A 51216-nucleotide genomic window follows, 5' to 3' on the forward strand; every position below is an offset into this window, starting at 1 on the left:
AAGGTCTCCCCGCACAAGAAGGTCCGCAAGGTCGAGTTCATCGACCTGGTGCCGAAATCGGCCGCCGGCAAGATCCTCCGCAAGGACCTACGCGCTGCCGAGGCCGCAAAGTAGGCACTGCGACATGACTCACACCGAACCGACCGCGGTGTGGTCTACCGAATCAGAGCGGGATGTTCTTGTGATCGCCGCGATGCGCGGGGGCGGCCGCGAGGGCTGCGGTGATGACGCTGCGAGTCTTGGCCGGGTCGATCTCCTCGTCCACCACACCGATCGCGACGGCGCGATCGACACCACCGGCGATGCTCTCGTGCTCGATGGCCAGACGCTCGTGCAGGGCCTCACGCTCTTCTTCGGGCGCGGCGGCGAGCGCACGCTTGTGCAGGATGCCGACCGCAGCCTTGGCGCCCATCACGGCGACCTCGGCGTCGGGCCAGGCGTAGACGGCGGTGGCCCCGAGCGCGCGAGAGTTCATAGCGATGTATGCGCCGCCGTAGATCTTGCGCGTGACCACCGTGACCCGGGGAACCTTGGCCTCGGCGAACGCGTGGAGCAGCTTGGCGCCCCGGCGAACCACGCCTTCCCATTCCATGCTGACGCCGGGGAGGTAGCCGGGGACGTCGACGATGACGACGAGGGGGATCCCGAACGCGTTGCACAGGCGCACGAAACGCGCCGACTTCTCCGCACTTTCGGAGTTGAGGCAACCGCCGAGGCGAAGCGGGTTGTTGGCGATGACGCCGACCGTGCGGCCGCCGAGGCGGCCCAGCCCGGTGACGATGCTGCGCGCGTAATTGCCCTGCAGCTCTTCGAAGCTCGACTCGCCCTCGACGTTGTCGAGTAGTTCGTGCACGATCGGGCGAACGTCGTAGGCGCGCTTGGCCGACTCCGGCATGAGGGCGCGGAGATCGGTGTCACCGTGTTCGGCAGCGGCCTGGTCGAATTCGCCTTGCTCGCAGAACATCGACACGAGGCGCCGCGCCCGATGCAGGGCATCGGCCTCGTCGTGGGCGGCGATGTGCGCCACACCCGACTTCTTGGTGTGGGTGTCGGGGCCGCCGAGGGACACCATGTCGACCTGTTCGCCGGTGACACTGCGCACCACGTCGGGGCCGGTCACGAAAACGCGGGCCTCGGGCGCCATAATGACGATGTCGGTGAGGGCGGGGCCGTATGCCGCTCCGCCGGCGGCGAAGCCGAGTACTACGGAAATCTGGGGGATGCGACCGGAGGCACGCACCATGGCCTCGAAGACGAGTCCGACGGCGTGCAGCGCCTCGACGCCTTCGGCGAGGCGCGCACCACCCGAATGCCAGAGCCCGACGATGGGGGCATCTTCCTCGAGGGCGGTGTCGATCGCCGTGACGATGTGCTTACAACCTTCGACTCCCATGGCACCGCCCATGACGGTGGCATCGGAGCAGTAGGCGATGGTGCGGACACCGTCGATGTTGCCGACCGCAGCCAGCACACCGGACTTGTCACGCGGGTGCAAGGGGACGACGGTCCCGGCATCGAACAGCTTCTCCAGACGCGCAAGGGGGTCGCGTGGATCGACTGACGCATCGGACTTCGTTGCGGGTGCCAAGATTGTCATCGCGTCCTCCTTGTAGCGGCCCTGAGGGGCTGTCGATGGGTGGAGACCCCCTGAAGAAGGAGGTCTCCACCCGCGATCTAGCTGGACCGGCTTGTCAGACCCGGCCGAAGGCGAGCGCGACGTTGTGCCCACCGAAACCAAACGAGTTGTTGATCGCGAACTCGATCTCGCCGTAACGGGCTTCGCCCTTGACGACATCCAGATCGATTTCTGGATCCTGATTCTCGAGATTCAGCGTGGGCGGAATGACTCCCTCACGCAGACTCAGGACCGTGAGCACCGCCTCGAGCGCACCGACGGCGCCGATCGAGTGCCCCAACGCGGACTTCGGTGCGTACACCGCAGCATGGTTGCCGACAGCAGCCTTGATGGCGTTCGCCTCTGCTGTGTCACCGATCGGCGTAGCCGTGGCGTGCGCGTTGATGTGCTGGATGTCCTTCTTCGTCAACCCAGCAGTCTCGATTGCCCTCGTCATGGCCCGCGCAGCGCCCGAACCCGAAGGATCGGGAGCGACGATGTGGAACCCGTCGGAGGTGATTCCCGCGCCCAGCAGACGGGCGTGGATGGTGGCACCGCGAGCCTTGGCGTGCTCCTCGGTCTCGAGAACCATCATTGCGCCGGCTTCACCGAAGACGAAGCCGTCGCGATCCTTGTCGAACGGCCGCGAAGCCGCCTTCGGATCGTCGTTCCGGGTGCTCAGCGCACGCATCATCGCGAAGCTCGCGATCGGCACGGCGTCGAGGTAACCCTCCACACCACCGGCGACGATGATGTCGGCGTCACCCATCACCAGCATGCGGTACGCATGGGCGATGGCTTCGGAACCCGAAGAGCAGGCCGAGACGGGTGTGATGACCCCGGCGCGGGCGCCGAGTTCGAGTCCGACGGTGGCCGACGGACCGTTGGGCATCACCATCTGCACCGCGAACGGCGACACCTTGCGGTAGCCGCCGGCCTTCATCTTCTCGACTGCGTCGATGAGAGCCTCGCCGCCGCCCAATCCGGTGCCGATGACGACACCGAGTCGGTCCTTGTCGACCTCCGGGCTGCCGGCGTTCTCCCAGACCTGACGGCCCAGGACGAGCGCCAACCGCTCGACGAAACTCATCCGGCGAATCTCGACCCGGGACAGTGACTCGTCGGGCGACACCTTGAGCTTGCCACCGATCGTCACCGGAAGGTCGTTCTCGGCGACGAAGGGCTCCTGGATGGTGTCGATGCCGCTCTCGCCGGCCAGCAGGCCCTTCCACGTGGCATCCACATCACCAGCGATCGACGTCGTGGCCGCGAGGCTCGTGACGACGATGTTGGGGAACTGTTTCCCGTTGGTCGAGGCGGAAGTCACGGTTGAGCTCACTCCTCGTCGTTCTTGGCTGCTTCGAGCTTGGCCTTCACGGCGTCAGCCTCGGCGCCGCCTTCGGCTTCGAGCTTCTGGATGTAGGACACGGCGTCACCGACGGTGCGCAGCCCTGCGAGATCCTCGTCGGGGATCTTCACGCCGTACTTGTCTTCGGTCTGAACGGCGATCTCAACCATGGAGAGGGAGTCGATGTCGAGGTCGTCGACGAAGGACTTTTCGATGGTCACCTCGGAGGGTTCAATGCCGGTGACCTCCTCGATGATCTCCGCGAGTCCGGCGATGATGTCTTCCTGGGTGGCGGCCACTGAGTGGCTCCCTTCTGATTCGGTGTAGATGTATCTGGAGTTGTGCGGACGCGTCCCCATCGGCCGCGCCCGCGGGCCCTGCACGCACCCTGAGGTGCGCGCAGCAAACTAGCCGACTTGTGTGAGTTCGGCCAGCGCGGAGATATCCCCCGGGGTCTTGAGTGCCAGAGTCGGCGTACCGCGCATTTCACGCTTGGCGATGCCGACCAGGGTTCCAGCTGGTGGAAGTTCCGCGATCGCGGAGACCTGAGCGGTCCGCAGACTCGCGGTGCACAGGTCCCAACGCACAGGTCGGGTCACCTGTGCAGCCAGCTTAGTCAGTGCGTCGGCTCCGGATGCGACCGGTGCGCCGTCGGCGTTGGAGAGCAGTGTGCGAGTGGGTTCGTCGGGCTTGATCTTGGACGCCGCTTCGGTGACGGCTTCCTGGGCGGGGGCCATGAACCGGGTGTGGAAGGCGCCGGCGACGGGGAGTGCGCGCACCCGTGCCTTCTCCGGTGGGTTGGCGGCGAGCTCTTCGAGCGCGGAGAGCAGACCCGCTGCCACGATCTGGCCGGCAGCGTTTCGGTTGGCCGGCTCGAGGCCCAGCTCTTCCAGGCGGGCGAGGACCACGGCTTCGTCGCCGCCGAGGACGGCGGACATTCCGGTCGGTTCGAGGGCGCAGGCCTTGGCCATCTCCGCGCCGCGGATCGCAGCGAGGGCGACAGCATCGTCTGTGGAGAGCACACCGGCGATAGCCGCCGCGGCAAGTTCCCCGACCGAATGCCCGGCCGCGATGGCGTCGGCGGGGATCACACCGCGGGTGTCGAGCTCCTCGAAAGCGAGCAAGGCGGCGGCCACGACGAGAGGCTGGGTCACCGACGTGTCGGTGATCTCCTCTGCCGTCGCTGTGGTGCCGAGCCGGACCAGATCGAGGCCGGAAGCCTTCGACCACAGTGCGACACGGTCATGAGAACCCGGCAGCTCCAACCAAGGAATGAGCATGCCGGGTGTCTGAGAGCCCTGACCCGGGGCGAGCAACGAAATCACTCTTCAAGAGAACACCGTCAGGTACGTACTGCGAGATGTCGTTGCGGATGAACCTTTGTCAGCGGATTTGTTGGGTTCCCACAAAATTGCACGTGGGACCCTCGCATCGAAATTGGACAACCGTTCGTTACAGCGCTGGTTCTCCGAATGGGAAGCCTGTGACTGGTGTTAAACGTGTGATGGGTTCGTTATGGGAACGTGTCAAACGACCGACCGTGGCGGCCACCCGAAGCACGTACGCATCCCTCGGATTCGTCGGATCACGGCCCGTGACTTCAGCGATTCGCTTGAGTCGATACCGCACAGTATTTGGATGAACAAACAGCTGCCGTGCACAAGTCTCAACCGCACCTCCACAGTCGAGATAGGCGTCCAACGTGTCCGTCAGGACCCCGCCCGCGGCCGCCAGCGGAGCTACGAGATGTTCGTTGAGGGCAGTGACCGCCGCGTTGTCGCCGAGGAGCGCGCGTTCGGGGAGGAGCTCGGCGGCGTGGACCGGCCGGGGGGCGCCCCGCCAGCCCGCTACCGCCTGCATCGCGGCCAGCGCCTCGACGGCACTGAAGTGGGCTGCGCCCAGCGTCGGGGTGGTCGGACCGATGATCACCGGCTCTTCCGAGAACTTGCCGAGCAGATCCGACATGAAACTCGAGTGCCCCGACCCCTCCTGTAGTTCACCGCTGACCACCATCACCAGGCGGGAGCCCTGCACCACGGCCAGCGCGGCACGGCCGTGTTTCTGCGCAATGGTGTGCACCGTCCCGACCACGGACACCCGCTCGTCCTCCGGCGGTGTGCCCACGATCACGGTGGCGGGCGCGGTGGCGTCCCAGTTGAGGGTGGCCGCCCGCGACAACATGTCGGATCCGGTGTCGCCCCGGACGACCGCATCGACGACGAGTGCTTCGAGCCGGGTGTCCCAGGCGCCGCGGGATTCGGCGGCGCTCGCGTAGACGGAGGCGGCCGCGAAGCCGAGCTCGCGGCCGTACCGGAGCACGGCCTCGGTCAGTGCGATCAACTGCTGGTCGTTGCGGGCGAGGGCGGGAAGCCACTGCTCGAAGAACTCCATGGCCACCCGCACCATGTCGACCGTTTGCCGGAGAGTGAGTCGGCGGGCCAGGTCCTGGGGGATCACCTGGAAAGCGTCGAGGCTGAAGCGGATGTCGCTGTCCGGGTCCTTGAGCCACTCCAGAAAGTTGACGACCGCCGTCTGCACGAGGAGCTGCACGTTGGAGCGTTGAGCGGCATCGAGGTCGTCGAAGAAGGGCAGTTGATCCTGCATGGTGGTGACGGCCTCGGTGGAGAGGCGGCCGGAGTACTGCTTGACGCGGCGCAGGAGAGCATCGGGCAACGGATCTCTGGGCTGTCGTCTGCGGGAGACCATCGGACTCTGCTCGACCATGGTCAAGAACCTACGCTCACTGCCGCCCGAGATGTCCGACGGACACCCGGGCGGCAGTGAGGCGAGGAACTATCTGTGGGTTACGCGCTTCCGGTGTCGGTGTAGGACACCTCCGCGGCGCCGACCTCGTCGATGCGGTACTTCGACGCAGCCTCGACGGCCTTCGACCGGTCGACCGCTCCTTCCCCGGCGAGCGCGCTGAGGACGGCGACGACGATCGATTCGGCGTCGACGTTGAAGAATCGACGCGCGGCCGGACGGGTGTCGGAGAAGCCGAACCCGTCGGTGCCCAGGGTGGTGTACGAGCCCGGGACCCATTGACGGATCTGGTCCGGGACGGCGCGCATCCAGTCCGAGGCGGCGACGAACGGGCCGGCCGCATCGGAGAGTGCCTGCGTGACGTAGGGCAGTGGTGCATCGTTGCCCGGGTCGCGCAGTGCCTGCTTCTCACACTCGACGCCGTCGCGGCGCAGCTCGCCCCACGACGTCACCGACCACACGTCGGCGGCCACACCCCAGTCGTCGGCGAGGAGGTTCTGCGCGCGCAGAGCCTCGGGCATCCCGACGCCGGAGACCAGGATCTGGGCCTTCGGGCCGGAGCCTTCCGACTTCTTGAACAGGTACATGCCCTTGAGCAGGCCCTCGACGTCCAGGTTCTCCGGCTCGGCCGGCTGCGAGTACGGCTCGTTGTACAGGGTGATGTAGTAGAAGATGTTCTCGCCACCGAAACCGTCGACACCCTCGGTGCCGCCGTACATGCGGCGCAGACCGTCCTTGATGATGTGCGCGATCTCATAGGAGAACGCCGGGTCGTAGGCGACGGCCGCCGGGTTGGTCGACGCCAGCAGCAGCGAGTGTCCGTCCGCGTGCTGTAGTCCCTCACCGGTCAGCGTGGTGCGGCCGGCGGTGGCGCCGAGGACGAATCCGCGCGCCATCTGATCCGCCGCTGCCCAGAGCCCGTCGCCGGTGCGCTGGAAACCGAACATCGAGTAGAAGATGTATAGCGGGATCATCGGCTCGCCGTGCGTGGCGTACGAGGTGCCGACTGCCGTGAACGACGCGGTCGACCCCGCCTCGTTGATGCCCTCGTGCAGGATCTGCCCGATCTCGCTCTCCTTGTAGGCAAGCATCAGTTCGGCGTCCACCGCCGTGTACAGCTGACCGTTGCGGTTGTAGATCTTCAGCGACGGGAACCACGAGTCCATACCGAACGTGCGCGCCTCGTCGGGGATGATCGGCACGATGCGCTTGCCGATCTCCTTGTCCCGCAACAGTTCCTTCATGATGCGGACCAGTGCCATCGTGGTCGCGACCTGCTGCTTGCCGGAACCCTTGCGCACCACGTCGTAGGTCTTGTCGGGCGGCATCGGCAACGGCGCGACGTTGGAGCGACGTTCGGGGAGGAACCCGCCCAGCGCGCGGCGACGGTCGAGCATGTACTGGATCTCGGGTGCGTCCTTGCCCGGGTGGTAGTACGGCGGCATCTTGGGATCTCGCTCGAGTTCCTCGTCCGAGATCGGGATGCGCTGCAAGTCGCGGAAGTTCTTCAGGTCGTCGAGCGTGAGCTTCTTCATCTGGTGCGTCGCGTTGCGGCCCTCGAAGTGCTTACCGAGGGTGTAACCCTTGATGGTGTGCGCGAGGATCACCGTCGGCTGACCCTTGTGTGCCATCGCGGCAGCGTAGGCGGCGTAGATCTTTCGGTAGTCGTGACCACCACGCTTGAGGTTCCAGATGTCCTGATCGGACAGGTTCGCGACGAGTTCCTTGGTCCGCGGATCGCGACCGAAGAAGTGCTCGCGCACGTAGCCGCCGTCGTTGGCCTTGTACGTCTGGTAGTCACCGTCCGGGGTGACGTTCATGAGATTGACCAGGGCGCCGTCGCGATCCGCGTGCAGGAGCGCATCCCACTCGCGTCCCCACACGACCTTGATGACATTCCAGCCGGCGCCGCGGAAGAAGGATTCGAGTTCCTGGATGATCTTGCCGTTACCGCGGACGGGGCCGTCGAGGCGCTGCAGGTTGCAGTTCACCACGAACGTCAGGTTGTCGAGACCTTCGGTGGCGGCCACGTGGGCGAGGCCACGCGATTCCGGCTCGTCCATCTCGCCGTCGCCGAGGAACGCCCACACGTGCTGATCGGAGGTGTCCTTGATGCCGCGGTCGTGCAGGTAGTGGTTGAACCGGGCCTGGTAGATGGCATTCATCGGGCCGAGACCCATGGACACGGTCGGGAATTCCCAGAAGTCGGGCAGCAGCCGCGGATGCGGATACGACGGCAGGCCGCCACCCTCGTCGGCGTGGGAGGCCTCCTGGCGGAATCCGTCCATCTGCTCGGCCGGAATACGGCCCTCGAGGAACGCGCGGGCATAGATGCCGGGGGAGGCGTGACCCTGGATGAAGATCTGGTCGCCACCACCCGGGTGGTCCTTGCCGCGGAAGAAGTGGTTGAAGCCCACCTCGTACAGGGCCGCCGAGGACGCGTACGTGGAGATGTGGCCGCCGACGCCGACGCCGGGACGCTGCGCACGCGTCACCATGATCGCCGCGTTCCAGCGGATGAAGGCGCGGTAACGCCGCTCGACTTCCTCGTCACCGGGGAACCAGGGCTCGTTCTCGGTGGGGATGGTGTTGACGTAGTCGGTGGATGTCAGCGCGGGAAGAGCGACGTGCTTCTCGCCGGCGCGTTCGAGCATGCGCAGCATCAGGTAACGCGCGCGGGTCGCACCGGACCGATCGAGCAGTCCGTCGAACGATTCCAGCCACTCAGTGGTTTCGTCCGGGTCGATGTCGGGCAGATACGACGCGACACCCTCACGGATGACGCGAACGCGGCCGTCGGAGCCCGGGGTCGCACTGGGGGAAGGTTGGGCCGCTCCGGCGCCGGGTGTGGCGGAATCCGGTTGAGACGCGGGTCCCTGGATCAGGTCTGACAACGTTGCTCCTCATTGTGGTGGGACGCGCGGTGTGGCGTCCTCTCCATGTGATCGGGACCTTGTTAGGTCCGACCCATCTCCTTTATGAAATATGGCGCAAGCCCCATCTTTCCCCATCGCGACGCAGTCGGCACACTCCGCTCGGGTTACTCTCCGGTAGCGTTTGCGCAGTTACGGGGCCTGGCGGTTCACTTGTCGGGGGTCGTCGTGGAACAGGGGAGACGAATGCGCGCCGGAACCGAAAGAGCAGCCCTGCTCGGCGCTGCCGCCGCGGTGATCGGACTCGCCCTGGTCGTGGGTTGCTCCGCTCCTGTGGAGGGCCACCCACAAGAGAACCGAGCGCAGGCGGCCGAGTACGCCGCGGAAGTCACGTCGTCGATGGCGGCAGCGTCGTCCTCCCAGAAGGTCGCGGACGAACTCGCCGCACTGGAAGCGGAATGCGCGCTGTTCCTCACCCGCGCCGGCGACACCATCGACTCGTACAACGCCTTCATCGACGCGGCCAACACCGACGCCGCGGACGCCGGCGCGAAAGCCGCTCAGGCCGTAGGGGCTCTGCGTTCCGCGGCGGACCGGGCCGAGGAGGCGGGCCCGGCGTTGCCCCCGGATCTGGCGGGTCTCTTCGTCGACTACGCGGCCACGTATCGCGACCTCGCCTCCGCGGTCGAGAGCGGCGAGCGAGGCGACTATCTGAACACGCTGGCGGGTCGTGGGGACGAACTCCGCGACTCGATTCGGGCAGCCTGCCCCACTTCCTGAGCTCCGCACCGTAGGCTCGGTCGATGACCACGCGGCACTTTCTCCACAATTTTCGCGTGGTCGGCTTGCGCGAAAGCGTCCGAGCATGTTCGCTTTCACCTAATTGATCTTCATTCGGCCGGTGTTCGGGTACCCGAGCACCGTCAACAAAAGGAGGACCCCACCGTGGTCGCCGCGGCGGACGCCCAGAACTACGCTCAGAAACTCGGGATCACTGCTGACATGGCAGTACAAGAACTGGGCTGGGACGAGGACACCGACGACGACCTGCGTGCCGCGGTCGAGGACACCATCGGTGGAGACATGCTCGACGAGGACTCGGACGAGGTGATCGACGTCGTGCTGCTGTGGTGGCGCGACGAAGACGGCGACCTCGTCGACGCCCTCATGGACGCGATCGGCCCGCTGGCCGACGACGGGTTCGTGTGGGTCCTCACCCCCAAGACCGGCCAGCCCGGTCATGTGGAACCCAGCGAGATCGCCGAATCAGCCCCCACGGCCGGGTTGACCCAGACATCCGCGGCCAACCTCGGAGACTGGACCGGAAGCCGCCTGGTGCAGCCGAAGTCACGCCCCGTGAGCAAACGCTGACACGCCGGAACGTTCAACACACATCGAAGGATCACCTCATGCCGCTCGAGGTGGGCACCACCGCCCCCGATTTCACCCTCAAGGACCAGAACAACCAGCAGGTGACGCTGTCCGACTACCGCGGGAAGAAGAACGTCCTGCTGGTGTTCTACCCCCTCGCCTTCACCGGCACCTGCCAGGGCGAGCTCTGCAAAGTGCGTGACGAGCTGCCGAAGTTCGAGAACGACGACACCGCCATTCTCGCGCTGTCGGTCGGTGCCTCGCCCACGCACAAGATCTGGTCCGCCGAACAGGGGTACACCTTCCCGCTGCTCGCCGACTTCTGGCCACACGGCGAGGTCGCACAGGCATACGGCGTCTTCAACGAGAAGCTGGGCTTCGCCAACCGCGGCACCTTCGTGATCGACAAGGAAGGCATCATCCGGTTCGCCGAAATGAACGGTCCCGGAGAAGCCCGTGACCAGGGAGCTTGGGAGAAAGCGCTCGCCACGCTAGAGTCCTGATGCACATCCGGCGAGCCTCTCGCCGGATGTTCGGGCGTGTAGCTCAGTGGTAGAGCTCTGGTTTTACACACCAGCGGTCGGGGGTTCGAAACCCTCCGCGCCCACCGTTTTCGTCTTGTCCGCATCCGCGCACCGATTCGCGCGACTCGCCGGCCAATTCCTCAGCATCTGACCAATGTGCACGCGTTTCGTCGCGGCCACCGCGCGCAGCGGCTACCGCGCGCGGGTGCCCGGGCCGACCGTCTCGTAGGCCTCGGTCAGAAGCGCGGCGAGGGTGTCGTCGAGCTGCCCGTCGGCGGTGATCGTGAGCCGATGCGTGATCACCGTTTTGGTGGTGGGGAAAGCGTCGCGCAGCCGCGGGTGGTGCACGCGTCGACGAAGGTCGAGGGCGATCTCGAGTCGGGACGAGTAGATGAACGCGGCGGCGAAGACGCGGGTGCGCGCCCAGGCGATCTCGGTCCTGTGCACTCGTTCGTCCACCTCACCGCAGGCCAGCACCAGGTCCCGGAACTGCAGAAGACGCTCCGTGGCGTCCGGATCTTTCCCGGCCAGATACTCGTCGATCACGGCACTCATGGACGCTCCTTCACTCCCCTGCAACGTTAGTTGATACAAATAGCGGCGTGTATCCAACCTCCCGCCCCGGCACCGCGCGTGCAGTAGGTCTGTTGCTCGGCTTCGGTGCCGACCGACTGCTGGCCGACCCGGCCCGGTGGCATCCGGTGTCCGGATTCGGCAGGGCGGCAGCAGCATGCGAGAAAGCCACCTACCGCGACTCGCGGCTGTCGGGCGCCCTGCATGCAGCGGTGCTCGTGGGCGTCGTCGGAGCATTGGGGGTGGTCACCGCGCGGGCTGCGGGGCAGGGAGGCTGGGCAGGCGAGGCAGGCGGGACCGCGATCGCGACGTGGGCCGTGCTCGGCGGAACGTCCCTCGGCCGCACCGGCGCGGCGATGGCCGAACACCTCGCGGGCGAGGACCTCACCGATGCCCGCGAACTGTTGCCGTCCCTGTGCGGCCGGGATCCCAGCGTGCTCGACGCCCGGGGGATCACGCGGGCGACGCTCGAGTCGGTGGCGGAGAACACATCCGACGCGGCAGTGGGACCACTTTTCTGGGGTGCGCTGGCAGGCATCCCAGGCCTGTTCGTCTACCGGGCGTTCAACACACTGGACGCGATGGTCGGGTATCGCTCGCCGAGATACCGCAATTTCGGGTGGGCCGCGGCGCGCGGCGACGACGTTCTGAACCTTCTGCCCGCCCGGCTGACGGGCGCTCTCACCGTGGCGCTGGCCCCGGCAGTGGATGGTTCGCCGAGGCAGGCGTGGACGGCATGGCGCCGGGATGCGGCGGGGCATCCCAGTCCCAACGCGGGCGTCGTGGAAGCCGCGACCGCGGGCGCTCTCGGGATTTCCCTCGGTGGCCGGACCCAGTATGCGCACGGAATCGAGATGCGCCCGCAGCTGGGGAGTGGCCGTATGCCCACGCCTACCGACCTGCGCCGTGCGGTGCGGCTGTCGATCGCGGTCCAGTGCGGTGCGGCGTGTGTCTCAGCGGCTCTTGCCGTAGCGGTCGGCCATCTTCGCTTCCGCCGCCGTCCGCGGGGCTGAGTCGGCCGGCTTGGCCCGCGTGAACGGCGTCTTCTTCGGGGCGGGAACGGGGGCGGACGCCGGGGACGTGCCGCCTGCGGCAACCTTCTCCTTGCGACGTTCCCGCAATTCCGCGCGGACGAAGTACGCCAATCCCAGGGGAGCCATGATCCCGAACGCCAGCCACTGCAGTCCGTAGGACAGGTAGGGGCCGGCGTCGAGCTGGGGGAGCGGAATGGTGCCCAGTCCGCCGGGCTGATCAGGTTCCAACTGCACGTAGGCGTCGAGAAGATCGATGCCGATGAAGTCGCCGATCTGACCGGCGTCGATGAAGTAGACCTGCCGCAGCCCGTTCTCCGTGATCGGGTCCTTCCCCGCGACGGTGCCCTCCGACTTGCGGATGCGCCCGTCGAGCGTGACCTGTCCTGCGGGGGGCGGTCCGACGGGGGGCGCTTCGGTTCCCTGGACCGGTCGCACGTATCCGCGATTGACGAGAATGGCGCGGCCGTCCGTGAGCTGCAGGGGTGTCAGTACCTCATACGCGGGCTCCGAACCGATGGACCGCAACCGGACGAGGATGTCGCTGTTCTGCACGTACGAGCCGGTGGCGGTGACGCGGCGCCACTCGTCGTCCGGATTCGGCGCCGACCCCGGGATCAGGCTCTCCAGCGACACCGGCTCGGCCTCCACCGATTCGGCGATCAGCTGGTTGCGGTGTTCCGTCGAGGTGTTCTTGCCGAGCTGCCATGGCGCCAGTACGTAGAAGCACATGAATGCGAATCCGGCGACCACCACGGCCAACACCAACCAGCCGGGTCGCAACAGAAATCTCAGCCTTCGCACCCTTCCACGGTAGCCGCTCGCAGGTGAGACCCCTGATCGCGGGTCAGCGACCGCGTACCCACTCGAGCAGTCCGGGCACCGCGGCCTCGATCTGGCGGCGCACCCGTTCGAAGTCCTCGAGACCGCCGTAGAACGGATCGGGGACGGACGGGGAGTCGGCGTCCGGGTCGAAGCTGCGCAGCAGCCGGCGACGCTCCTCGGGTACGCCGAGGTGAGCGAGTTCACGATCGTGATTGGCCGCCAGGGCGACGACGAGGTCGGCGCCGAGGTGGTACGGCCCGACCTCGGCAGCGGTGTGGCCGGTGGGGTACCCGTTCAGTTTCAGGATCTCGTTGGTCCGGAGGTCCGCCTCCCGGCCGACGTGCCAGCCGTGCGTGCCGGCGCTGCTCACCCTCACCCGGTGGTCCAGGTCTGCGCGTCTGACATGCTCGCCGAAGATCTTCTCGGCCATGGGGGAGCGGCAGATGTTGCCGGTGCACACGAAGGTGACGTGCAACCGCGGGTCAGGCTGCGCCATCGAGCATCTTCCCGAGCTCGGTCACCGTGCGCGCCGAACGGTGCGCACCCGAGGCCTCGGCCGGCGAACCGTACCCCCACTCGACGAAGACCGCCGGAATACCCCACCGCGCCGCACCGAGCACGTCGTGGTCGCGGTCGCCGATCATCAGCACATCGGACGTCGCACCCTCGGTGGCGGAGACACCCAGGGCCTGCAGAGAGTGCGCGATCACGTCTGCCTTCGCGCGGCGCTGCCCGTCGTTGCTGGCGCCGCCGATGAACTCGAAATAGTGGGCCAACTCGAAATGCTCGAGGATGCGGACGGCGAACCGCTCGGATTTCGACGTGGCGACGGCGAGCCGCCTGCCGCTGTCGCGGGCGCCGGCCAGCACGTCCGCGATGCCGTCGAAGACGGAGTTCTCCGCCCACCCCACACTGTCGTAGCGGTCGAAGTACGCCGTGAGTGCGCGCTGGACATCGGCCTCGTCGAGGCCCAGTGAACGGAAGGTGTCGATCATCGGCGGCCCGATCACGTTGTCGAGCATCTCCGGGGTCGGCTCCGGCTGCCCGATGGTGGCGAGCGCGTGGCGGAAACCGCCGTGGATACCGGGAGCCGAGTCGGTGAGTGTGCCGTCCAGGTCGAACAGCACGATCGGCGCAGACAGGGCCGAGGGGGCGGACAGGGTCGACTGGGCGGACAGGGCCGACGGGGCGGTGGAGAGCGAAGTCACCGGACCATTGTCCCTTAGGCTCGACAGCTGTGGACATTCGTGCCGGTAGCCGGGAGAGCCTGCGTCATCACGGAGATGTGGAAGCGGGCCCAGGTCTGCTCGATTTCGCAGTGAACGTGCAAGGCGACGGCCCACCGGAATGGTTGCGCCGCCGCCTCGCCGACGCGCTCGGGAGTCTGGGCACGTACCCGACGGTGGCCGCCGACCTCGCCGCCCGCACCGCGGTCGCCGAGCGGCACGGACGGTCACCGGACGAGGTACTGCTCCTCGCGGGTGGGGCCGAGGGCTTCTCGTTGCTGCCCCGGCTCGGTGTGCGGCAGGCAGCACTGTTTCATCCGTCGTTCACCGAGCCCGAATGGGCACTGCGGGAGGCCGGGATTCCTGTCACGCAGGTACTGCTCGAGGATCCGTACCGACTCGAGCAGGCGCCGGTGCCCGACTCGGCGGACCTCGTCGTGGTCGGAAATCCGACCAATCCCACGTCGGTGCTGCACCCCGCCGAGGACATTCTCCGGTTGCGCCGTCCCGGCCGAATTCTTGTAGTCGACGAGGCCTTCGCAGACGCGGTGCCCGGTGAAGTGGAGTCGCTGGCCGGTCTGTCGCTGCCCGACGTCCTGGTGTTGCGCAGCCTCACCAAGACCTGGGCGCTTGCGGGACTGCGCTGCGGGTACGTCCTCGGGCCGCCCGAGCTTCTCCAGCGACTGCAGGTGGGCAGGGCCCACTGGCCGCTGGGAAGCCTGCAGGTGGAGGCGATAGCGGCCTGCAGTAGTGCCGCCGCCGTCGCCGCCGCCAGGGACCGTGCCGTGCTCCTGGGCTCCTGGCGGGACGACATGATCCGGCGACTGCGCGACCTCGGTGTGGCAGTGCACCAGCCCGCATTCGCTCCTTTCCTGCTGCTGCGACTTCCCGACGGCGAACTGATGCGCAAGCACCTCAGGGAGCGGGGCATCGCAGTCCGGCGGTGTGACACCTTCCCGGGGCTGGACGCGAACTTCCTGCGGGTCGCGGTGCGGCCCGGCGAGCAGACCGACGTCCTGATCGACGCGATGAAGGAGATCCTGTGAACCCTGTTCGTCTCCGTGACATCATCGCGGTCCTGGACGACGCCTATCCGCCGGCCCTCGCGGAGTCGTGGGACTCCGTCGGCCTGGTCTGCGGCGACCCCGAGGACTCCGTCACCACGGTGATGATTGCGGTGGACCCGACGGCTGCGGTGGTCGCAGAGGCCGTCGACGCGGGCGCCGACCTCCTCCTCGTCCACCACCCGTTGCTGCTGCGCGGTGTGGACACCGTCGGCGCGCACACGCCCAAAGGTGCGTTGATCCACCGGCTGATCAAGGCGGGCTGCGCCCTCTTCACCGCGCACACCAACGCGGATTCCGCAGACCCCGGCGTGTCCGACGCATTGGCGGAGGCGCTGGGTCTGAACGTCACCGGGCCGATCGAGCCGCAGCCCACCGAGCCACTCGACAAATGGGTGGTGCCGGTGCCGGTCGACGATGCTGCGAAGGTCCGCCGTGCGATGTTCGACGCGGGAGCAGGCAACATCGGCAATTACCGAGACTGCAGCTGGTCGGTCACCGGGCAGGGACAGTTCCTTCCGACGGAAGGCGCGCAACCCGCCCTCGGCTCGGTCGGGGAGCTCGAACTCGTCGAGGAGAGCCGGATCGAGGTGATCGCGCCGCGGCGGATCAGAGCGGGAGTGCTCGCCGCTCTGCGGGCCGCGCACCCCTACGAGGAGATCGCGTTCGACGTCTTCGAGACCGCCACCTTTCCCGGACCACGCGGACTGGGCCGGGTAGGCGAACTACCCGAACCGGTGTCGCTGAAGACCTTCACCCAGCAGGTCGCCGACGCTCTTCCCGCTACGTCGTGGGGAGTGCGGGCGGCCGGCGACCCGGACGCGACGGTACGCACGGTCGCTGTGTGCGGGGGATCGGGCGACTCCTTCCTGGACGCCGTCGCCCGGTTGGGCGTCGACGCATATGTGACCGCGGACCTGCGTCACCATCCCGCCGACGAGCACCTGCGCGCCGGCGGTCCCGCGCTGATCGACGTCGCCCATTGGGCCAGTGAGCAGCCCTGGTGCGCGCAGGCGAAGGGCGTACTGGACAACGCCTTCGGTGACGGGCCCGGATGGCAGGCGCGGGTGTCGCAGGTACGGACCGATCCATGGTCGGTCGGCGCGACATCGGACTGCTCGCGGTAGCGCCGATCGACGCCCACGGCCGGGGTACGGTTGGCCTACACATCTCCAGAGAAGAACCCTTCACAGAAGACAGCAGGAGTTACCACGCGTGAACGTCGAACCACAGGTCCAGTCCAAGCTCCTCGACCTCGCCGGCGTCGATGCGGAGCTCTCGAGGATCGCCTACCGCCGCACCGCGCTCCCGGAACAGCAGGAAGTCGAGCGGCTCGAGGCCGAACGACTCACCCGCAAGGATGCGGCAGTGGCCGTGGAGATCATCCTGGACGACCTCGACCGCGACATTCGCAAACTCGAGGGCGAGGTCGACGCGGTGCGCAAGCGTGAGGATCGCGACCGCGCGCTGCTCCAGAGCGGCTCGGTGGGGTCGAAGCAGCTCACCGAACTCGAACACGAACTCGGCAGCCTGGTCCGACGGCAGGGTCTCCTCGAAGACGAACTGCTCGAAGTGATGGAACGGCGTGAAGCGTCCCAGTCCGATCACGACCATGCCGGTGCCCAGCTCTCGCAGATCGAGGACGAACTGATCGACGCACGACGCCGCCGCGACGATGCGGTGGCCGACCTCGATTCCGCGGAGCAGCGGTGCACAGCGGACCGGACCACACTGGCGGAGCAGCTCCCCGCCGACCTGATCGCGATCTACGAGAAGCAGCGTAAGCAGAACAGTGTCGGCGCGGCACTGCTGCAGGCGCGGAGGTGCGGCGCATGCCGTATCGAGCTGGACCGCGGCGAAATCTCCCGCATCACCGCCACCGCACCGGACGTCGTGGTGCGGTGCCCGGAATGCGGGGCAATCCTGGTGCGTACCAAGGAGTCCGGTCTGTGAGTGTCGGGCGGGTGGTCGTCGAGGCCGACGGCGGGTCGCGGGGCAACCCCGGGCCGGCCGGCTACGGCGCCGTCGTGTTCGACTCGGCACACGGCACCGTTCTGGCGGAGCGGAAGGAAAGCCTCGGTGTCGCCACCAACAACGTCGCCGAATACCGGGGACTGATTGCCGGTCTCGGAGCGGCGGCCGAACTCGGTGCCTCCGCGGTCGAGGTACGGATGGATTCGAAACTGGTGGTCGAGCAGATGTCCGGGCGCTGGAAGGTCAAGCATCCGGACATGATTCCGTTGCAGCGACGCGCCGCCGACCTTGCCGGACAGTTCGAGCAGGTGACGTACACGTGGATTCCGCGGGCGGAGAACGCGCATGCCGACCGCCTCGCGAACGAGGCGATGGATGCGGCCGAGGGCGTGCCGTCTCCCACACTTTCCTCGGCGCCACCCTCCCCGGCGCTGGCGCCGGCGCCATCCAGCCCCGCCGCGCCGGGCTGGATGGACGCACACGGTGCACCCACCCGAATGTTGCTATTGCGGCACGGGCAGACGGCGTTGTCCGTCGACCGCCGCTACTCCGGGCGCGGCAACCCGTCGCTCACCGAACTGGGGCAGGCGCAGGCGGGGGGCGCCGCCAAACGTCTCGCCGGGCGCGGCGGAATCGCGGCGGTCGTCTCTTCCCCGCTGGGGCGCGCGCAGCAGACCGCGGCCGCGGCTGCCGAAGCGCTCGGGCTTCCCGTCACCGTGCACGAGGGTCTCACCGAAACCGACTTCGGGAAGTGGGAAGGGTTGACGTTCGCGGAGGCCGCGGCCCGCGACCCCGAACTTCACCGCAGCTGGCTGTCGGACACGTCTGTGCGTCCGCCGTCCGGGGAAAGTTTCGACGAGGTGCGCGAGCGGATCGAGCGGGTGCGGGAAGACCTGACCTCCTCCTACGCGGGCTCGACCATCCTCGTGGTCACCCACGTCACCCCCATCAAGACGCTACTCCAGCTGGCACTCGCTGCCGGACCGTCGCTGCTGTACAAACTGCACCTGGATCTGGCGTCGCTGAGCATCGCCGAGTTCTATCCCGACGGCGGCTCGTCGGTACGCCTGGTCAACGACACTTCGCACCTCTGACCCGGCTCACCGCAGGACCAGCCACAGCGCGGTGACGGAGGACAGCAGTGTCAGCGGCGTGGTGACGAGGCCCAGGACGGTGAACGTCCGCAACTCGGGCGGCGAACCGGCGCGCGCGGACACGCGCCGCCACAGCATGATGGCCAGCGAGCCGACGTAGGTGAGGTTGGGGCCGAGGTTGACACCCAGCAGCATCGCGAGAACCAGGCCGGGCGGGGCCTGAGTGCCCAGCCCGGCCAGCAGCAGAAGCGTCGCCGGAAGATTGTTGACGAGGTTGGCCGCCACCGCCGCCACCACGGCCATTCCGAGCAAGCCGAGGAAGGTGGCGCCGGTAGGGAGCCGCTCGCTGATCCACTGACCGATCGGACCGTTCGCCACCCCCGCCACCACGACGCCGAGGAGAAGGACGAACAGGCAAAACCACGCGTCCAGCGCGTAGAGGATGTGACGGATCCTGGTTCGCCCCTCGCGCAGGGCGAGGACACCCAGAGCGAACGCTCCGAGAGCCGCCACCCATGCCGGGGCGACGTCGACGACGCCGGACACAGCGAAACCCGCCAGCGTTGCCCCCACGATCGCCAACGCCGCAGTAGGCGCGGGTACATCGCGTTCCGCCGCCGGTTCGGCGCCTCGCCGAGCGAGTAGTTCCCGCCGGAAGAACACACGGAACAGCGCCAGTTCGACGCAGACCGACACGATCCAGGGCAGCGCCATGACGGCGGTGAAGTGGAGAAAGGTCAACCCCGTCGCGGAAAACGCGATGAGGTTGGTCAGGTTGGACACCGGCAGGAGTGTCGACGCGGTGTTCGACAGATGCGCCGTGGCATACGAATGTGGCCGTGGGTCCATCTGCAACGCACGTGCCGTGGCGATGACCGCAGGCGTCAGAAGCACCACCGTGGCGTCGAGACTCAGGACCGCCGTGGTGAGCGCGGCGGCGCCGAACACCAGCGTCAGCAAACGTGTCGGCTCTCCTCGCGCGCCGCGCCGTAACCGGCTCGCGATCCAGGCAAATACACCCATCGCGTCCGCCAGGTGCGCCAGGACGAGGATTGCGGCGAGGAACCCGACGGTCGGCGCCATCTCCCGTATTTCGTCCCAGGCCTGCGACGGCGTCACCAGACCCACCCCGACGGCGACGGCAGCGGCCGGGGCGGCCACCACCACCTCGGGGAGGCGGTACGGGCGGACGACCGCGAACAGGAGGACTACGGCGACCAAGGCCGCTGCCAGAACTGTCACCGCCGAATTACTTCAACAGCTTCTGCAAGGTGCGGAGATTGCGAGTCGTCGTGGACCCCTTGAGCCGCGGTGTGCCCGTGCTCTTGCCGAACGCGCTCTTCAGCGTCATCCCGCGTTCGACCTCCCAGTACAGGACCCCGTTCCCGGCCTGGACTCGCTCGACTGCCGGATCCAGTTCCTCGCCCTTGGCGATCAGCCCCGCGAGAACGTCGGGATCAGGCGTCACGAGCACGTACGGATGCCAGCCTTCCCGCTCGGGATCGAACGGGTAGTCGTCGACGATCCTTCGGACCGTCTCGAGGTCCAAAACGAAAACCCATGCGTCGTAATGGAACTCGGCCCTCATGGCCTTCTCGATCTCACTCTTCAACGTGGGGACGTCGGTGCGATCGGAATCGAACAGCACGTTGCCGGACGCGAGCACCGTCTTCACGTTCTCGAAACCCAGATCGCTGAAGGTGCGGCGCAGATCCACCATCTTGATGTTGATGCCACCCACATTGATCCCACGCAGAAGGGCGACGTATCGAGTCATGAGTCCGACCATAGTGCGAAGGCACGACACCGCGAGTTCGGAGGCCGAGCGCGTGACGCGTATCCTGATCGGGCGGACGAGTTGGCCGGGCGGCCGCGGCACGGGGAACCAGCATGCAGATGCACAGGCCCCGGGCCGAGGAAAGTCCGGACTCCACAGAGCAGGGCGGTTGTTAACGGCAACCCGAGGTGACTCGCGGGACAGTGCCACAGAAAACAGACCGCCGACGTCACACCCCTTCGGGATGTGCGTCGGTCAGGGTGAAACGGTGCGGTAAGAGCGCACCAGCACCCCGGGTGACCGGGGTGGCTAGGTAAACCCCGCCCGGAGCAAGGTTGAAGACCGCACCAGGCCTTTCGGGGTCCCGGTGCGGTTGCGCAGGTGTTCGAGGGCTGCTCGCCCGAGCCTGCGGGTGAACCGCTCGAGGTACCCGGCGACGGTGTGCCCAGATGGATGGTCGCCACCCGGCATTTCGGTGCCGGGGACAGGATCCGGCTTATACGCCAACTCGTCCGCGCTCCTCGTTTCTCCGGGAGCTGTAAGTGTTACCGGTGGGAGCGCTAACATCTGCCCATGGACTTGCCTCATGACATCGCCGGCTCCGGCCCCACGCTCGTCCTCGTGCACGGCGTGGTGCATCGCCGCCAAGCGTGGAACGCCTTGCTGGACCAGTTGACGCCGTATCGCCGGGTGGTCACGGTGGATCTTCCGGGCCACGGGGAGTGCCCGGCTCTCGAGCACGACGGTGTGGATGCGATGGCCGCCCTCCTCGAGGAGCTGAGCGGGTTCGTCCGGTCGGTGACGCCGCCGGGAGAACGCGCACACATCGCCGGGAACTCTCTCGGGGGCTGGCTTTCCCTCGCGCTCGCGGCCAGGGGTGAGGTGGCCTCCGCCACCGCCCTCTCGCCGGCCGGATTCTTCGTCAACAAGGCCGATCAGGCGCGTACCATCTACACCTTCCGTGCGCTCCGCAAGGTGGCGAGGGCAATGGGGGAGAATGCGCCGAAGGCGCTGAGCTACCGCGCAGTCCGCTATCCGTCGCTGGCCGCCTGCTTCGCCAGGCCGAGCCACGTACCGTACGAGGATGCCGTGATCGACGCCCGGTCCCTCACCACCAACGTGTTGGTCGACCAGGGACTGACGGCGTCGTTCGCGCTGCCGCCCGTCGTCGACGCCACCGTCCCCGTCACCGTGGCGTGGGGACGGCGCGACCTCATCCTGCCGGTGTATCAGGCGCGACGCGTGCGTAAATCCTTCCCGCAGGCCCGGCTACTGGTGCTCCCCGGAATCGGTCACGTTCCCATGAGCGACGACCCCGATCTCATCGGCACCATTCTGCTGGGCGGTAGCTCGGCGACATCCTCGGCGCCGCGCTGACCGGTACGCCCTCAGCGGAGCGAAATCCACACCTGGGACTTGCCCAGCACCGTATGGCCGTCGCACGTCACGGTCAGATCGATCCGGGCGCTGCCGGCTTCGTCGTCCACGCGAGCGGCCTTGGCGACCACATCGACGACCGCACCGTCCTCCGCATGAACGATGACCGGCTTCGTGAAGCGGGCCCGGTAGCCGGTGATTCGCGCAGGGTCGCCGAGCCACTCGACGACGCACTGAGTGGCGAGCCCCAGCGTGAGCATCCCCTGAGCCAGGACACCGGGAAGTCCGACCGTCGCGGCGACGTCGTCCCGATAGTGAATCGGATTGAAGTCGCCGGAGGCGCCGGCGTAGCGAACCAGTGATTCGCGGGTCAGGTGGTATCGCGCCTTGACGACAGTGTCGCCCAGCAGGATTCGCTCGGGCGAACTCACTGGTCACCTCGCACGAAAAGGCTGGAGGTCATGGTGCTGACCACAGCACCGCTCGCGTCGGTGATGTCGATGCCGGCCACGATGAGGGTGTGGGGACCTCTCGGGGCCACCTCGGTCACGGTCAATACCGCCGACAACTCGTCGCCGGCCACTACGGGGCGGAAGGACGACGCCTGTTCGGTGCTGTGCACCAGGTTGACGGGCTCGATTCCCGTGGTCGGATCGGCGACCAACTGTGCGAGGGCCCGCTCCTGCACGATGACGGGAAATGTCGGCGGCGCAACGAGATCAGCGTGTCCGGCGGCTCGGGCGCGTTCCACGTCGTAGGACGTCGGGTTGGTGGCGAAAACGGCCCGTGCGAACTCGCGAATCTTCTCACGGCCGACGAGGTACGGCTCGGTGGGCGGATAGACCCGTCCCTCGATCGCTCGATTGACTGCCATCATGACAGCGTAGAGAGACTACGGGCGCCGGGCGCAGTGAAACGGCCGGAACTCTACGCCTCCGGCAACGGCGAAGCCCCCGCCGAGAAGTTCGGCGGGGGCTTCGTTCGAATCAGCTGACCGGCATCCCGTCAGACGGGATCGACCATCAGAAGCTGGGCCCAGTAGGAGGCGCCTTCGGCGCCGAGGTAGGGAAGTAGCTGATCAAAAATGATCGTTGACATGCTCGCTCCATTCTCTGTTCGGGCACTGCACGCGGGACACGCTGCCACGACACCGCACGTACCGGCGCCGGGGAACGAATCACCGGACAGGCCCCGAGGGTAACAGTCTGAGCATGATCCACAACTCCAGACGTCCCGCCGGTGCGACACTGGGAACATGACTGACGAAGATCAACTCTGGTACTACAACGTCGACGACGGATCCGTCACGCAGGGGAAGGCGGCTTCGTCGATGTCCAGGATGGGCCCGTACCCCGACCGGGCTTCGGCCGAGAAGGCGCTGCAGATCGCCGCCGAGCGGAACAAGGCGGCTGACCGCGCCGAAGAGGAATGGAACAACTGACAGCGCGCACCGTCAGGGTGCCTACGGCGTGAAAGGGGCTACCTACGGTGCCGATCACTCGTTTTCTCGCGCACGGGATCGATTTCGGAGCCGTGCGCGAGGAGTTCAACCTTCCGCACGGTTATCCGCCCGAGGCGGTGGCCGAGGCCGTGCGGGCTACGGACCGGTGTTCCGCCGAGCGTGAGGACCGCACGGATCTGCCCCTCGTGACCATCGACCCGCCGGAGTCGATGGACCTCGATCAGGCCCTCCACCTCGAGCGCACCGCGGACGGATTCGTCCTGCACTATGCGATCGCGGACGTCGGCGCCGTCGTCGAACCCGGTGGTGCCCTGGAGGTGGAGAGCCGCAAGCGGGGCCAGACGTTCTACCTGCCGGACGGCAAGGTTCCGTTGCACCCGAAGGAGCTGTCGGAGGGGTCGGCGAGCCTCCTGCCGGACCAGATCCGCCCCGCAGCCCTGTGGCGGATCGAGCTCGACGAACAGGCAGCACCGGTGTCGTGGACGGTATCCCGCGCGACCGTCCGCTCGGTGGCGCGGCTCGACTATGCCGGGGTCCAGGCGGATTCGGACGCGGGCCGATTGCACCCGTCCATCACCTCGCTGCCCGAGTTCGGCCGGCTTCGCGCCGCAGCCGCGGTGGCGCGCGGTGCCATCGAGCTGCGACTGCCGGAACAGGACGTGGTACCGGACGGCGAGGGGTGGCGCATCGATCTGGCACCGCGCACCGAGGCCGACGACTGGAACGCCGAGGTGTCCTTGCTCACCGGAATGTGCGCCGCTGCCATGATGATCGACGCGAGGATCGGGCTGCTGCGGACGTTGCCGCCCGCCGGACCCGACGCCGTCGCCGCCTTGCGACGCACCGCGGCGGCACTGGGCATCGAGTGGCCACGCGACGTCGGTGTGGGCGAAATGCTGGCCGGGCTGGACCCCAATTCGGCGCCGACGCTCGTGCTGATGACCGAGGCCCCGTCCTTGCTGCGCGGCGCCGATTACGCCGCTTTCGACGGCAGCGTTCCCGAGCTCACCGTGCATGCGGCCATCGGCGCCCCGTACGCACACGTGACCGCACCGCTGCGGCGGCTGTCGGATCGCTATTCGACGGAAGTGTGCCTGGCCATAGCGTCCGGCGCCGCGGTCCCGACGTGGGTGCGAGGCGCGCTGGGGTCGATGCCCGAGATCATGGGCGGCTCCGACACGCTGGCCGGGAAGGTGGAACGCGCCTGCATCGACCTTGCCGAGGCGACAGTGCTCGCCGACCGGGTGGGGGACGTGTTCGATGCGACCGTTCTCCGCTCACGCAACGGCAAGCGCACCGCCGACGTGTTCGTCCCTTCCGTGTCGGTGATGGGCAAGTGCGTCGGGGATCCCGCGGAAGGGGAGCAGGTCAAGATCCGGCTCGTCGCCGCCGACGTCCACAAGCGGTCCGTCGAGTTCAGCTACCCGGCGTAGTTCGTTACGGGCGGAACCGGTCGGTGGCCCGTACCAGACGGTCGACGATCCCCGGCTCCATCGCTGAATGACCGGCATCGCCGACGATGTCGAGCTGCGAGCCGGGCCACGCCCGGTGCAGCGCCCACGCGCTCGTCGCCGGGCATACCACGTCGTAACGACCCTGCACGATCACCCCGGGAATCCCCTCGAGCCTCGCAACATCACGCAACAACTGTCCCTCGTCGAGGAACCCGCGGTGATGAAAATAGTGGTTTTCGATGCGGGCGAACGCGAGTGCGAACCGAGGCTCCGAACTCTCGGCGATCCGCTCCGGCTTGGGCAGGAGCGAGCTGGTCGCCCCTTCCCAGGCCGACCACGCGATCGCGGCCCGCGTCGCAATCTCCACATCTTCGGCGTGCAGCACCCGGTGGTAGGCCTCCACCAGATCGCCGTCCCGCTCCTGCTCGGGAACGGGCGCCAGGAACTGCTCCCACCGTTCCGGAAAGAGATGTGCGGCACCGCCGTTGTAGTACCAGTCGATCTCGCTGCGCCGCAGCAGGAAGATTCCTCGCAACACCAATTCGGTGACCCGGTGCGGATGCTTCTGCGCGTAGGCGAGGGCCAGGGTGGAACCCCACGAACCGCCGAACACCTGCCACCGCTCCACGCCCAGATGATCACGCAGCATCTCGATGTCCGAGAGCAGGCGGTCCGTCGTGTTCACCGACAGATCGGCCCCGTCGGCGACGTGTGGTGTGGAACGACCACACCCGCGCTGGTCGAACAGAACGATCCGGTACGCGGCTGGGTCGAAGAATTGCCGATACGCAGGATCGGTGCCGCCGCCCGGGCCGCCGTGCAGGAAGACGACGGGCTTTCCGTCGGGATTGCCGCTCAGTTCCCAGTACACCTGCTGGCCGTCACCCACATCGAGATGCCCGAACCGGAAGGGTTGGATCTCGGGGTAGAGAGTGCGCAGGTCCTGCTCGCCGGACACCTCAGAACCCGATCAGGCCGGACGCCAGATCGGGTATCTCCAACGCGGTCACGGCTTCCTGACGGATGTCCGGGCAGGCCGCCGTCGTAATCACGTCGATGCGACCGCGATCCTGCAGGAAGTCGAGGGCATTGAGGTTGTTCTGCGCGATCCACGTGCCGACCAGCCCGTTGAGTCCGGTCTTCCCGATGGTCGGCGTGTACGTACGCCAGCTCTGCAGCTGCCCCTCGAGATCCCGGCACAACTGGGTGGCCTGGGCCTCGGTCACTCCGCCCGGGACCGCAGCGACTCCCGGCGGGGCGGCGCGGGAACTGGTGGGAACAGCGGATTGGGGCGCGGGTGCGGTGCCCTGTCCCGCGCACCCCGTGAGCGCGGCGGCGAGTGCGACCGCCCCGGCCGCGAGTGCGGCCGGGCGGCGACGGTGGCCGGTCTGCGACGCACGTCGTACTCGCATGAACACCTCTCTCGAATTGTGGAGCCGAACCGGTTGAGAAGAGATCAGAAGCTGTGCTCGTCCGCGGGGAAGGCGCCCGAACGTACCTCGTCTGCGTAGGCCGCGGCTGCCGCGCGGAGCTCGTCACCGACGTTGCCGAAGCGCTTGACGAACTTCGCCGTCTTCCCGCTGGTGTAACCGGCCATGTCCTGCCACACCAGCACCTGGGCGTCGCATTCGGCGCCGGCACCGATGCCGACCGTGGGGATGGTGAGCTTGCGGGTGACCTGTCCGGCGATCTCCGCGGGCACCATCTCCATGACGACCGAGAAAGCGCCTGCTTCCTGGACGGCGATGGCGTCGGCCACCAACTGCTCGGCCGCGTCACCTCGGCCCTGCACCCGGAAGCCGCCGAGTGAGTTGACGCTCTGCGGAGTGAAGCCGACGTGGGCCATGACGGGAATGCCCGCGGCGGTAATTGCGGCGATCTGGGGCGCGACGCGTTCGCCGCCCTCCAACTTCACGGCGTGGGCCAGGCCTTCCTTCAGGAACCGGGTGGCGGTGGCCAGGGCCTGCTCGGGCGAGCTCTCGTAGCTGCCGAACGGGAGGTCGGCCACGACGAGGGCGTGGGGTGCGCCGCGAACGACACCTCGTACCAGGGGAAGCAGTTCGTCGACGGTGACCGGAACGGTGGTCTCGTACCCGTAGACGACGTTGGCGGCGGAATCGCCGACCAGCAGGACCGGGATGCCGGCTTCCTCGAAGATGCGGGCGCTGGAGTAGTCGTAGGCGGTGAGCATCGCCCAGCGTTCGCCTTCGGCCTTCATGGCCTGCAGGTGGTGGGTCCGGGTCTTGCGTCGGGGTGCGTCGGGGGAGGGGGCTGATCCGTAGAGCCGATTCTCGGACGTGCTCTCGGAAGTCTTGCTATCGGACATCGTTGTCCCTTTCTGGCCTCGAGGCCCTTGGCGGGTCCCCGGGTGCGGGTGATGACGCCTACAGTCTGCCACCGGGCCATGGGGGTGCGAACCCCCGGCGCAGGTGCGATAGGTCACATCGATCTCCGGGGTCTGACCTGCCCTCGAGGCACGCACCCGGTGAACCCTGGCACGATCGTCGTATGTCTCGCAGTGCTCGCGTGCCGGCCGCGTTCGCGGGTGCCGTCGCCGTTGTCCTCGTCTTCGCAGGATGCACTGGAAGTGGAGGGGATTCCGGCGAGGCCGTCGCCGAGCCCTCGCCTTCTGCGGCGTCGCCGGGAGCGTCCGCTCCCGACGGACTGGAGGCCTTCTATACGCAACAGGTGAATTGGGGTTCGTGCGAGGGATACAGCACGGACGGCACACCGCTCGGGGACAACCTCGACTGCGCCAAGGTGACCGTGCCCAACGACTACGCGGACCCGGGCGGCGCCACGGCGCAGATCGCGATCTCCCGTTTTCGGGCGGGTGGACCGAAACTCGGGTCTCTTCTGGTCAACCCCGGCGGTCCCGGGGCATCCGGTCTAGCTCTGGCATCCGTGGCCGACGGCACCGAACTCGCCGAAAAGTTCGACGTCGTCGGATTCGACCCGCGCGGTGTCGGCGCATCCACCCCGGCAGTGACCTGCTTGACCGACCCAGAGGTGGACGCCAAGCGTAGGGACGACGACGTCGACATGAGCCCCTCCGGGATCGCGCAAACCGAAGCGGAGAACCGTGATTACGCGGCCAAGTGCGCAGAGCGGACAGGTCCGGATGTACTGGCCCACGTGGGCACCTACGACGTCGTCCGCGACATGGACGTCATCCGGGCGGTGCTCGGCGACGCGAAGCTGAACTACCTCGGATATTCCTACGGCACCCGGCTGGGGTCCTCCTATGCGGAGACGTTCCCCGGCAACGTGCGGGCGATGGTGCTCGACGGCGCCCTCGACCCCGAGCAGGATCCGACCGACGAGGTCATCTTGCAGGCCGAAGGCTTCCAGAAGGCATTCGACGCCTTCGTCGCGGACTGCATGAGGCAGCAGGATTGCCCCCTGGGCACCGACCCGGCACAGGCCGACGAGAACTTCCGCGCTCTGGTCGATCCGCTGATCGCGAAGCCGGCGGCCACGACCGATCCACGAGGACTCAGCTACACCGACGCGATCACCGGCGTCCAGCAGGCGCTGTACTCACCCAACCTGTGGGGACCGCTGCGCGGCGGATTGCAGAGTCTGCGGACGGGCACCGGGGATTCGCTGCTGATGCTGGCCGATCTGTACGAGGGCCGAGCGGACGACGGCAGCTACTCGAACCTCAACGACGCTTTCAACGCCATCCGGTGCGTGGACGATCCGCCGGTCACCGATCGCGCAAAGGTCGGCGAGGCCGATCTGCGGTACCGGCAGGCGGCTCCGTTCCTCGACGACGGTCGCGGCACGGGCAACGCGCCGCTCGACGTCTGCGCGTTCTGGCCGGTGCCGAGCACGGGTGCACCGCACACGGTGGACGCCCCCGGAATCCCGACGATCGTAGTGGTCTCGACCACAGAGGATCCGGCCACTCCCTATCAAGCGGGAGTGGACCTGGCGAAGCAGATGAACGGCGCGCTGATCACGTACCGGGGCACTCAGCACACCGTCGTTCTCGATGGCGAAGCATGCGTCGACGACGCCGTCATCGACTATTTCGTGACCCTCGAGCCGCCGCCCGCCGACCTCACCTGTTGACACGCGCGTCCGCGGCGAGGGGTCGAGGTGGCCACACGCTGGCACGATGCGGAATCGTAGCCGGGTGAATTCACGAAGTAACACAGATTTAACGAACTTTGCTTACTCTCGCGGACATGGATCGCCAAAAGGAATTCGTGCTTCGCACCCTGGAAGAGCGCGACATTCGGTTCGTCCGATTGTGGTTCACGGATGTTCTCGGATACCTGAAATCGGTGGCGATCGCCCCCGCGGAACTGGAAGGTGCCTTCGAGGAGGGCATCGGCTTCGACGGATCCGCGATCGAAGGGTTCTCGCGGGTGTCCGAAGCCGACACCGTCGCGAAGCCGGACGCCTCCACGTTCCAGGTTCTGCCCTGGAGCTCGAGCAAGGGCCATCAGCACTCCGCCCGCATGTTCTGCGACATCGCCATGCCCGACGGGTCCCCGTCCTGGGCCGATTCGCGGCACGTGCTGCGACGGCAGCTGAACAAGGCCAGCGACCTCGGCTTCAGTTGCTACGTGCACCCCGAGATCGAGTTCTTCCTGCTCGAGAACGGGCCGATCGACGGCACGCCGCCGAAGCCCGCAGACTCCGGTGGGTACTTCGACCAGGCAGTCCACGACTCTGCCCCCAATTTCCGCCGCCACGCCATCGACGCGCTCGAGTCGATGGGAATCTCCGTCGAGTTCAGCCATCACGAGGCGGCCCCCGGCCAGCAGGAGATCGACCTGCGGTATGCGGATGCCCTGTCGATGGCCGACAACGTCATGACCTTCCGGTACGTGGTGAAGGAAGTCGCCATTGCCGAGGGGGTGCGGGCCACGTTCATGCCCAAGCCGTTCAGCGATCAAGCCGGCTCGGCGATGCACACGCACATGAGCCTGTTCGAGGGCGACACCAACGCGTTCCACAACCCGGACGATCCGATGCAGCTGTCGGAGACCGGGAAGGCGTTCATCGCCGGCATCCTCGAACACGCCAATGAGATCAGTGCGGTCACCAATCAGTGGGTGAACTCGTACAAGCGGCTCATCCACGGTGGAGAAGCTCCGACTGCGGCCTCCTGGGGTCCGTCGAACCGGTCGGCGCTCGTGCGTGTCCCGATGTACACGCCCAACAAGGCGTCGTCGCGTCGAGTCGAGATCCGCAGCCCAGACTCGGCGTGCAACCCGTATCTCACCTTCGCGGTCCTGCTCGCTGCGGGACTGCGCGGTATCGAGAAGGGTTACGCACTGCCGCCGGAGGCCGAGGACGACGTGTGGGCGTTGACATCGGCCGAGCGGCGCGCCATGGGGTATCGCGAACTCCCCGGGAACCTCGACGGGGCGCTGCGGGAAATGGAGAAGTCCGAACTGGTCGCCGAAGCACTCGGTGAGCACGTGTTCGACTTCTTCCTCCGCAACAAGCGTCGCGAGTGGGAGGAGTACCGCAGCCACGTGACGCCGTTCGAACTCAAGACGTATCTGGGGTTGTGAGCAAGAACATGGTGAAGCCTCCGGCAGCGCGTTCTGCCGTTCCCGGCCCGGGTCGACTGGGCCTCGTCGAACCGACCGCTCCCGCCGAACTTCGAGATCTGGGCTGGGTAGGCGAGGGCAGCGTCGAGCTGCTCTGGTCCCTCTCCCGTGCAGCCAACGCCGACCTCGCGCTCCGCACGTTGGTGCGGATGAAGGACGGTCTGGGCGACGGGTGGGAAGCCCTCGACAAAGCCCTGCGGACCGACAAGGCCCTGCGCGGGCGCTTGTTCGGCTTGCTGGGTGCTTCCAGTGCGTTCGGCGATCATCTCGTAGCGGACCCCGCGCTGTGGACCAATCTCGCCGGCGACGTGACCCTGCCGACGAGGGAAGAGGCGAACGCCCGGATGTTAGCGTCCGTCGACGCCCACCCGGAGGAAGGCGTTCATCCCGAGGCGAATCTGTACCGGGCCGCCGTGACGGGCTCGGACGCTGTCGCCGCATTGCGCAAGTCGTACCGTGACCAGCTCATGCTCCTGGCCGCCGTGGACCTCGCGGCCACCGTCGAGAACGAACCGGTACTTCCGTACCAGACCGTCGGGCGTCAGTTGTCCGATCTGGCGGACGCCGCACTCAATGCCGCCCTCGCAGTCGCCGTCGCAACAGTGTGTCCGGAAGCGCCCTGCCCGGTGCGGCTCGCCGTGATCGCGATGGGCAAATGTGGTGCACGCGAACTGAATTACGTCAGCGATGTGGACGTGGTCTTCGTCGCCGAGCCCGCCGATGCGATCGCCAGCCGGATCGCGGGTGAGCTGATGCGCATCGGATCGACGGCCTTCTTCGACGTCGATGCGGCACTGCGACCCGAGGGTAAACGCGGCGAACTCGTCCGCACCCTCGAATCTCACGTCACCTACTACAAGCGGTGGGCCAAGACCTGGGAATTCCAGGCGCTCCTCAAGGCTCGGCCGATGATCGGCGACCTCGAGCTGGGACGGCAGTACGTCGAGGCCCTCAGCCCGATGGTGTGGACGGCCTCCGAGCGGGAAGATTTCGTTCCCGAGGTGCAGGCCATGCGCCGGCGGGTAGAGGAGATGGTTCCGCCCGAACTGCGCGAGCGGGAGCTCAAATTGGGCCGGGGCAGCCTGCGGGACGTCGAGTTCGCGGTGCAGCTGCTCCAGCTGGTCCACGGACGTGCGGACGAGGCGCTCCACGTGCAGAGCACCATCGACGCCTTGACGGCGCTCGCCGCGCGCGGGTACGTCGGGCGCGACGACGCCGCGAATTTGGCTGCGTCGTACGAATTCCTGCGGCTGCTCGAGCACCGGCTGCAACTGCAGAAGTTGCGACGCACCCACACGCTTCCGCCCGCCGAGGACGAGGAAGCATTGCGGTGGCTGGCGCGGGCCGCCCACATGCGGCCGGACGGCAGCAAGGATGCCCTCGGCGTCCTCAACGCCGAAATCAAGCGCAACGCCCACCGGGTGCGGCGCCTGCACGCCAAATTGTTCTACCGCCCACTGCTCGAATCGGTGGCTCGGATCGACAAGGATGCTCTGCGGCTCAGTCCCGACGCGGCAATCCGGCAGTTGGCGGCGCTGGGATACACGGCACCCGAGAACGCCCTCGGACATCTGACGGCGCTCACGAGCGGTGCGTCCCGAAAGGGCCGCATCCAGGCGCTGCTGCTGCCGACGTTGCTCGAATTCCTCGGTGACACACCGGACCCCGACGCGGGGTTGCTCGCCTACCGCAGGCTGTCGGATGCGATGAACGACCAGACATGGTTCCTGCGTCTGCTCCGTGACGAGGCGTCCGTGGCCGAGCGACTGATGACCGTGCTGGGTTCGTCGGCCTACGTTCCGGACCTGCTGATCAAGGCCCCCGATGTGGTGCGGTTGTTTGCCGATTCCCCGGGCGGCCCGCGCCTGCTGGAATCGAAACCGGAGGACGTCGCGCGGGGAATTCTGACGGCGTCGGCACGCCACGACGATCCGGCGCGCGCCATCGCGGCCGCGCGGTCCCTGCGCCGGTACGAACTGGCCCGGATCGCCTCCGCCGACATTCTCGGCATGCTCGACGTGCCCGGGGTGTGCCGGGCGCTGTCCTCGGTGTGGGCGGCCGTCCTCAACTCCGCGCTGACCTCGGTGATCAACGCGAGCGAGAAGGAGCTGGGCGAACCGGCACCCGCAACGTTCACGGTGATCGGGATGGGCCGGCTCGGTGGCGGTGAGCTGGGCTACGGATCCGACGCCGACGTGCTCTTCGTGTGCGAGCCCCGCGAGGGCGTCGACGAGACCGTCGCCGTCAAGTGGGCCAACGGAGTCGCCGACAAGGTGCGCTCGCTCCTGGGTGCGCCCAGCACAGATCCACCACTCGAGGTCGACACCGGGTTGCGGCCGGAGGGTCGTAGCGGTCCCGTCGTGCGCACGCTCGCGTCGTACGAGGCCTACTACGCACAGTGGGCGCAGGCCTGGGAGATTCAGGCGCTGCTGCGAGCGCACCACGTTGCCGGCGACGCCGACCTCGGACTGCGCTTCCTGCACATGATCGACAAGACGCGTTACCCCGAAGGCGGGGTGTCCGAGCAGGCGGTACGCGAGATCCGGCGCATCAAGGCGCGGGTCGACTCGGAGCGGTTGCCTCGCGGCGCCGACCCCGCCACGCACACCAAACTCGGCCGCGGCGGGCTCGCCGACATCGAGTGGACTGTGCAGCTGATCCAGCTTCGCCACGCCCACGACATCGAGTCGCTCCACAACACGTCGACCCTCGAAACTCTCGACGCCATCGGGGCCGCAGAACTGCTCAGTGAGGCAGACGTCCAACTGCTACGCGACGCGTGGATCACGGCGACGAAAGCCCGCAACTGCCTGGTGCTGGTGCGCGGTAAGCCCACGGACCAGCTGCCCGGCTCCGGTCGCGTCTTGTCCGCGGTCGCACAGATTGCCGGCTGGGGTAGTGACGACGCGGGCGGGTTCCTCGACCATTACCTGCGCGTCACCCGACGGGCCAAAGCAGTGGTGGAGAGGGTCTTCGGCGGGTGATCGCCGCCTGGGGGGTGCGAGCGCTCACTGCCCTCGGGTGGTGCGCGGTGCTCGTCGGGGTGTTCGGTGTGGTGCTCCGATTCCTCGACGTGCACAACCAACGACTCCTCGTGCTGGCGTCGGCCGCCCCCTATTTGATGGCCGCGGCAGCGGTCGGGGTGCTGGTTCTCGGAGTGACGCGGCACTGGGTCGGATTCGGCGTGGCCCTGACAGTCGCGGCGGTAGCCACGCTGTCGCAGGCGCCGCTCTATCTGGCGAACGGCTCGGCGCCGGCATCTGGTCCGGAAGTGACTGTGATGCAAGCCAATATCTGGCTCGGCAACGCTGATCCCGATTCGCTGAGGAGGCAGATCGAGGACAACGACGTCGACGTCGTTACCGTGAACGAACTGACGCCCGAGGCTGTCGGGCGGCTCGAGGCGTCGGGTATCTCGTCTGTGTTGCCTTACTCGTTTCTGCGGCCCGGGACCGGCGGGGTAGGAACCGGGATCTGGAGCCGGTATCCGCTGTCCGAACAGATTCACCACGAGGAGTTCCTGCTGACGGCGCTGTCGGCGCGGATAACCCTTCCGGACGGCGCGAGTGCTGCCGTGTACGCCCTGCATCCCGTTCCGCCCTGGCCGGTGGATTCCGCGGTGTGGGCGGGGGAGATGGACCGCATCAAGGCGTTGCTCGACGGGATCCCCGAGGACTCGGGTCCGGTGATTCTCAGCGGCGATTTCAATTCCACCCGCGATCACGTCAAGTACCGCAATCTGGTGAGCGGCCGCTTCCGGGACGCCGCCGACCAGGTGGGTGCCGGAATCCAGAACACGTATCCGGCAGACCGGCAGCCGTTTCCGCCGATGATCGCGATCGACCACATCGTGACGAGCGGGGCCCGGGCGCAGTCGGTCGAGTCGGTGGTGATCGCCGGTTCGGATCATCGGGGCTTGATCGCAACGATCACGCTCGGTCCTTGACGGTCAGGGGAGTGTCACAAATCCCTTGTCTGCCAGCCAGTTACGAGCGACGTCCGCCGGTTCCTGTCCTTCGACGTCGACGAGCCGGTTCATCTCGGTGACCTCCTCGTTGGTCAGGGCGTCCGAAATGGGCGCCATGACCTCCGCCACCTGTGGGTGGGCATCGGCGAAGTCCTTCCGCATCGTGATGGCAGGGTTGTACTTCGGGAAGAACTGCCGGTCGTCCTCGAGAAGAACCAGATCGAGCGCGATGATGCGTCCGTCGGTGGTGAACACCTCACCGAACTTGCATTCTGTGCCGTCCGCGGTGGCCTGATAGATGATGCCGGTCTGCAGGATCTGCCGGTTCGCTCTCGCGGGATCGAAGCCGTAGGTGGCGGCCAGCCCGGGGAAGCCGTCCTGTCGCACATTGAATTCCGTCTCGACGCACGTGGTGGCGGCCGCAGGGTCGCGGTTGACCAGGTCTGCGTACTGGGACAACGTGGTGATGCCGGTCTGCTCGGCGGTCTGCCTGTTCATCGCCAGGGCATACGTGTTGTTCATGGGCGCGGGCTCCACCCACACCATGGCATTGCGTTCGAGGTCTTCGTCCCGCACGGCCTCGAATTGCGCGACGGGGTCGGGCACAGGAGTCTCGTTGCCCAGATAGTTGATCCAGCCGGTTCCTGTGTACTCGTAGGTGACGTCGATCTGCCCGTCCAACTGCGCGTCCCGGGTGCTGTTCGATCCCTGGATGTTGGTGAGATCGCGCACCTCGGCGCCGGCGGCGCTGAGCGCGAACTCGATGATGTACCCGAGGATCACCTGCTCGGTGAAATCTTTGGACCCGACGGTGATCTTGACCCCCTCGAGTCCGGGGACAGGCTGGATACTGCCGGGGAGTACGGACAGCGGCAACGCGCCACCGGATTCGAGACCGCAGCCGGCCAGGAGAGTGACACTGCACGCCAACGCCGTTGCGGCAAGAGTGCGCCGGAGTCCTCGTCGCAAGGCCATCAGCGCAGTCCCTTGGGGCCCAGGAACTCCTCGGCCAGTGCACCGCACCAGTCGACCAGAAGCGCGAGCGCGACCGCGAGCACCGCGCCGACGACCAGTGTGACGTTGTCGCGCAGCTTGTATCCGGTGTCGATGAGGATGCCGAGACCGCCCCCGCTGACGAGGAAGCTGAGGGTCGCAGTGCCGACAGCGAGGACGAGCGAGGTACGCAACCCGGCCAGGATGTACGGAACGGCCAGTGGCAACTCGACTTTCTGCAACACCAGGCGCGCCGTCATTCCCTGCCCGCGCCCGGCGTCGATGACGGCGGGATCGACCTGCTGCAAACCGAGCATGGTGTTGCGAAGCACAGGAAGCAGCGAGTAGAACGCTATGGGCAGAACGCCGATCCAGAACCCGGTGGTACTGGTGGCCAGGAACAGCAGCACGAGCAGCCCGATCGCCGGCGCGGCCTGACCGATGTTGGCGATACCGATGAAGACTGGCGCCAGCCTGGTGAAACCGGGGCGCGTCAGAAGGATTCCCAGGGGAACTGCGATGGCGACGACGATGGTGACGACCACGACCGTGATCAGCACATGCTGCCACGTCAGGGTGGCGATGTTCGCGGCGTTGAGGCTGCCCTTCTGAGTGGCCGTGAGTTCGCGGTTGAATGCCCAGCCGAGGACCCCGGCCACGAGTACGAGCACGATCACCGGTTGAACCAGCAGCCGGGCACGTTCTGACCGACGGGCGGTGGGGATGTCCTGTGCGACAACGGCGGTGGTCATGACGGCGGCCCCTCCACGCTCGTTTCCCCGTTCTCGTTGTCCGGCCCGTGCTCCTCCCGCATCGCGGAGAGGTGGTTCACCAGCGTGTCGATACTGATGAGACCTTCGTATTCGCCCCGCCGGCCGGTGACGACGGTCGAGGCGCTGCTTTCGGCGAGCAACGCCTCGAGCGCATCCTGCAGCGTCGACTGGGTGGAGACGACCTCCTCGATCGGGTCACCGACGTCCTGCAGTGAGGTGGCGTGTGCCAGGTGGCCGAGGGACACCCAGCGGATGGGGCGATCACGTGCGTCGAGAATAAGACCCCACTTGATCTTGCGTGGTGTGATGGCCGCCCGCAGCTCGTCGACCGAACCGTCGGCATACGCGGTGGGGCAGTCGAGGAGCGGCACGTCCCGGACCCGGGTCAGCGTCAACTGTTTGAGCGACGCGTTCGCGCCGACGAAGCCGGCCACCATGTCGTTCGCGGGATTCGCGAGAATCGCATCCGGGGTGTCGTATTGCATGATGTGCGACTGATCCCCGAGAACGGCGATACGGTCGCCGAGCTTGACGGCCTCGTTGAAGTCGTGGGTGACGAAGACGATGGTCTTGCCCAGATCCGACTGCAGTCGCATCAGTTCGTCCTGCAGCAGTCCGCGCGTAATCGGATCCACAGCGCCGAACGGCTCGTCCATGAGCAGGACCGGGGGATCGGCGGCCAGGGCCCGGGCCACGCCGACCCGCTGTTGCTGTCCACCCGACAGCTGCCGGGGATAGCGGTCCCGGTAGACGTCGGGGTCGAGTCCCACAAGGTCGAGCATGTCGTCGGTGCGCTGGGCGATCTTCTTCTTGTCCCACCCGATCAGCCCGGGAACGGTGGCGACATTCTTGGCGATGGTCAAATGCGGGAAGAGCCCTGCCTGCTGTATCGAGTAGCCGATGCCCCGCCGCAACCTGTCGGGATCGATGGACAGCGCATCGTTGCCGCCGATCGTGATCTTGCCCGACGTCGGTTCGATGAGGCGGTTGATCATCCGCATCGTGGTGGTCTTGCCGCAGCCGGACGGGCCGACGAATACGACGATCTCGCCCGCCGGGATGCGCATCGAGACGTTGTCGACGGCCGGCCGGCTCTGGCCGGGATAGTTCTTGACCACATTCTCGAGGACGATTTCGACGCCTGAGACGGTGTCGGCGCCGGTGCGTGCTGTGTCGAGTTCAGTCACGGATCCCCCTGGAAGTGGTGAGTCGCCCGACGACCACGAAAAGGCCGTCGAGCACGAGAGCGAGAAGGACGATCAAAACGGTGCCCGTGAGGGCCTGCGGGACTGCCGTGGGGCTTCCCACCCGGGACAGTCCGGAGAAGATGAGGTTGCCCAGTCCGGGGCCCTTGGCGTACGCCGCTATGGCGAGAATTCCCATCAACATCTGGGTGCTCACCCGCATGCCGGTGAGGATCGACGGCCACGCGAGCGGTAACTCGATCCGGCTCAGCACAGCGATCCGGCCCATACCGACACCTCGTGCCGCGTCCGTCACCGCCGGGTCCACCGACGACAGACCGAGGATCGTGTTCCGGATGATCGGCAGCAGGGCGTACAGGACCAGGGCCGTCACGGTGGGAGCCACACCGAGACCCAGGATGGGGATCAGGAGGCCTAGTAGGGCGAACGACGGGACGGTGAGGATGGTGCTCGCGAGCGCTGTGGCGACGGCCGAGCCCGCCGGACTGCGATACACGACGATGCCGACGACCACCGCGACGACCGTGGCGATGACCACCGATTGCACCACAGCGCTGACGTGCAGATAGGAGTCCGTGAGCAGTTGCTGCTTCCGCGCGGAGACGAAATCCCACAGCTGCACGATGTCCACTGTGCGACACCTTTCACCCGTCGAAACCTGTTCCGAGATATTTCACAGTGCTATGCGCCGGCCCTGTACGCAGGCAAATGCGAATCTTCGGCGGGTTGTACGCGGTCAGTCGGGGCAGGGGTCGTCGATCTCGGCAGGACGGTCGCTCACTCGGTCAGAACATCAGGAGCCGGTCAGCCAGGACAGCAAGCGGCCCCGCGACCAGCAGCGGCCGATGGCCTCGGCGCGCAGAGTCGACGCGTCGAACACAGCCAGCCCGATGATGCTGTGGCCGGAGGCGCGGCGATCGCCGAGCGTCGGTATGGACGGCGCGACCCCGACTCCCTCCGCCGACACCCACACCACAACCCGGCCGGCTGCGTCACCGAGGCGGTGCAGGAAGCGCACGCGGCTTTCGAGGGACAAGCGCGACAGCGCCCACGTCGTCGTCACGACGGGCAGGGCGTCCGCGGGCACACGGGCGAAGGCCTCAGGCAGAACCTCGACGGCGTCACCTCGGAGCAGCAGCGGAGGCTCCGTCGCCGCCAGCGCGATTTCCGCATCGAGCCTGGCGACCCGCTCCGGCTGGTCCGGCCACACGCAGGCGCGTAACCAGCGGGCTTCGTCCGCGTCGGTCACGTCGACCGGATCGAGGTCGATGCCCACCCGGGCGACAACCTCGGGCATCGCCCGCGGCGGGAGGGGGCGATCTCCCACGATCGAGGACGACTGCTGTACCGGAGATGACGGGTCGCCCAGGAATTGTCCGTTGCTGTAGGTGATGCCGACGCGATCGACGGTGAGATCGAACCCGGCCGAACAGCCCACGTCGATCAGCGCAATCCTCTCCGCACCCACCCGGCTTGCAGCCTCAGCGATGGCGGGATACAGCACAGTGCAGTGACCGGTGTCATCGGCCCGCATCGTCCGGCGCACGGCGGTGGCCACCACAGAGCCGGTCATGTGCACCAGCGTGTCGATCGCCGCGCCGACGGCAGCGTCGCGGTCCGCGGCGGCATAGGCGGCGGCGAGCGCGGGGGCGTGTCCGGCGAGCGCGAGGTCGTGGAGCGCGGCGAGAATGACCGTGGGGTGCCGCTTGCGCGCCGGCGCGGCCTCGATCGCGCGCAGCGCTTCCGCGGACTCGCTCAGGGCGACGGCGATGCGATGGTACAGCGGCGATGTCGGGGCGGCATCGACCTCACCGAAGTCTCGGTACACCTGAGCGAGTGTGCGGGCCCTACTCACGATCCCGACTTTCACTTGGACGAGCTCGGCGCTCACTTCCCCGGAACATCAGGTGGTGGGAATGGCGAAAAGCAGGGTGGACACGGCGATCGAGACACCGAACAAGGCGATCATCACGGCGTATCCGATATTGCGCCGGCGAGGAGAGATCGCCGGGTCCATCCACCATCCGAACGCCTTGAAGGCGGCCGGAACCGCCCACCACCCCAAGATCTGGGTGGTGACGACATTGCCGATGAACAGCGCGATGGCAACGGGGACACCGCGAGCCTCGATGAGCGGTGCACTGACGAAGTGGCCCCAGATCACCACCATCGGATACAAGACGAGGAGTACCAGGAGGTTGCTCCGCGCAACCGGAACCTCCGCGGACTGTTCGCCTTTCGCCCCGCGAAACCAGAAGTCGAAACCGTAACTGGCCCTGCGGACTCGAAGGTTCTGATTGAAGCGCGCCCCCTGTTCGAGAAGTTCGGCGCGCTCTGCCGAGTTCATCCAGCGCTCGAGATTCTCTTCGGTGTCGAAGCTGAGGACGATCGTCCAATCGTCGGTGACGCCGCGGACAGGCCGCTCCACCTTGTGCCCCCGGAAGCCCGTGAACCGGGCCTCGGCGGCGGAAATCCGACGCTGCCAATCCATGAAGGCGGACTCGTCCTCCGGATCGATGCGGCAGGAGATGACCACCGACGACGCAGCCTGCGCGGCAGTCTGTTCACCGGTGAGCAGATGGACGTCCTCGTTGCCGATGAATGCGTGCTTGATCTCCGCGACGAGGGTAGTCCGTTCGGAACTGTCCAGCCATGCTCTGGCGTCGTCGATCGTGGTGAACCGTTGGACCGTTACCCAGTCGTCCTGCACGGGCGGTGACGGCGGGATGATGTCCTGATCGATGAATCCTGGACGACCCGACAGGATTTCGGCTGAGCGGTGCTCCCAGCGCAGGTACTCGTCGAAACTGGCGTCGTCGATCCTGCGTCGGAAGATGATCGACACCGGCGATTGCGCCGGATCGCGGGCGGAGCGAGGCACGCGTTCACCCCCATCGGTTCGGCCCAAGGCAGTGTGCGGCCGGGTTTCCGGATCATATCGCCGGTCTCGGTGGCAGCGAGGAGGTTCCCGTACTTCTGGAAGTCCTCCCATCCACGGCCGCCGCGGTGACGAATAATGGAGGGTCGGAGAATCACGGAAGGTGCACGATGAGCGGAGTGAGTGGGAACGGACTCGGTGATCGCCAGTTCGACGCGCTGAAGGATGCGCTCCACAGCTTGTACTCAGAACTGGACTCGGCGGGGCGAACGGACCGATTCCTCGAAGAAGTCAGCCGCGAGGCCCTCGCCCTGGTGCCGGGCGCCCACCTGGCAGGCGTCACAGTCCTTCTGGACAACGGAGATGCCACGACGAGAGCCGCCACCGACCGCTTGGTCGTCGACGTGGATCGTGTCCAGTACGACGCCGGCGACGGGCCGTGTCTCGAAGCTGCCCGCACGCAGACGATCACGCGGGCCGATTCCGAGGAAGCGACACGGCGATGGCCGTCGTTCGCACACAGCGCCCGGCGCTTGGGTGTCGCGAGCTACCTGTCCGCGCCGATACTGCTCGAGGGAAAGTACCTCGGCGCACTGAACGTATACAGCCGGGAGGCACATGGTTTCACCAGGGCCGATGCCGCCGTCCTCAACGTGCTTCTCGTTGCCGTCCGATACGCCCTCGACGGCGCCTCGCGACTCGAGGAGGCGCGCAGGCGTGGTGAGCAACTGGAGACGGCGATGAAGTCGCGTGCGGTGATCGAGCAGGCGAAGGGTGCCATCATGGCGGCCCGCCGGGTCTCCGCCGACGAGGCGTTCCAGGTTCTGGTCACCGAGTCGAAGAACCGCAACATCAAGCTGCGCGTCATCGCCGAGGAGATGCTTCGGACGCTGCAGGAAGGGTGAGGCGGCGGCGCCGCCTCGACTTCTGAACCGGCGCCGCCTGGACGATCCAATGGTCCGGAACACTGGAACGCCTGGTGTGGCGGTTACCCGAGTCGCCTGGAGTGAAACAGGTGTGCCACAGGAGAGACGAACGAGCCCATCCGTGGGAATCGGCTGCAGGCAGCCGAGACCACGGATGGGCTCGTCGGAGAAACGATCCGCGCGAAGGCGGGAACCTACGACTTACACGTCGTAGTACAGCTGGAACTCGTAGGGGTGCGGCCGCAGGTTGACCGGAGCGATCTCCTGCTCACGCTTGAGCGAGATCCAGGTCTCGATCAGGTCGGAGGTGAACACGCCGCCCTCGGTGAGGTAGTCGTGGTCCGCCTCGAGGCGGTCGATCACTGCCGACAGGCTGGTGGGGGCCTGCGGGATGTTGCGGGCCTCCTCCGGCGGGAGCTCGTAGAGGTCCTTGTCGACCGGAGCCTGCGGCTCGATCTTGTTCTTGATGCCGTCCAGGCCGGCCATCATCTGCGCCGCGAAGTTCAGGTAGGGGTTACCCGAGGAGTCGGGGGCACGGAACTCGAGGCGCTTGGCCTTCGGGTTGTTGCCGGTGATCGGGATACGCACGGCCGCCGAGCGGTTGCGCTGGCTGTACACCAGGTTGATGGGGGCTTCGTAGCCCGGCACCAGGCGGTGGTACGAGTTGACGGTCGGGTTGGTGAACGCGAGCAGCGACGGAGCGTGATGCAGGATGCCGCCGATGTAGTGGCGTGCCATGTCGGACAGACCCGCGTAGCCGGCCTCGTCGTGGAACAGCGGCTTGCCGTCCTTCCACAGCGACTGGTGGACGTGCATGCCCGAGCCGTTGTCGCCGAACAGCGGCTTCGGCATGAAGGTGGCGGACTTGCCGTGCTTCCACGCGGTGTTCTTCACGATGTACTTGAACAGCTGCAGGTCGTCTGCGGCTGCGAGCAGCGTGTTGAACTTGTAGTTGATCTCGGCCTGACCGGCGGTGCCCACCTCGTGGTGACCGCGCTCGAGCTCGAAGCCCGCGTTCTGAAGGTTGGTCGAGATCTCGTCGCGCAGGTCGACGTAGTGGTCGTACGGTGCGACGGGGAAGTAGCCACCCTTCGGACGGACCTTGTAGCCCAGGTTGGGGCTGCCGTCGGCATTGAGTTCGGCGCCCGTGTTCCAGGATGCGGAGACGGAGTCGATCTCGTAGAAGGAGCCGTTCATCTGCGAGTCGTAACGGATCGAGTCGAAGATGTAGAACTCGGCCTCGGCGCCGAAGAACGCCGTGTCGGCGATGCCCGTCGACTTCAGGTATTCCTCAGCCTTGCGGGCGACGTTACGGGGGTCGCGACTGTAGGACTCACGCGTGAACGGGTCGTGGACGAAGAAGTTCACGTTCAGTGTCTTGGCGGCACGGAAGGGGTCGATCTGCGCGGTAGCGACGTCGGGGAGGAGCATCATGTCCGACTCGTGGATCGACTGGAAGCCGCGGACGGACGAACCGTCGAACGCGAGGCCGTCCTCGAAGACATCCTGGGTGAACGCAGAGGCCGGGATCGAGAAGTGCTGCTGGACGCCGGGAAGGTCACTGAACCGAATGTCGACGTACTCGACGTTCTCGTCCGCGATGAACTTGATGACCTCTTCGGCCGTGGTGAACGCCACGCTTGTGCTCCTTAAGTCGCTTCAGCCAAGTAGATATTGGCGAATTCGTCGTGCCAGACGGTATGGACCTGGTGTTGCCCGCGGGTCAACCTTTTGTTTCCGGCATGTTACGCGTCGCAACGTCCTGGGCTTTTGCGGGCGGGTGTGACTGCGCACACAGGCCCGAACGCCAGTGTGAGGTGCCCCGAGCGGCGACGCCTATCCTGGACAGCATGGCACGTATCACCGGCTCCTGGCTCTCCGGACCCTCGGCTGCCCTGCCGAACGGGGCAGCCGAGGCGCAACAGTCCTATCGAGGTGAACGCCTCGGGCTGCCGGCGGACGGGCCCGGCGCGCTCGTCGGCACCGGCCGCCGTCTGGCGGCCCTCATGATCGACTGGGTGTCGTCGGCGGGCGTGGCCGCGCTGATCATCGGAGACAATCCACTCGAAGGCCCGTTGTCGAGCGTCACGTTGCTCGTGTGGTTCGTCGTCGGGATCGCCGCCGTCACCTTGTTCTCCTTCACTCCCGGGCAGTTGTGCCTGGGAATACGGGTAGCGCGGGTGGACGGCCCCGTGCGTGTCGGCTTCGTCCGTGCGCTGGTGCGTCAGGCCCTGCTCGTCTTCGTCGTGCCTGGCACCATCACCGATGTCGACGGCCGTGGCATGCAGGACCGCGCCACCGGCACCGCCCTCGTGCGCACACGCTGACTCCGACCTCGACGAAAACGCCGATGCCGGGCCGATGCAGTCGAGCTGCATCGGCCCGGCATCGGGCTTGAGTGACAGAGGCGAACTCAGCGACGACGGATGGTGCGCTGCACCCCGCGCATCTTGGCGCCGCCCGGCATGGGGCCCTTGGGTAGTGCGGCACCGCCGCTCCGGCTGCTCAACGCCGCGAGACGCGACTCGATAGCGTCCATGCGCTTGGTGTCGATGTTCTTCGGGAGCTTGTTGAGGTACTTCTGCAGCTGCGAGAGCGGTACCTGCCCCTCGTCGTTGCCGATGACGATGTCGTAGATCGGCGTGTCACCGACGAGTCGAGCGGTCTTCTTCTTCTCCTGCGCGAGTAGCGATTTGACCCGCTGCGGTGATCCCTCGGCGACGAGGATGACCCCGGGGCGTCCGATCACTCGGTGCACGGCATCGAGCTGAGTGGTACCTGCGACAGCGCTCGTCACTCGCCAGGCACCCTGCATGTTGTCGAGCGCCCACGCCGCGGCGCCCGCCTGCCCTTCGGCTTTTCCGTACACAGTCTTCTGCACACGCCGGCCAAAGATGATGAACGCTCCGAGGACGCCGAGCAGGAGACCGATGGGCAGCAGAAGCCACTGGATGCCCCAGATCAGACCGACGAGGAAGAACACCACCGCGAGTCCGACCAGGGTCCCGAGCATGAGCGGCAGCAGCAGCTTGTCGTCCTTGCGCTGCATCTGGAAGGCCTGCCAGAGCTGGGTTCTACGCTCCTTCGATGCCTGCCTGCGAGCTGCCTTGGCGGCTGCTTTCGCTTCCTTGCCGGGTTTGCCCGCTTTACCAGATTTACTGCCGTTCGCCATGCTGTTCAGGATACGTCCCCAACACTCGGGACCGATGACCCGTCCGGTGTTGGTCGACGTCGTCGCTTCGCGTTACCGTGCGAGCCTGGCCATGAGGGAGCTCGCCTCCTGTGACGCACTGCCGCCCTCCGCGAGATGCGCTTGGCCGACGGGCAGTTCACGGCCGTGGTGGGCCATCGCCTGTGCGTAGAGTCGGCCGGCGCGGTAGGAGGAGCGGACCAGTGGTCCGGCCATGACGCCGGCGAAGCCGATCTCTTCGGCGGTGGTGGAGTGCGCCACGAATTCCTCGGGCTTGACCCACCGCTCGACGGGGTGATGCCGCGGCGAGGGGCGCAGGTACTGGGTGATGGTGATGATGTCGCAGCCGGCGTCGTGCAGGTCGTGCAACGCCTGGGTGACCTCGTCGGGGGTTTCACCCATCCCCAGGATCAGGTTCGACTTGGTGACGAGTCCGTCCTCGCGGGCGGCGGTGATCACGTCGAGGCTGCGCTGGTAGCGGAAGGCCGGGCGGATGCGCTTGAAGATGCGGGGCACGGTCTCGACGTTGTGGGCGAGGACCTCGGGGCGGGTGGAGAACACCTCGGCGAGTTGCTCGGGTTTGGCGTTGAAATCCGGGATCAGTAGTTCGACGCCGGTGCCGGGGTTGAGCTGGTGGATCAGCCGCACGGTTTCGGCGTAGAGCCAGGCGCCGCCGTCGGGGAGGTCGTCGCGGGCGACACCGGTGATGGTCGAGTAGCGCAGGCCCATGGCCTGCACGGACTCGGCGACGCGGCGGGGTTCGTCGCGGTCGAGGTCGTCGGGTTTGCCGGTGTCGATCTGGCAGAAGTCGCAGCGCCGGGTGCACTGCTCGCCGCCGATCAGGAAGGTGGCCTCGCGGTCTTCCCAGCATTCGTAGATGTTGGGGCAGCCGGCTTCTTCGCAGACGGTGTGCAGGCCCTCTCGTTTGACGAGGCTTTTGAGCTCGGAGTATTCCGGGCCCATCTTCGCTCTCGTCTTGATCCAGTTCGGCTTGCGTTCGATCGGGGTCTCCGCATTTCGGATCTCGAGGCGGAGCAATTTGCGTCCTTCTGGGGCCACAGTCACGCAGACGATGGTACGCCCGGCCCGAGGTACCCGGCGGGCCGGGGACGCCCGTCAGCCGTACTGAACAGTAGTGAAGGTGGGGGTCGACGAAGAGCGCTGGGCGGCCGCGGCAGCGTCGAACTCGACCCGTTCGATGTCGTGATCGGTGATCGGCAGAGTGCCGTCGAGTGCGGCCAGGACCGCCTCGGTTACGGCGGGAGTGACCTCGTCGACCGTCACGTCGCGGCCGAGTTCGTGCGAAAGCGTGGTGACCCCGGCGTCGCGGAGGCCGCAGGGAATGATGTTGTCGAAACCCGTGAGAACAGAGTTGCAGTTCAGCGAGAAGCCGTGCAAAGCGACGCCCCGCTGCACTCGGACGCCGATGGCGGCGACCTTGCGCTCCGGTAGCCACTGCCCGTCGGTCAGGGAGGCAGCCAGCCACACACCGGAACGACCCTCGACCCGACCGCAGTCCAGGCCGAGGTCGGTGCAGACGGTGATCAGTGCCTGCTCGAGGCGGCGCACATACTTCACGACGTCTACCGGTTCGGCGAGCTTCAGGATCGGGTAGCCGACGAGCTGGCCGGGGCCGTGCCAGGTGATTTTCCCGCCGCGGTCGACGTCGATCACGGGCGTGCCGTCGCTCGGCAGGTCCTCGGGTTGCGTCCGACGCCCGGCGGTGTACACGGGCGGGTGCTCGAGGAGCAGCAGCGTATCGGCGCCGATGTCCTCCGCGCGTTGGGCAGCGAGCTCACGCTGACGATTCCATGCATCGACGTAATCGATCAGGCCGAGATTCTCGACGGTGATCGGGTCGCGGCTGAAACGGGCGGAAAGTGGCACGCTGCTCATGTGCTAGAGATTACGCCCGGCTCGAGTTACCGCGGACGTGACCTCCTTCACCGCACGAGGCAGGCATCGAGTGCCTCACCGATCGTGTTGTGGCGAAAAGAGAAGCCGCACGCCTCCAGAACGGTGGGGATGGCGCGCTGGCCCGCCAGGATGCCTTCTCTCGCGAACTCGCCGACCAGTGCGTTCAAGGCGAAACCCGGGACGACCCAGGGCGCCGGACGGTGCAGGGTCCGCGCCACCGCACTATTGAACTCGGCATTGGTCACGGGTGCGGGCCCGGTGAGGTCGACCGGTCCGTCGACGTCGTCGCGGGCGAGGAGGAACTTGATGGCATCCACCTCGTCCTCCAGCGAAATCCATGACAGGTACTGGCGGCCGTCCCCGAGGCGTCCACCGAGGCCGATCGAATACAGCCGCCGCAGTTTGCCGAGCAGCCCACCCCGTGGTGAGAGGACGATCCCGCTGCGGATCAGAACCGTCCGGACGTTCGACGCGACCGCAGGAGTTGCGGCCGCCTCCCAGTCGCGACAGGTGTCGGCGAGGAACCCGGTACCCGATGGCGAGCTTTCGTCGACGACGGTATTGCCCGTGTCACCGTAGTAGCCGACAGCGCTGGCGCTGACGAACGCGGGGACGCGAGCCTCCGCCACCGCCTCGGCCAGGACGTCGGTGGCCGCAATGCGGCTGTCCCGGATCAGTTGTTTGTACGCCCCGGTCCATCGTTTGTCACCGATGCCGACACCACACAGATTCACGACCGCGTCGGCGTCGGTGAGGATCGCCGTGTCGAGCCGGTCCTTCTGCGGATCCCACCGCGATTCGTCGGGTCCGGCCGTTGCCCGCCGCACCAGCCGGACGACGTCGTGGCCGTCGCCACGTAGAGACGAGACAAGTGCAGTTCCGATCAGCCCCGAGGAGCCGGCGATGACAACCCGCATGTGCAACAGCCTCCTTCACAAGGCAGGGGCACCATTCCGGAATGAATGGTGCCCCTGCGCGAATCCGAACCGTACCGACTCGGTGTGCTCCGCGAACTACAGGCCGAGATCAGCCTCGAACGAAGCCTCCTCCAGGCGATGCTTGACCGTGGTCAGGAAGCGTCCGGCATCGGCGCCGTCCACCAAGCGGTGGTCGTACGTCATCGGCAGGTAGCACATCGAGCGGACGCCGATGGATTCGCTGCCGGACTCGTCCGTCACGACGACCGGGCGCTTGACGATCGCGCCGGTACCGAGCATCGCCGCCTGCGGGGGCACGAGGATCGGGGTGTCGAACAGGGCGCCCTGGCTACCGATGTTCGTGATGGTGAACGTGCCACCCGACAGTTCGTCGGGCTTGAGGCCACCGGACCGGGCGCGCTTGGCGATGTCGGCGATGGCGCGGGCCAGCCCGGCGAGCGACAGATCACCGGCGTTGTGGATCACCGGGGAGAGCAGGCCCTGCTCGGTGTCGACCGCGATGCCCAGGTGCTCGGCGTCGTAGTAGGTGATCTGCTTGTTCGCCTCGTCGTAGCTGGCGTTGACGTTCGGGTGCGACTTCAACGCCTCGACGACAGCCTTCGCGAAGAACGGGAGGAACGTGAGCTTGACGCCCTCGCGCTCGAGGAAGGTGTTCTTGGCCCGCGCACGCAGTGCGGCGATCCTGGTGACATCCACCTCGAAGGTCTGGGTGAGCTGCGCCGTGGTCTGCAGCGACTCCCGCGTCTTCGTCGCCGTGATCTGGCGAATACGGTTGGCCTTCTGCGTGGTTCCGCGCAGGTGGGCCAGCTCCGGGCGGACTCCGGCTGAGGTGGGCGCCGGTGCCGAGGCGGCCACCGCGGGGGCCGATGCCGGTGCTGCTGCGGGAGCCTTCTTGGCCTCCGCGGCCGCGAGGACGTCCTGCTTGCGGATGCGTCCACCGACGCCGGTGCCGGTGATCGAGGACAGGTCGACGCCGTTGTCCGCGGCGAGCTTGCGGACGAGGGGAGTGACGTACGGGGTGCTGTCGCCGGACGGTGCAGCGGGTGCCGACGTCGCGGCCGAGGGTGCCGGTGCGCTCTTGGCGGGCTCCGCCTTCGCGGGCTCAGGCTTGGGCTCGGGCTTCGGTTCTGGCTTCGGTTCCGGCTTCGGCTCTGCCTTTGCGGGCTCCGGGGTCGGCTCGGGTGCCGCAGCAGGCTTCGCGGCGGGAGCGCCGGATCCGATGACGGCGAGCTGACCGCCGACCGAGACCGTGTCGTCTTCCTGCGCGCTGATCTCGAGGAGGGTTCCTGCCACGGGCGACGGAATCTCGGTATCGACCTTGTCGGTGGAGACCTCGACGAGCGGCTCGTCGACGGCAACCTCGTCACCGACGGCCTTGAGCCACCGGGTCACGGTGCCTTCTGTGACCGACTCGCCCAGTTCGGGCATCGTCACCGGGGTGCCGTCGGAGCTTCCGTTGCCGGACGAAGCCGGTGCGGATTCGGCGGCCGGTGCCTCCTGAGCGGGTTCCGTGGCCGGCTCTTCGGCCGGCTCTTCCGCGGCCGGCTCGGGTGCGGAGTCGGACGACGGCGCTTCACCGTCGTCACCGATCACGGCAAGCTCGCCACCGATTTCCACGGTGTCGTCTTCCTGAGCGACGATTTTGCTGAGCACGCCGGCCACGGGGGACGGGATCTCCGTGTCCACCTTGTCCGTGGAGACTTCGAGCAAGGGTTCGTCAACTTCGACCGTGTCTCCTTCCTGCTTGAGCCATCGCGTGACAGTTCCCTCGGTGACACTCTCACCAAGCGCTGGCATCTGGACGGAGAAGGCCATGTCTTTTGACTCCTCGACAGTTGTGTTCGGGTTGTTGAATTTTGTCGACTTGTGGTCGTGAACCATTGTGCTCGAGATGCACATATCTTGCGGCTACTCGCAGGTAATTCCGATTCGTCGTCACCCACTCGCTGTGTCGGCGCTCCACATCTTTCCATTGATCGGAGGCGCGCGTCCGTCGAGGGTTCCCCCACGTCGGCTCGGGTGTGTCGCGACGTTCGCCCTACTGGCGAGTAGTTTCCGATCGCGGCACGGAGCGGAAGTTGCCTGGCAAACTGGGGGAACCGTGCCGGCACCGACCGGCGCACGCTCCCGAGGAGGCCCGACGTGGGGTTGTTCGACCGTTTCTCGCGGCCACGACCGGGCCGCCGATCCCAGGCATCGCCCGAGGACGCTTCCTATCTGGCGAACTGGGCGCGAACCCACCTCGGCGTCGAGGCCTATGTGGAACCGCAGACCACGGTGACCGAGGTCACCGTGGTCTTGGTCGCCGCCGACGGGGAATGGACCCGGCGCCGCGTCGGCGGCGAACGGGGCGCCCGCAAGCTCGGCGAAGAGCTGCAGATCCCCGTCTACGACGTCCGCAAGACCGGTTACCCCCAGCGCATGCGCGACCACGACGCGCGGCGGCGCATCGAACGCCGACGCGAGCGGGAACGCGACCTCTAGGCGGCTTCGCCGCCCGTGCGCCTTTTTGGTAGCGGGGACAACCAGAAAGGCGCACGAGCGTGGAGCGCCTAATGGGAGTCGATCAGCGAGCCTACGACAGGTAACTGCCCGTCCACGGCAGGCTGATCACTGAGCCGCCGGCCCGGTGAGCACTGTTCACGCCTGGAGTGTTGGTTGACTCCTACGGCTAGATCGTGCCCCGGCCGGTCGGTGAGGTCGCCTATAGCGCTGATGGGGTGTCGTGCCGCGAGCACTGATCCATTAGACGGTATGGAGGTAATGGCTGGGGCCTCGCGCCACATGTGATCGTGGGTTGCCGACAGGAAGCGGTCCTGGCCGGTAGAGCCACAGATGTGGGAGGCCCCAGCAATGAATCAGCGTACGAGTGTTGGGTTGGATGTGCACGCGCGGTCGGTGGTCGCGTGTGGACTCGACGGGGATACCGGCGAGCTGTTCGAGCGGCGGTTGACGCCGGATCGCCACGAAATTTTCGGATGGATACGTACTTTGCCGGAGCCGGTGGCGGTGACCTACGAGGCCGGGCCGACCGGGTTCGGGTTGGCGCGGTTCCTGCTGGCCGCGGGGATCGAGTGTCTGGTCGCGGCACCATCGAAACTGCAACGTCCCGCCGGTGACCGAGTCAAGACCGATAAGCGAGACGCACGGCATTTGGCACGGCTGCTGCATCTGGGTCAGATCGTGGCGGTATCGATCCCCGATGTCGAGCAGGAGGCCGCGAGAGATCTGGTGCGGGGACGGGAGGATGTGCGCCGCGATCTGATGTCGGCACGGCATCGTGTATCGAAACTGCTTCTGCGGCAAGGAATCGTCTACTACGAGGGCAAGGCGTGGACGAAGGTACATGACACCTGGTTGCGTCGGCAGAGGTTCGAGGTGCCGGGGTTGCAGCTCGCCTACGACACCGCCTACGACACCATGACTGCGGCTGTGGATCGTCGCGACCGCCTGGATGCAGCGATCGCCGAGATGGCCGCGACAAGTGTCTACACCCCGGTGGTGACGCGGCTCGGGTGCCTGCGCGGGGTGTCCACGCTGACCGCGTTCGGGTTGGCCGTCGAGATCGGCGACTGGCAGCGGCTCACCGGCCGCTCGATCGGCGCCTACCTGGGGCTGGTGCCGACCGAATCGTCGTCGGGCGCGACGCGGTCACAGGGAGCGATCACCAAGACCGGCAACGGGCACGCGCGCCGGCTGCTGATCGAGGCCGCCTGGCAACACCGTCGGCCGTATCGTCCCGGGGTGGCTCTGCGGCGGCGATGGAACAATGCCTCACTAACGGCCCGGGCCCGCGGTCAGCAGGGTAACCGGCGCCTGCACGCCCGGTGGAACGACTTCGAGCAGCGACGCAAGCGGCCGGCGGTGGCCAACACCGCGATCGCCCGGGAACTCGCCGGTTGGTGCTGGTCACTGGCCGTCCTCGACGACTGAGGCGGGCTGGACGCCACGAGCATCCCTCGAGGCCCTGATTATCCTGATCGTCACTCGCCCGGGCGACAAGGTCGGTTCTCCTCGCTGCGCTGCGGGGACTCCACCTTGCCTCTCTGCCGCGTGACGATCCGACAGGCCAGGGACCGAGGTATGCCCACGGCGCCCGACAGATGTCCGAACGACCTTCCGCGGTGGTGACGGCAGCGCCTGGGAGTGACCCGCGAGCGACCTATGAGCAATCCTTATCTCCGCGTTGGGATCACGCTCGCCATTAGACCCGCGAACCCACTCCAGCCGAACAGTCCGTCCTGCGGTAACCAACCCGCGCATATCAGAGTGACCGCGCGTCGATACAGACACGCTCGCCACCACCTCCCCGGTCATTCGGTCAAAATGAAGCGGCGTCCGCGACGACGGTCGTGGGCGCCGCTTCTCCCTGCCCTCTTGACAAAGTCGGTTCCATATCAGGTTGCCGCTGGGTGCCTCTGGGCTCGAACAGGTTCCACCCAGAATAGGAGACCAAAGGAGGCGATCGATGATCTTCGTCGGAGATGATTGGGCCGAAGACCATC

The 51216-nt window shown here is 66.9% G+C and carries 48 protein-coding genes, 1 tRNA gene, 1 other RNA gene and 1 pseudogene; 22 read left to right on the forward strand and 29 right to left on the reverse strand.

Annotated features, from left to right (window positions below):
• Positions 1 to 114, forward strand: a pseudogene (locus ACH49N_RS35675) (4-coumarate--CoA ligase); the annotation flags it as partial.
• A 49-nt stretch (positions 115 to 163) separates the two neighbouring features.
• Here ACH49N_RS35675 and ACH49N_RS35680 read toward each other — a convergent pair.
• The 6 genes from ACH49N_RS35680 to aceE all read right to left on the reverse strand — a co-directional run bounded on the left by ACH49N_RS35680 (position 164) and on the right by aceE (position 8620).
• Positions 164 to 1597: a carboxyl transferase domain-containing protein gene (locus tag ACH49N_RS35680; protein WP_358277617.1), complete on the reverse strand. Its 1434-nt coding sequence runs from the start codon at positions 1595 to 1597 to the stop codon at positions 164 to 166.
• 94 nt (positions 1598 to 1691) lie between these two features.
• Entirely contained in the window at positions 1692 to 2942 is a 1251-nt protein-coding gene (locus ACH49N_RS35685) for a KasA/KasB family beta-ketoacyl-ACP synthase (protein ID WP_109335018.1), read from the reverse strand.
• 8 nt (positions 2943 to 2950) lie between these two features.
• Positions 2951 to 3262 (reverse strand): meromycolate extension acyl carrier protein AcpM, encoded by a 312-nt coding sequence (gene acpM / locus ACH49N_RS35690; RefSeq protein ID WP_109329100.1) that lies wholly within the window; start codon positions 3260 to 3262, stop codon positions 2951 to 2953.
• Between the two features lie 108 nt (positions 3263 to 3370).
• The gene (locus tag ACH49N_RS35695) at positions 3371 to 4288 is read right to left on the reverse strand and encodes an ACP S-malonyltransferase (protein ID WP_250777139.1); all 918 of its coding nucleotides are present in this window, start codon (positions 4286 to 4288) and stop codon (positions 3371 to 3373) included.
• A 127-nt stretch (positions 4289 to 4415) separates the two neighbouring features.
• Positions 4416 to 5687: a CdaR family transcriptional regulator gene (locus ACH49N_RS35700; protein ID WP_109329104.1), complete on the reverse strand. Its 1272-nt coding sequence runs from the start codon at positions 5685 to 5687 to the stop codon at positions 4416 to 4418.
• Between the two features lie 80 nt (positions 5688 to 5767).
• Complete coding sequence (aceE, locus tag ACH49N_RS35705) at positions 5768 to 8620, reverse strand: pyruvate dehydrogenase (acetyl-transferring), homodimeric type (RefSeq protein ID WP_358277614.1); 2853 nt, start codon at positions 8618 to 8620, stop codon at positions 5768 to 5770.
• Positions 8621 to 8845: 225 nt separating this feature from the next.
• On the opposite strand from aceE, the gene ACH49N_RS35710 reads away from it, so the two are divergent.
• From ACH49N_RS35710 to ACH49N_RS35725, 4 genes are all read left to right on the forward strand, one after another.
• A complete protein-coding gene (locus tag ACH49N_RS35710) occupies positions 8846 to 9379 on the forward strand; it encodes a hypothetical protein (protein ID WP_250777137.1) in 534 nt (177 codons plus the stop codon).
• Positions 9380 to 9544: 165 nt separating this feature from the next.
• Complete coding sequence (locus tag ACH49N_RS35715; RefSeq protein ID WP_109329110.1) at positions 9545 to 9970, forward strand: DUF3052 domain-containing protein; 426 nt, start codon at positions 9545 to 9547, stop codon at positions 9968 to 9970.
• A 38-nt stretch (positions 9971 to 10008) separates the two neighbouring features.
• The gene (locus ACH49N_RS35720; RefSeq protein ID WP_109329112.1) at positions 10009 to 10473 is read left to right on the forward strand and encodes a peroxiredoxin; all 465 of its coding nucleotides are present in this window, start codon (positions 10009 to 10011) and stop codon (positions 10471 to 10473) included.
• A gap of 32 nt (positions 10474 to 10505) precedes the next feature.
• Positions 10506 to 10577 (forward strand) — tRNA-Val (locus tag ACH49N_RS35725).
• Positions 10578 to 10686: 109 nt separating this feature from the next.
• Here ACH49N_RS35725 and ACH49N_RS35730 read toward each other — a convergent pair.
• Complete coding sequence (locus ACH49N_RS35730; RefSeq protein ID WP_358277612.1) at positions 10687 to 11049, reverse strand: DUF5655 domain-containing protein; 363 nt, start codon at positions 11047 to 11049, stop codon at positions 10687 to 10689.
• Between the two features lie 47 nt (positions 11050 to 11096).
• On the opposite strand from ACH49N_RS35730, the gene ACH49N_RS35735 reads away from it, so the two are divergent.
• The gene (locus tag ACH49N_RS35735; RefSeq protein ID WP_358277610.1) at positions 11097 to 12080 is read left to right on the forward strand and encodes a cobalamin biosynthesis protein; all 984 of its coding nucleotides are present in this window, start codon (positions 11097 to 11099) and stop codon (positions 12078 to 12080) included.
• On the opposite strand, the gene ACH49N_RS35740 is transcribed toward ACH49N_RS35735, so the two are convergent.
• Genes ACH49N_RS35740 through ACH49N_RS35750 form a run of 3 tightly spaced genes read right to left on the reverse strand, consistent with a single transcriptional unit; the run spans position 12021 to position 14131 of the window.
• Positions 12021 to 12902, reverse strand: coding sequence for an SURF1 family protein (locus tag ACH49N_RS35740; protein ID WP_358277608.1), 882 nt, complete (start codon positions 12900 to 12902; stop codon positions 12021 to 12023). The two genes, ACH49N_RS35735 and ACH49N_RS35740, sit on opposite strands and share 60 nt — an antisense overlap.
• A gap of 43 nt (positions 12903 to 12945) precedes the next feature.
• Positions 12946 to 13419 carry a low molecular weight protein-tyrosine-phosphatase gene (locus ACH49N_RS35745; RefSeq protein ID WP_358277606.1) on the reverse strand — a complete coding sequence of 158 codons (474 nt, stop codon included), beginning with the start codon at positions 13417 to 13419 and terminating at the stop codon, positions 12946 to 12948.
• On the reverse strand, positions 13406 to 14131 hold the full coding sequence (locus ACH49N_RS35750; RefSeq protein ID WP_159921585.1) for an HAD-IA family hydrolase: 726 nt from the start codon (positions 14129 to 14131) through the stop codon (positions 13406 to 13408). The genes ACH49N_RS35745 and ACH49N_RS35750 overlap by 14 nt, the downstream gene beginning before the upstream one ends.
• 29 nt (positions 14132 to 14160) lie before the next feature.
• On the opposite strand from ACH49N_RS35750, the gene cobC reads away from it, so the two are divergent.
• The 4 genes from cobC (at position 14161) to ACH49N_RS35770 (ending at position 18281) form a co-directional block, all read left to right on the forward strand.
• Positions 14161 to 15195 carry an Rv2231c family pyridoxal phosphate-dependent protein CobC gene (gene cobC / locus ACH49N_RS35755; RefSeq protein WP_159921587.1) on the forward strand — a complete coding sequence of 345 codons (1035 nt, stop codon included), beginning with the start codon at positions 14161 to 14163 and terminating at the stop codon, positions 15193 to 15195.
• A complete protein-coding gene (locus ACH49N_RS35760) occupies positions 15192 to 16340 on the forward strand; it encodes a Nif3-like dinuclear metal center hexameric protein (RefSeq protein WP_358277603.1) in 1149 nt (382 codons plus the stop codon). The genes cobC and ACH49N_RS35760 overlap by 4 nt, the downstream gene beginning before the upstream one ends.
• A gap of 88 nt (positions 16341 to 16428) precedes the next feature.
• Positions 16429 to 17166 (forward strand): zinc ribbon domain-containing protein, encoded by a 738-nt coding sequence (locus ACH49N_RS35765; RefSeq protein WP_159921591.1) that lies wholly within the window; start codon positions 16429 to 16431, stop codon positions 17164 to 17166.
• Positions 17163 to 18281, forward strand: coding sequence for a bifunctional RNase H/acid phosphatase (locus tag ACH49N_RS35770; protein WP_358277601.1), 1119 nt, complete (start codon positions 17163 to 17165; stop codon positions 18279 to 18281). The genes ACH49N_RS35765 and ACH49N_RS35770 overlap by 4 nt, the downstream gene beginning before the upstream one ends.
• A 6-nt stretch (positions 18282 to 18287) precedes the next feature.
• On the opposite strand, the gene ACH49N_RS35775 is transcribed toward ACH49N_RS35770, so the two are convergent.
• Both ACH49N_RS35775 and ACH49N_RS35780 read right to left on the reverse strand, forming a co-directional pair.
• Entirely contained in the window at positions 18288 to 19523 is a 1236-nt protein-coding gene (locus tag ACH49N_RS35775; protein ID WP_358277600.1) for an SLC13 family permease, read from the reverse strand.
• Positions 19524 to 19530: 7 nt separating this feature from the next.
• Positions 19531 to 20058 (reverse strand): DUF1697 domain-containing protein, encoded by a 528-nt coding sequence (locus tag ACH49N_RS35780; RefSeq protein ID WP_358277598.1) that lies wholly within the window; start codon positions 20056 to 20058, stop codon positions 19531 to 19533.
• Between the two features lie 77 nt (positions 20059 to 20135).
• Here ACH49N_RS35780 and rnpB point away from each other — a divergent pair.
• Both rnpB and ACH49N_RS35790 read left to right on the forward strand, forming a co-directional pair.
• Positions 20136 to 20573, forward strand: an RNA gene (gene rnpB / locus ACH49N_RS35785) — RNase P RNA component class A.
• A 58-nt stretch (positions 20574 to 20631) separates the two neighbouring features.
• Positions 20632 to 21435, forward strand: coding sequence for an alpha/beta fold hydrolase (locus ACH49N_RS35790; protein WP_358277596.1), 804 nt, complete (start codon positions 20632 to 20634; stop codon positions 21433 to 21435).
• A gap of 11 nt (positions 21436 to 21446) precedes the next feature.
• Here ACH49N_RS35790 and ACH49N_RS35795 read toward each other — a convergent pair whose 3' ends face one another.
• A complete protein-coding gene (locus ACH49N_RS35795; RefSeq protein WP_109329134.1) occupies positions 21447 to 21866 on the reverse strand; it encodes a MaoC/PaaZ C-terminal domain-containing protein in 420 nt (139 codons plus the stop codon).
• On the reverse strand, positions 21863 to 22309 hold the full coding sequence (locus tag ACH49N_RS35800; protein ID WP_159921601.1) for a MaoC family dehydratase N-terminal domain-containing protein: 447 nt from the start codon (positions 22307 to 22309) through the stop codon (positions 21863 to 21865). The genes ACH49N_RS35795 and ACH49N_RS35800 overlap by 4 nt, the downstream gene beginning before the upstream one ends.
• Before the next feature lie 381 nt (positions 22310 to 22690).
• Here ACH49N_RS35800 and ACH49N_RS35805 point away from each other — a divergent pair, with 381 nt between their 5' ends.
• Both ACH49N_RS35805 and ACH49N_RS35810 read left to right on the forward strand, forming a co-directional pair.
• Positions 22691 to 22876 (forward strand): hypothetical protein, encoded by a 186-nt coding sequence (locus ACH49N_RS35805; RefSeq protein WP_109329136.1) that lies wholly within the window; start codon positions 22691 to 22693, stop codon positions 22874 to 22876.
• A 53-nt stretch (positions 22877 to 22929) separates the two neighbouring features.
• The gene (locus tag ACH49N_RS35810; RefSeq protein ID WP_159927112.1) at positions 22930 to 24330 is read left to right on the forward strand and encodes an RNB domain-containing ribonuclease; all 1401 of its coding nucleotides are present in this window, start codon (positions 22930 to 22932) and stop codon (positions 24328 to 24330) included.
• 4 nt (positions 24331 to 24334) lie between these two features.
• Here the strand turns inward: ACH49N_RS35810 and pip are convergent, their stop codons facing one another.
• Genes pip through panB form a run of 3 tightly spaced genes read right to left on the reverse strand, consistent with a single transcriptional unit; the run spans position 24335 to position 26677 of the window.
• The gene (pip, locus tag ACH49N_RS35815) at positions 24335 to 25291 is read right to left on the reverse strand and encodes a prolyl aminopeptidase (RefSeq protein WP_358277621.1); all 957 of its coding nucleotides are present in this window, start codon (positions 25289 to 25291) and stop codon (positions 24335 to 24337) included.
• A 19-nt stretch (positions 25292 to 25310) separates the two neighbouring features.
• Positions 25311 to 25763 (reverse strand): hypothetical protein, encoded by a 453-nt coding sequence (locus tag ACH49N_RS35820; RefSeq protein ID WP_397505060.1) that lies wholly within the window; start codon positions 25761 to 25763, stop codon positions 25311 to 25313.
• A gap of 44 nt (positions 25764 to 25807) precedes the next feature.
• A complete protein-coding gene (panB, locus tag ACH49N_RS35825; RefSeq protein WP_109329140.1) occupies positions 25808 to 26677 on the reverse strand; it encodes a 3-methyl-2-oxobutanoate hydroxymethyltransferase in 870 nt (289 codons plus the stop codon).
• A gap of 182 nt (positions 26678 to 26859) precedes the next feature.
• Here panB and ACH49N_RS35830 point away from each other — a divergent pair, with 182 nt between their 5' ends.
• From ACH49N_RS35830 to ACH49N_RS35845, 4 genes are all read left to right on the forward strand, one after another.
• A complete protein-coding gene (locus ACH49N_RS35830; RefSeq protein WP_358277591.1) occupies positions 26860 to 28428 on the forward strand; it encodes an alpha/beta hydrolase in 1569 nt (522 codons plus the stop codon).
• Positions 28429 to 28544: 116 nt separating this feature from the next.
• The gene (locus ACH49N_RS35835; RefSeq protein ID WP_109329144.1) at positions 28545 to 29885 is read left to right on the forward strand and encodes a glutamine synthetase family protein; all 1341 of its coding nucleotides are present in this window, start codon (positions 28545 to 28547) and stop codon (positions 29883 to 29885) included.
• Between the two features lie 8 nt (positions 29886 to 29893).
• Positions 29894 to 32908, forward strand: a complete 3015-nt coding sequence (locus ACH49N_RS35840; RefSeq protein ID WP_358277589.1) for a bifunctional [glutamine synthetase] adenylyltransferase/[glutamine synthetase]-adenylyl-L-tyrosine phosphorylase — start codon at positions 29894 to 29896, stop codon at positions 32906 to 32908.
• Positions 32905 to 33870 (forward strand): endonuclease/exonuclease/phosphatase family protein, encoded by a 966-nt coding sequence (locus ACH49N_RS35845; protein ID WP_159921609.1) that lies wholly within the window; start codon positions 32905 to 32907, stop codon positions 33868 to 33870. Before ACH49N_RS35840 ends, ACH49N_RS35845 begins: the two co-directional genes overlap by 4 nt.
• Before the next feature lie 3 nt (positions 33871 to 33873).
• On the opposite strand, the gene ACH49N_RS35850 is transcribed toward ACH49N_RS35845, so the two are convergent.
• The 6 genes from ACH49N_RS35850 to ACH49N_RS35875 form a co-directional block, all read right to left on the reverse strand.
• A complete protein-coding gene (locus tag ACH49N_RS35850; protein WP_358277587.1) occupies positions 33874 to 34866 on the reverse strand; it encodes a glycine betaine ABC transporter substrate-binding protein in 993 nt (330 codons plus the stop codon).
• Positions 34866 to 35636, reverse strand: coding sequence for an ABC transporter permease (locus ACH49N_RS35855; protein WP_358277585.1), 771 nt, complete (start codon positions 35634 to 35636; stop codon positions 34866 to 34868). Before ACH49N_RS35855 ends, ACH49N_RS35850 begins: the two co-directional genes overlap by 1 nt.
• On the reverse strand, positions 35633 to 36844 hold the full coding sequence (locus tag ACH49N_RS35860) for an ATP-binding cassette domain-containing protein (protein WP_358277583.1): 1212 nt from the start codon (positions 36842 to 36844) through the stop codon (positions 35633 to 35635). The genes ACH49N_RS35855 and ACH49N_RS35860 overlap by 4 nt, the downstream gene beginning before the upstream one ends.
• Positions 36837 to 37493 (reverse strand): ABC transporter permease, encoded by a 657-nt coding sequence (locus ACH49N_RS35865; protein WP_397505063.1) that lies wholly within the window; start codon positions 37491 to 37493, stop codon positions 36837 to 36839. Before ACH49N_RS35865 ends, ACH49N_RS35860 begins: the two co-directional genes overlap by 8 nt.
• 162 nt (positions 37494 to 37655) lie before the next feature.
• Positions 37656 to 38717 carry a DUF2332 domain-containing protein gene (locus ACH49N_RS35870; protein ID WP_358277581.1) on the reverse strand — a complete coding sequence of 354 codons (1062 nt, stop codon included), beginning with the start codon at positions 38715 to 38717 and terminating at the stop codon, positions 37656 to 37658.
• Positions 38718 to 38765: 48 nt separating this feature from the next.
• Positions 38766 to 39743, reverse strand: coding sequence for an antibiotic biosynthesis monooxygenase (locus ACH49N_RS35875; protein ID WP_358277579.1), 978 nt, complete (start codon positions 39741 to 39743; stop codon positions 38766 to 38768).
• Between the two features lie 167 nt (positions 39744 to 39910).
• Here ACH49N_RS35875 and ACH49N_RS35880 point away from each other — a divergent pair, with 167 nt between their 5' ends.
• Positions 39911 to 40645 (forward strand): GAF and ANTAR domain-containing protein, encoded by a 735-nt coding sequence (locus tag ACH49N_RS35880; protein ID WP_358277578.1) that lies wholly within the window; start codon positions 39911 to 39913, stop codon positions 40643 to 40645.
• A gap of 222 nt (positions 40646 to 40867) precedes the next feature.
• Here ACH49N_RS35880 and glnA read toward each other — a convergent pair whose 3' ends face one another.
• Complete coding sequence (gene glnA / locus ACH49N_RS35885; RefSeq protein ID WP_109329159.1) at positions 40868 to 42304, reverse strand: type I glutamate--ammonia ligase; 1437 nt, start codon at positions 42302 to 42304, stop codon at positions 40868 to 40870.
• A gap of 212 nt (positions 42305 to 42516) precedes the next feature.
• Between glnA and ACH49N_RS35890 the strand changes: the two genes are divergently transcribed.
• On the forward strand, positions 42517 to 42993 hold the full coding sequence (locus ACH49N_RS35890; RefSeq protein WP_159921625.1) for an RDD family protein: 477 nt from the start codon (positions 42517 to 42519) through the stop codon (positions 42991 to 42993).
• 86 nt (positions 42994 to 43079) lie between these two features.
• On the opposite strand, the gene ACH49N_RS35895 is transcribed toward ACH49N_RS35890, so the two are convergent.
• The 5 genes from ACH49N_RS35895 to sucB all read right to left on the reverse strand — a co-directional run bounded on the left by ACH49N_RS35895 (position 43080) and on the right by sucB (position 48526).
• Positions 43080 to 43838, reverse strand: coding sequence for a DUF4191 domain-containing protein (locus ACH49N_RS35895; protein ID WP_109329163.1), 759 nt, complete (start codon positions 43836 to 43838; stop codon positions 43080 to 43082).
• Between the two features lie 72 nt (positions 43839 to 43910).
• Positions 43911 to 44921 carry a lipoyl synthase gene (gene lipA, locus ACH49N_RS35900; RefSeq protein ID WP_358277575.1) on the reverse strand — a complete coding sequence of 337 codons (1011 nt, stop codon included), beginning with the start codon at positions 44919 to 44921 and terminating at the stop codon, positions 43911 to 43913.
• Positions 44922 to 44972: 51 nt separating this feature from the next.
• On the reverse strand, positions 44973 to 45752 hold the full coding sequence (gene lipB / locus ACH49N_RS35905) for a lipoyl(octanoyl) transferase LipB (protein WP_358277573.1): 780 nt from the start codon (positions 45750 to 45752) through the stop codon (positions 44973 to 44975).
• Positions 45753 to 45799: 47 nt separating this feature from the next.
• The gene (locus ACH49N_RS35910; RefSeq protein ID WP_358277572.1) at positions 45800 to 46690 is read right to left on the reverse strand and encodes a TIGR01777 family oxidoreductase; all 891 of its coding nucleotides are present in this window, start codon (positions 46688 to 46690) and stop codon (positions 45800 to 45802) included.
• A gap of 96 nt (positions 46691 to 46786) precedes the next feature.
• The gene (gene sucB / locus ACH49N_RS35915; protein ID WP_358277570.1) at positions 46787 to 48526 is read right to left on the reverse strand and encodes a 2-oxoglutarate dehydrogenase, E2 component, dihydrolipoamide succinyltransferase; all 1740 of its coding nucleotides are present in this window, start codon (positions 48524 to 48526) and stop codon (positions 46787 to 46789) included.
• Positions 48527 to 48853: 327 nt separating this feature from the next.
• Between sucB and ACH49N_RS35920 the strand changes: the two genes are divergently transcribed.
• Positions 48854 to 49195, forward strand: a complete 342-nt coding sequence (locus ACH49N_RS35920; RefSeq protein WP_358277568.1) for an oxidoreductase — start codon at positions 48854 to 48856, stop codon at positions 49193 to 49195.
• A 369-nt stretch (positions 49196 to 49564) separates the two neighbouring features.
• Positions 49565 to 50644: an IS110 family transposase gene (locus ACH49N_RS35925; RefSeq protein ID WP_358277567.1), complete on the forward strand. Its 1080-nt coding sequence runs from the start codon at positions 49565 to 49567 to the stop codon at positions 50642 to 50644.
• Positions 50645 to 51216: the final 572 nt, after the last annotated feature.

The organism is Rhodococcus sp. NPDC019647 (genome assembly GCF_044389235.1).
GTDB classification, from domain to species: Bacteria; Actinomycetota; Actinomycetes; order Mycobacteriales; family Mycobacteriaceae; genus Rhodococcus_F; species Rhodococcus_F oxybenzonivorans.

Bases quoted from the DNA above. Each gene is read 5' to 3' on its own strand.
- lipB (WP_358277573.1), bottom strand. From the start codon at position 45,752: ATGAGCAGCGTGCCACTTTCCGCCCGTTTCAGCCGCGACCCGATCACC.
- ACH49N_RS35820 (WP_397505060.1), bottom strand. From the start codon at position 25,763: ATGCGAGTACGACGTGCGTCGCAGACCGGCCACCGTCGCCGCCCGGCC.
- ACH49N_RS35780 (WP_358277598.1), bottom strand. From the start codon at position 20,058: ATGACTCGATACGTCGCCCTTCTGCGTGGGATCAATGTGGGTGGCATC.
- ACH49N_RS35800 (WP_159921601.1), bottom strand. From the start codon at position 22,309: ATGGCAGTCAATCGAGCGATCGAGGGACGGGTCTATCCGCCCACCGAG.
- ACH49N_RS35730 (WP_358277612.1), bottom strand. From the start codon at position 11,049: ATGAGTGCCGTGATCGACGAGTATCTGGCCGGGAAAGATCCGGACGCC.
- ACH49N_RS35910 (WP_358277572.1), bottom strand. From the start codon at position 46,690: ATGCGGGTTGTCATCGCCGGCTCCTCGGGGCTGATCGGAACTGCACTT.
- ACH49N_RS35680 (WP_358277617.1), bottom strand. From the start codon at position 1,597: ATGACAATCTTGGCACCCGCAACGAAGTCCGATGCGTCAGTCGATCCA.
- ACH49N_RS35835 (WP_109329144.1), top strand. From the start codon at position 28,545: ATGGATCGCCAAAAGGAATTCGTGCTTCGCACCCTGGAAGAGCGCGAC.
- ACH49N_RS35805 (WP_109329136.1), top strand. From the start codon at position 22,691: ATGACTGACGAAGATCAACTCTGGTACTACAACGTCGACGACGGATCC.
- ACH49N_RS35700 (WP_109329104.1), bottom strand. From the start codon at position 5,687: ATGGTCGAGCAGAGTCCGATGGTCTCCCGCAGACGACAGCCCAGAGAT.
- ACH49N_RS35830 (WP_358277591.1), top strand. From the start codon at position 26,860: ATGTCTCGCAGTGCTCGCGTGCCGGCCGCGTTCGCGGGTGCCGTCGCC.
- ACH49N_RS35840 (WP_358277589.1), top strand. From the start codon at position 29,894: ATGGTGAAGCCTCCGGCAGCGCGTTCTGCCGTTCCCGGCCCGGGTCGA.
- ACH49N_RS35710 (WP_250777137.1), top strand. From the start codon at position 8,846: ATGCGCGCCGGAACCGAAAGAGCAGCCCTGCTCGGCGCTGCCGCCGCG.
- ACH49N_RS35745 (WP_358277606.1), bottom strand. From the start codon at position 13,419: ATGGCGCAGCCTGACCCGCGGTTGCACGTCACCTTCGTGTGCACCGGC.
- ACH49N_RS35880 (WP_358277578.1), top strand. From the start codon at position 39,911: ATGAGCGGAGTGAGTGGGAACGGACTCGGTGATCGCCAGTTCGACGCG.
- ACH49N_RS35855 (WP_358277585.1), bottom strand. From the start codon at position 35,636: ATGACCACCGCCGTTGTCGCACAGGACATCCCCACCGCCCGTCGGTCA.
- ACH49N_RS35790 (WP_358277596.1), top strand. From the start codon at position 20,632: ATGGACTTGCCTCATGACATCGCCGGCTCCGGCCCCACGCTCGTCCTC.
- sucB (WP_358277570.1), bottom strand. From the start codon at position 48,526: ATGGCCTTCTCCGTCCAGATGCCAGCGCTTGGTGAGAGTGTCACCGAG.
- panB (WP_109329140.1), bottom strand. From the start codon at position 26,677: ATGTCCGATAGCAAGACTTCCGAGAGCACGTCCGAGAATCGGCTCTAC.
- ACH49N_RS35925 (WP_358277567.1), top strand. From the start codon at position 49,565: ATGAATCAGCGTACGAGTGTTGGGTTGGATGTGCACGCGCGGTCGGTG.
- ACH49N_RS35895 (WP_109329163.1), bottom strand. From the start codon at position 43,838: ATGGCGAACGGCAGTAAATCTGGTAAAGCGGGCAAACCCGGCAAGGAA.
- ACH49N_RS35720 (WP_109329112.1), top strand. From the start codon at position 10,009: ATGCCGCTCGAGGTGGGCACCACCGCCCCCGATTTCACCCTCAAGGAC.
- ACH49N_RS35890 (WP_159921625.1), top strand. From the start codon at position 42,517: ATGGCACGTATCACCGGCTCCTGGCTCTCCGGACCCTCGGCTGCCCTG.
- ACH49N_RS35850 (WP_358277587.1), bottom strand. From the start codon at position 34,866: ATGGCCTTGCGACGAGGACTCCGGCGCACTCTTGCCGCAACGGCGTTG.